General features: G+C 43.4%; 50 protein-coding genes. 25 read left to right on the top strand and 25 right to left on the bottom strand.

What is annotated here, in order from left to right:
• The coding region (locus ACHUFI_RS18055; protein WP_463596588.1) for a recombinase family protein at nucleotides 1–312 on the bottom strand (312 nt) is incomplete at its 3' end.
• A gap of 347 nt (nucleotides 313–659) precedes the next feature.
• On the bottom strand, nucleotides 660–1,856 hold the full coding sequence (locus ACHUFI_RS18050) for an acetate/propionate family kinase (RefSeq protein WP_394251636.1): 1,197 nt from the start codon (nucleotides 1,854–1,856) through the stop codon (nucleotides 660–662).
• A 327-nt stretch (nucleotides 1,857–2,183) separates the two neighbouring features.
• Between ACHUFI_RS18050 and ACHUFI_RS18045 the strand changes: the two genes are divergently transcribed.
• Entirely contained in the window at nucleotides 2,184–3,776 is a 1,593-nt protein-coding gene (locus ACHUFI_RS18045; RefSeq protein ID WP_394251634.1) for a putative bifunctional diguanylate cyclase/phosphodiesterase, read from the top strand.
• A gap of 74 nt (nucleotides 3,777–3,850) precedes the next feature.
• Here the strand turns inward: ACHUFI_RS18045 and ACHUFI_RS18040 are convergent, their stop codons facing one another.
• A complete protein-coding gene (locus tag ACHUFI_RS18040; protein WP_394251632.1) occupies nucleotides 3,851–5,782 on the bottom strand; it encodes a DEAD/DEAH box helicase in 1,932 nt (643 codons plus the stop codon).
• Between the two features lie 377 nt (nucleotides 5,783–6,159).
• Here ACHUFI_RS18040 and rnb point away from each other — a divergent pair, with 377 nt between their 5' ends.
• Nucleotides 6,160–8,148: an exoribonuclease II gene (rnb, locus tag ACHUFI_RS18035; protein WP_394251630.1), complete on the top strand. Its 1,989-nt coding sequence runs from the start codon at nucleotides 6,160–6,162 to the stop codon at nucleotides 8,146–8,148.
• Nucleotides 8,149–8,258: 110 nt separating this feature from the next.
• Nucleotides 8,259–9,071 (top strand): helix-turn-helix transcriptional regulator, encoded by an 813-nt coding sequence (locus tag ACHUFI_RS18030; RefSeq protein WP_394251628.1) that lies wholly within the window; start codon nucleotides 8,259–8,261, stop codon nucleotides 9,069–9,071.
• 4 nt (nucleotides 9,072–9,075) lie between these two features.
• Here the strand turns inward: ACHUFI_RS18030 and ACHUFI_RS18025 are convergent, their stop codons facing one another.
• Complete coding sequence (locus ACHUFI_RS18025) at nucleotides 9,076–9,429, bottom strand: DUF3024 domain-containing protein (RefSeq protein WP_394251626.1); 354 nt, start codon at nucleotides 9,427–9,429, stop codon at nucleotides 9,076–9,078.
• A gap of 207 nt (nucleotides 9,430–9,636) precedes the next feature.
• Between ACHUFI_RS18025 and ACHUFI_RS18020 the strand changes: the two genes are divergently transcribed.
• Nucleotides 9,637–10,458 carry a phosphate ABC transporter substrate-binding protein gene (locus tag ACHUFI_RS18020; protein WP_394251624.1) on the top strand — a complete coding sequence of 274 codons (822 nt, stop codon included), beginning with the start codon at nucleotides 9,637–9,639 and terminating at the stop codon, nucleotides 10,456–10,458.
• 61 nt (nucleotides 10,459–10,519) lie between these two features.
• Here ACHUFI_RS18020 and ACHUFI_RS18015 read toward each other — a convergent pair whose 3' ends face one another.
• The 3 genes from ACHUFI_RS18015 to ACHUFI_RS18005 all read right to left on the bottom strand — a co-directional run bounded on the left by ACHUFI_RS18015 (nucleotide 10,520) and on the right by ACHUFI_RS18005 (nucleotide 15,547).
• A complete protein-coding gene (locus ACHUFI_RS18015) occupies nucleotides 10,520–10,930 on the bottom strand; it encodes a MaoC family dehydratase (RefSeq protein ID WP_394251622.1) in 411 nt (136 codons plus the stop codon).
• Between the two features lie 322 nt (nucleotides 10,931–11,252).
• Nucleotides 11,253–14,405 carry an efflux RND transporter permease subunit gene (locus tag ACHUFI_RS18010; protein WP_394251620.1) on the bottom strand — a complete coding sequence of 1,051 codons (3,153 nt, stop codon included), beginning with the start codon at nucleotides 14,403–14,405 and terminating at the stop codon, nucleotides 11,253–11,255.
• Between the two features lie 11 nt (nucleotides 14,406–14,416).
• Entirely contained in the window at nucleotides 14,417–15,547 is a 1,131-nt protein-coding gene (locus ACHUFI_RS18005) for an efflux RND transporter periplasmic adaptor subunit (RefSeq protein ID WP_394251618.1), read from the bottom strand.
• Between the two features lie 257 nt (nucleotides 15,548–15,804).
• Between ACHUFI_RS18005 and ACHUFI_RS18000 the strand changes: the two genes are divergently transcribed.
• A complete protein-coding gene (locus tag ACHUFI_RS18000; RefSeq protein ID WP_394251616.1) occupies nucleotides 15,805–16,248 on the top strand; it encodes a dCMP deaminase family protein in 444 nt (147 codons plus the stop codon).
• A 55-nt stretch (nucleotides 16,249–16,303) separates the two neighbouring features.
• Here ACHUFI_RS18000 and ACHUFI_RS17995 read toward each other — a convergent pair whose 3' ends face one another.
• The 3 genes from ACHUFI_RS17995 to pepT form a co-directional block, all read right to left on the bottom strand.
• Entirely contained in the window at nucleotides 16,304–17,152 is an 849-nt protein-coding gene (locus ACHUFI_RS17995) for a mechanosensitive ion channel family protein (protein ID WP_394251614.1), read from the bottom strand.
• 42 nt (nucleotides 17,153–17,194) lie between these two features.
• A complete protein-coding gene (locus tag ACHUFI_RS17990) occupies nucleotides 17,195–17,662 on the bottom strand; it encodes a DM13 domain-containing protein (protein WP_394251612.1) in 468 nt (155 codons plus the stop codon).
• Between the two features lie 73 nt (nucleotides 17,663–17,735).
• A complete protein-coding gene (gene pepT, locus ACHUFI_RS17985) occupies nucleotides 17,736–18,968 on the bottom strand; it encodes a peptidase T (protein ID WP_394251610.1) in 1,233 nt (410 codons plus the stop codon).
• Nucleotides 18,969–19,291: 323 nt separating this feature from the next.
• Here pepT and ACHUFI_RS17980 point away from each other — a divergent pair, with 323 nt between their 5' ends.
• The 3 genes from ACHUFI_RS17980 to ACHUFI_RS17970 all read left to right on the top strand — a co-directional run bounded on the left by ACHUFI_RS17980 (nucleotide 19,292) and on the right by ACHUFI_RS17970 (nucleotide 21,574).
• Nucleotides 19,292–19,435 carry a hypothetical protein gene (locus ACHUFI_RS17980; RefSeq protein ID WP_394251608.1) on the top strand — a complete coding sequence of 48 codons (144 nt, stop codon included), beginning with the start codon at nucleotides 19,292–19,294 and terminating at the stop codon, nucleotides 19,433–19,435.
• 179 nt (nucleotides 19,436–19,614) lie between these two features.
• Nucleotides 19,615–20,667, top strand: coding sequence for an aldo/keto reductase (locus ACHUFI_RS17975; RefSeq protein WP_394251606.1), 1,053 nt, complete (start codon nucleotides 19,615–19,617; stop codon nucleotides 20,665–20,667).
• A 172-nt stretch (nucleotides 20,668–20,839) separates the two neighbouring features.
• On the top strand, nucleotides 20,840–21,574 hold the full coding sequence (locus ACHUFI_RS17970) for an RNA methyltransferase (protein ID WP_394251604.1): 735 nt from the start codon (nucleotides 20,840–20,842) through the stop codon (nucleotides 21,572–21,574).
• A 96-nt stretch (nucleotides 21,575–21,670) separates the two neighbouring features.
• Here the strand turns inward: ACHUFI_RS17970 and fdxA are convergent, their stop codons facing one another.
• Nucleotides 21,671–21,994 (bottom strand): ferredoxin FdxA, encoded by a 324-nt coding sequence (fdxA, locus tag ACHUFI_RS17965; RefSeq protein ID WP_004737806.1) that lies wholly within the window; start codon nucleotides 21,992–21,994, stop codon nucleotides 21,671–21,673.
• Nucleotides 21,995–22,251: 257 nt separating this feature from the next.
• Between fdxA and ACHUFI_RS17960 the strand changes: the two genes are divergently transcribed.
• A complete protein-coding gene (locus tag ACHUFI_RS17960) occupies nucleotides 22,252–23,883 on the top strand; it encodes an NAD(P)/FAD-dependent oxidoreductase (RefSeq protein ID WP_394251602.1) in 1,632 nt (543 codons plus the stop codon).
• Nucleotides 23,884–23,972: 89 nt separating this feature from the next.
• On the opposite strand, the gene bluB is transcribed toward ACHUFI_RS17960, so the two are convergent.
• Nucleotides 23,973–24,641: a 5,6-dimethylbenzimidazole synthase gene (bluB, locus tag ACHUFI_RS17955; protein WP_394251600.1), complete on the bottom strand. Its 669-nt coding sequence runs from the start codon at nucleotides 24,639–24,641 to the stop codon at nucleotides 23,973–23,975.
• Between the two features lie 167 nt (nucleotides 24,642–24,808).
• On the opposite strand from bluB, the gene ACHUFI_RS17950 reads away from it, so the two are divergent.
• The 7 genes from ACHUFI_RS17950 (at nucleotide 24,809) to ACHUFI_RS17920 (ending at nucleotide 28,869) form a co-directional block, all read left to right on the top strand.
• Nucleotides 24,809–26,014, top strand: a complete 1,206-nt coding sequence (locus ACHUFI_RS17950; RefSeq protein ID WP_008215597.1) for a DEAD/DEAH box helicase — start codon at nucleotides 24,809–24,811, stop codon at nucleotides 26,012–26,014.
• A gap of 108 nt (nucleotides 26,015–26,122) precedes the next feature.
• On the top strand, nucleotides 26,123–26,527 hold the full coding sequence (locus ACHUFI_RS17945; RefSeq protein WP_394251598.1) for a PPC domain-containing DNA-binding protein: 405 nt from the start codon (nucleotides 26,123–26,125) through the stop codon (nucleotides 26,525–26,527).
• A gap of 70 nt (nucleotides 26,528–26,597) precedes the next feature.
• Nucleotides 26,598–27,218, top strand: coding sequence for a 3'-5' exonuclease (locus ACHUFI_RS17940; protein ID WP_394251596.1), 621 nt, complete (start codon nucleotides 26,598–26,600; stop codon nucleotides 27,216–27,218).
• Nucleotides 27,219–27,390: 172 nt separating this feature from the next.
• Nucleotides 27,391–27,861, top strand: a complete 471-nt coding sequence (locus tag ACHUFI_RS17935; RefSeq protein ID WP_394251594.1) for a hypothetical protein — start codon at nucleotides 27,391–27,393, stop codon at nucleotides 27,859–27,861.
• 27 nt (nucleotides 27,862–27,888) lie between these two features.
• Nucleotides 27,889–28,110 (top strand): hypothetical protein, encoded by a 222-nt coding sequence (locus ACHUFI_RS17930; protein ID WP_394251592.1) that lies wholly within the window; start codon nucleotides 27,889–27,891, stop codon nucleotides 28,108–28,110.
• A 43-nt stretch (nucleotides 28,111–28,153) separates the two neighbouring features.
• On the top strand, nucleotides 28,154–28,489 hold the full coding sequence (locus ACHUFI_RS17925; RefSeq protein ID WP_394251590.1) for a DUF4842 domain-containing protein: 336 nt from the start codon (nucleotides 28,154–28,156) through the stop codon (nucleotides 28,487–28,489).
• Nucleotides 28,490–28,710: 221 nt separating this feature from the next.
• Complete coding sequence (locus ACHUFI_RS17920; protein WP_394251588.1) at nucleotides 28,711–28,869, top strand: hypothetical protein; 159 nt, start codon at nucleotides 28,711–28,713, stop codon at nucleotides 28,867–28,869.
• Between the two features lie 68 nt (nucleotides 28,870–28,937).
• Here the strand turns inward: ACHUFI_RS17920 and ACHUFI_RS17915 are convergent, their stop codons facing one another.
• Nucleotides 28,938–29,774, bottom strand: a complete 837-nt coding sequence (locus ACHUFI_RS17915; protein WP_394251586.1) for a DUF6279 family lipoprotein — start codon at nucleotides 29,772–29,774, stop codon at nucleotides 28,938–28,940.
• A 178-nt stretch (nucleotides 29,775–29,952) separates the two neighbouring features.
• Here ACHUFI_RS17915 and ACHUFI_RS17910 point away from each other — a divergent pair, with 178 nt between their 5' ends.
• Together ACHUFI_RS17910 and ACHUFI_RS17905 are read left to right on the top strand one after the other, a co-directional pair.
• Nucleotides 29,953–30,723: a transcriptional regulator gene (locus ACHUFI_RS17910; protein ID WP_394251584.1), complete on the top strand. Its 771-nt coding sequence runs from the start codon at nucleotides 29,953–29,955 to the stop codon at nucleotides 30,721–30,723.
• Nucleotides 30,724–30,773: 50 nt separating this feature from the next.
• Nucleotides 30,774–30,947 (top strand): RNA helicase, encoded by a 174-nt coding sequence (locus ACHUFI_RS17905; protein WP_394251582.1) that lies wholly within the window; start codon nucleotides 30,774–30,776, stop codon nucleotides 30,945–30,947.
• A gap of 46 nt (nucleotides 30,948–30,993) precedes the next feature.
• Here the strand turns inward: ACHUFI_RS17905 and dbpA are convergent, their stop codons facing one another.
• The 3 genes from dbpA to ACHUFI_RS17890 form a co-directional block, all read right to left on the bottom strand.
• A complete protein-coding gene (gene dbpA / locus ACHUFI_RS17900) occupies nucleotides 30,994–32,373 on the bottom strand; it encodes an ATP-dependent RNA helicase DbpA (RefSeq protein ID WP_394251580.1) in 1,380 nt (459 codons plus the stop codon).
• A gap of 62 nt (nucleotides 32,374–32,435) precedes the next feature.
• Nucleotides 32,436–32,993 (bottom strand): hypothetical protein, encoded by a 558-nt coding sequence (locus tag ACHUFI_RS17895; protein WP_394251578.1) that lies wholly within the window; start codon nucleotides 32,991–32,993, stop codon nucleotides 32,436–32,438.
• 169 nt (nucleotides 32,994–33,162) lie between these two features.
• On the bottom strand, nucleotides 33,163–33,429 hold the full coding sequence (locus ACHUFI_RS17890; RefSeq protein ID WP_394251653.1) for a hypothetical protein: 267 nt from the start codon (nucleotides 33,427–33,429) through the stop codon (nucleotides 33,163–33,165).
• Between the two features lie 14 nt (nucleotides 33,430–33,443).
• Between ACHUFI_RS17890 and ACHUFI_RS17885 the strand changes: the two genes are divergently transcribed.
• On the top strand, nucleotides 33,444–35,291 hold the full coding sequence (locus tag ACHUFI_RS17885) for a M3 family metallopeptidase (protein ID WP_394251576.1): 1,848 nt from the start codon (nucleotides 33,444–33,446) through the stop codon (nucleotides 35,289–35,291).
• Between the two features lie 131 nt (nucleotides 35,292–35,422).
• On the opposite strand, the gene ACHUFI_RS17880 is transcribed toward ACHUFI_RS17885, so the two are convergent.
• Complete coding sequence (locus ACHUFI_RS17880; RefSeq protein WP_394251574.1) at nucleotides 35,423–36,229, bottom strand: MBL fold metallo-hydrolase; 807 nt, start codon at nucleotides 36,227–36,229, stop codon at nucleotides 35,423–35,425.
• Nucleotides 36,230–36,550: 321 nt separating this feature from the next.
• Here ACHUFI_RS17880 and ACHUFI_RS17875 point away from each other — a divergent pair, with 321 nt between their 5' ends.
• The gene (locus ACHUFI_RS17875; RefSeq protein WP_394251572.1) at nucleotides 36,551–37,381 is read left to right on the top strand and encodes a DUF481 domain-containing protein; all 831 of its coding nucleotides are present in this window, start codon (nucleotides 36,551–36,553) and stop codon (nucleotides 37,379–37,381) included.
• A 37-nt stretch (nucleotides 37,382–37,418) separates the two neighbouring features.
• On the opposite strand, the gene ACHUFI_RS17870 is transcribed toward ACHUFI_RS17875, so the two are convergent.
• The 5 genes from ACHUFI_RS17870 to ACHUFI_RS17850 all read right to left on the bottom strand — a co-directional run bounded on the left by ACHUFI_RS17870 (nucleotide 37,419) and on the right by ACHUFI_RS17850 (nucleotide 41,820).
• The gene (locus ACHUFI_RS17870; RefSeq protein ID WP_394251651.1) at nucleotides 37,419–37,946 is read right to left on the bottom strand and encodes a GNAT family N-acetyltransferase; all 528 of its coding nucleotides are present in this window, start codon (nucleotides 37,944–37,946) and stop codon (nucleotides 37,419–37,421) included.
• A gap of 157 nt (nucleotides 37,947–38,103) precedes the next feature.
• On the bottom strand, nucleotides 38,104–39,108 hold the full coding sequence (locus ACHUFI_RS17865; protein ID WP_394251571.1) for a 2-hydroxyacid dehydrogenase: 1,005 nt from the start codon (nucleotides 39,106–39,108) through the stop codon (nucleotides 38,104–38,106).
• 170 nt (nucleotides 39,109–39,278) lie between these two features.
• Nucleotides 39,279–39,614: a TehB family protein gene (locus ACHUFI_RS17860; RefSeq protein ID WP_394251569.1), complete on the bottom strand. Its 336-nt coding sequence runs from the start codon at nucleotides 39,612–39,614 to the stop codon at nucleotides 39,279–39,281.
• Between the two features lie 48 nt (nucleotides 39,615–39,662).
• Nucleotides 39,663–40,433 carry a ferredoxin--NADP reductase gene (locus ACHUFI_RS17855; protein ID WP_394251566.1) on the bottom strand — a complete coding sequence of 257 codons (771 nt, stop codon included), beginning with the start codon at nucleotides 40,431–40,433 and terminating at the stop codon, nucleotides 39,663–39,665.
• 262 nt (nucleotides 40,434–40,695) lie between these two features.
• Nucleotides 40,696–41,820: a M14 family metallopeptidase gene (locus ACHUFI_RS17850; protein WP_394251564.1), complete on the bottom strand. Its 1,125-nt coding sequence runs from the start codon at nucleotides 41,818–41,820 to the stop codon at nucleotides 40,696–40,698.
• A 234-nt stretch (nucleotides 41,821–42,054) separates the two neighbouring features.
• On the opposite strand from ACHUFI_RS17850, the gene ACHUFI_RS17845 reads away from it, so the two are divergent.
• A complete protein-coding gene (locus ACHUFI_RS17845; RefSeq protein WP_394251562.1) occupies nucleotides 42,055–42,363 on the top strand; it encodes a YkgJ family cysteine cluster protein in 309 nt (102 codons plus the stop codon).
• A gap of 80 nt (nucleotides 42,364–42,443) precedes the next feature.
• On the opposite strand, the gene ACHUFI_RS17840 is transcribed toward ACHUFI_RS17845, so the two are convergent.
• A complete protein-coding gene (locus ACHUFI_RS17840) occupies nucleotides 42,444–43,208 on the bottom strand; it encodes a recombinase A (protein ID WP_394251649.1) in 765 nt (254 codons plus the stop codon).
• A gap of 393 nt (nucleotides 43,209–43,601) precedes the next feature.
• On the opposite strand from ACHUFI_RS17840, the gene ACHUFI_RS17835 reads away from it, so the two are divergent.
• The gene (locus ACHUFI_RS17835) at nucleotides 43,602–45,338 is read left to right on the top strand and encodes a GGDEF domain-containing protein (RefSeq protein ID WP_394251560.1); all 1,737 of its coding nucleotides are present in this window, start codon (nucleotides 43,602–43,604) and stop codon (nucleotides 45,336–45,338) included.
• Nucleotides 45,339–45,412: 74 nt separating this feature from the next.
• Here ACHUFI_RS17835 and ACHUFI_RS17830 read toward each other — a convergent pair whose 3' ends face one another.
• Nucleotides 45,413–45,892 carry an NUDIX domain-containing protein gene (locus ACHUFI_RS17830; RefSeq protein ID WP_394251558.1) on the bottom strand — a complete coding sequence of 160 codons (480 nt, stop codon included), beginning with the start codon at nucleotides 45,890–45,892 and terminating at the stop codon, nucleotides 45,413–45,415.
• 151 nt (nucleotides 45,893–46,043) lie between these two features.
• On the opposite strand from ACHUFI_RS17830, the gene ACHUFI_RS17825 reads away from it, so the two are divergent.
• The 3 genes from ACHUFI_RS17825 to dgcA all read left to right on the top strand — a co-directional run bounded on the left by ACHUFI_RS17825 (nucleotide 46,044) and on the right by dgcA (nucleotide 49,015).
• Complete coding sequence (locus ACHUFI_RS17825; RefSeq protein ID WP_394251556.1) at nucleotides 46,044–46,925, top strand: LysR family transcriptional regulator; 882 nt, start codon at nucleotides 46,044–46,046, stop codon at nucleotides 46,923–46,925.
• A 116-nt stretch (nucleotides 46,926–47,041) separates the two neighbouring features.
• On the top strand, nucleotides 47,042–48,040 hold the full coding sequence (gene dgcN / locus ACHUFI_RS17820) for an N-acetyltransferase DgcN (RefSeq protein WP_394251554.1): 999 nt from the start codon (nucleotides 47,042–47,044) through the stop codon (nucleotides 48,038–48,040).
• A gap of 9 nt (nucleotides 48,041–48,049) precedes the next feature.
• The gene (gene dgcA, locus ACHUFI_RS17815) at nucleotides 48,050–49,015 is read left to right on the top strand and encodes an N-acetyl-D-Glu racemase DgcA (protein WP_394251552.1); all 966 of its coding nucleotides are present in this window, start codon (nucleotides 48,050–48,052) and stop codon (nucleotides 49,013–49,015) included.
• A 60-nt stretch (nucleotides 49,016–49,075) separates the two neighbouring features.
• On the opposite strand, the gene ACHUFI_RS17810 is transcribed toward dgcA, so the two are convergent.
• The gene (locus tag ACHUFI_RS17810) at nucleotides 49,076–50,944 is read right to left on the bottom strand and encodes a methyl-accepting chemotaxis protein (RefSeq protein ID WP_394251550.1); all 1,869 of its coding nucleotides are present in this window, start codon (nucleotides 50,942–50,944) and stop codon (nucleotides 49,076–49,078) included.
• Nucleotides 50,945–51,261: the final 317 nt, after the last annotated feature.

Genomic DNA, 51,261 nt, shown 5'->3' with positions numbered 1-51,261 from the left:
ATAATCGAACGAGAAGGCACAGTGCTCTTGGGTACCTAAGCCCAATGAACTTTGAAAAGCAAAATGTCGCTTAGTTAGTGTCCAGTCTGACTGGAGCAGATCGGCAACATCTATACCATAAGTTTTGAACATACCGAATAACTTACGTGCTTCATCGGCAGGTAAACCGCTAATCCTATCAATAGCCTCAACTACTAGTAGTGAGCCTCTCGCTATATCTACATTCTTAGCTGCCTCGATAAAAGCACCTAACCCAGCATTTGCCTCCGTATTTAACCCTTTATAGGCAGAAAGTCCCCTATCGGTAATCAAATTATCTTCGACTACTTAAGTATGCCGCCCGCTACTTCGGTTACTGGCATTTTTCATTTCTACAAACTTCGTAGCAGATTCCACTTGCCTACGTAACCCATCTCCCTTCGTTTGTGTCCCTTTACTTACCCTTGAGTAAATATATGCTTTTCTTATTTCCATACTTGCTCCTGCTTATCATGCTATAAAATAGGCATTTAATATATCCAACCAACGGCATAGCACCAACCAACTCAGACGATTTTCGTGGGCGCGTTATCTTTTATAAGCAATAGTAAATATCTGTTTTTACTGATAAAAAAAGGCCAACCCTTTAAAAGGATTGGCCTTAAATCATTGAATATAAATCAATCTAGGAGTGCAACCGACTGCTTTACTATAACCAACTCTTCATTGGTTGGAATAACCATAGCGACTGCGTTCAACAACTCAGACTTAGCAATGATGCCTGAATTACCAAAGCGCGCATCTTCATTACCCTTTTCATCTTCAACGAAGCCTAAAAGTTTTAGGTTGTTTAAAATTTCACGACGAATAGGTAATGAGTTCTCACCGATACCACCTGTGAAGATAATCGCATCTAGATTGGTTAACGGGATCATGTAAGAGCCGATGTATTTCGCCACTCGGTACGTAAAGACTTCGAATGCTAGCTTCGCGCCTTCATGACCGTTTTCCATTGCTTCTAAAATGCCACGAGCATCAGACGTTAGGCCTGAAACACCTAGGAAACCTGATTTCTTGTTCAGAGTTTCAAAAACTTTCTCTTGGCTCCAGCCTTTTTTCATCAAGAACTCGATAATACCTGGGTCTAAATCACCAGAGCGAGTTCCCATCATTAGACCAGCTAGAGGCGTGAAACCCATAGAGGTATCAACTGACTGACCATTTTCGATAGCACAAACTGAAGCGCCGTTACCTAGGTGAACGGAAATGAAGTTCGCTTCTTCAACTTTCTTTTCAAGCATCTTAGCGGCTTCACGGCTTACAAAGTAGTGGCTTGTGCCATGGAAGCCGTAACGACGGATTCCGTACTCTTTGTATAACTCGTTTGAAATAGCGCCTGTAAAGGCCTTCTGAGGCATTGTTTGGTGAAATGCAGTATCGAACACCGCGAACTGTGGAAGGCTTGGGAACGCCTGCATAGCAGCTTCAATGCCTTTAGCGCCTGCTGGATTATGTAAAGGAGCAAGATCAGATAAGTTTTCAATCTCAGCCAGCACTTCGTTATCAATACGTACCGTAGAGGTGAACTTCTCACCACCATGTACGATTCGGTGGCCTACTGCCACCAGCTCATCCGTAAAGCCTAATGTATCCATTAATCTAACAATGCGGTTGATCGCATGTTGATGATGATTGTCTGGTGCATCAATGGCTTCTTCTGTTTTTTCACCGTTGTATTTCCAGCCGATAACAGCTTTAGCCATGCCAAAGCACTCACCTAAGCCGCTTACAATAGCGTCACCACTTTTAGAATCGATAACAGCGAATTTTAACGAAGAGCTACCAGAGTTGATAACCAGTACAAACGAATTAGACATTGGATAAGAGTCCTGTTTCATTACGAATTAAGAAGCGGATGCTTCATTGTTTAGTCCCCCCATTATTCAATAATTTTTTAATGTTTCAACTTTTGTTTTACCTAATTAGCAAATCTAAGCAATTTTGATTGATCTCCATCAACAATGCATTTTTTTTGAGTGTGAAATTAATCAATTACCCCTCGAATAATGTAACTACTCAGTTCATGCCTACACTTAGATAAAGATCAATAGTGATTAACGACACACTATTTGAAATTAACCATACATATACAGTACAGCAAACTATTAATATCGCACTCCCTATAGATTAAGGACTTACTGATTTTGCCTATTGTACCTTCAACGCTCGTTAGCATCGGAATCATTACACTCTGTTTGGGTCTGGTCCAAGCGCATAACATTTGTAGTCTTACGAAACATAAAGGTTGGACAATACTATCTAGCCTGATCGTAGGTTTCATTATTGGTTACGCTTACTTCTTGAGCGAATTGCTATTGATGGAGCGTTCAAACGCACTTGTGCTAGGCGTTTCTCTTATACTATTTGGAGGGAGTATCTTTGTTGTGATGGTAGTCCGCTATAGCTTAGTCTCGATATCTGATCTCAACAAACTGGCTTTAGAAGAACAATTCAATGCACTCCATGATTCACTCACCTCTCTCCCCAATAGAAAAAGTTGCAATAAAGAGATCGACAAGCGCATTCACGAAGGGCAAGGGTTTTCTGTTTTACTGTTCGACGTGATTAATTTTAAACAAGTCAACGATGCTTTGGGTCATTCTTGCGGAGATGAACTTCTCATTCAAATCGCTAAACGTGTTTCAAAAGTACTTAAATCAGATGAGATGCTTGCGCGACTAGGCGGAGACGAATTCGTCATCATCACCACTCGCCACTCCACCTTTGAAGTGACTCAATTGGTCAACTTCATTGAGCTGTCGCTAAAAGAACAGTTTTTCGTTAATAACTTTGAAGTTTCAACAGGTGTGGTATTTGGCTCGAGTCAATTTCCTGAAGATGCTATCACAACAGCAGAGCTTATCGATTATGCGGATGTCGGTATGTACCACGCCAAAAATAGTGGCCAAGTGCTCAGCCATTACCACAGTGATATGACGAAAACCGCACGTTTCAATCTATCGATCTCTGGCCGAATACCAAATGCCATCGAAAACAATGAGTTCATGCTGTATTACCAACCTATCATTTGCCCAGACAAAAATAGAGTGACTGAGTATGAAGCCCTGATTCGTTGGAAAATGGAAGACGGCAGCTACATCCCCCCAGCGAAATTTATTCCTATCGCTGAGCAGAGCAATAAAATCACAGACATTACTATCTGGGTACTGGAACAAGTTTGTCGTGATCTCTCTACCCTGACCCAAAATGATGTCTGTTATCCAATTCATATTAATCTATCGGCTAAAGACGTCATTGGAAACAAGCTATATAAAGCCCTCGCTGACATTGCAGCTTCCAACCCTACTTTTACTCAACTTATTGTGGTTGAAGTTACCGAGACAGCCACTATTACCAATATTCCTAACTGCCAAGAGCGCTTAGAACGCATTCAACGGCTAGGTTACAACATCAGCCTTGACGATTTCGGAACCGGTTATTCTTCGTTATCGCTGCTGAGGGATCTTCCTATAGACCAAATAAAAATCGATAGGAACTTCATCAATGACATTTCATTCAATACCAAGAATAAAACCATTGTTGAAACAGCAATCAGACTTGCTCATGGATTGGGCTATTCCATTGTTGCGGAAGGCGTTGAAGAAAAGGAAACATTAGACTTACTGAAAGAAATGAAGTGTGACTTTATTCAGGGTTACTATTTTTCTGAACCCTATCAACTCGAAGAGATCATTCGCTGGACTAAAGATTTCCATATGAAATCTGCCGTTTCATGAGTTTGAAAACCAAACAACAAAAAAGCCGAAGCAATATGCTTCGGCTTTTTTAGTTAACTCAGTAATCGTAATGATTAACCTTCGTTACGGTCGCTACGACGTGGGCGTCCGCCATTACCGTTACCATGGCCACGTTCGCCACGGTAGTTACCACGGTGATCGCCACCACGGTTACGGTCGAAACGACGCTCACCATCACGGCCGCCTTCACGGTTGCCATCACGGTTTCCGTCACGGTTGCCACGGTAACCACCGCGACCGCCTTCACGGTTGCCATCACGGTTTCCGCGGTAACCACCACGACCACCATCACGACCGCCACGGCCACCGTTACCACGACGTGGTTCACGGAAATCATTGAAGTCTACAACAACAGCGCCAGCTTCTTTTTGACGGATGCGTAGCTTGCTTAGTTTACCAGCAGTTTCAGAGTTCATTGCTTTTGGCAGTTGAACGTAAGTTGAACCTTGGTCAAGTTTGATAGCACCGATAGAACCTTTAGTTAGGCCAAGTTCGTTCGCTAGTGCGCCAACGATATCTTTAACCTGAACACCTTGTTCACGGCCAACTTGAAGTTGGTAAGTGTCCCAATCTTGAGTATTGAAGTCACGACCACCGTTATCACGGTTTTCACGACGCTCTTTACGACGGTTCTTATCACGCTCGATAGCTGCGATCATTGGGTCTTCGCCAATGTAGAACAATGGACGCTTACCTTGCTGACGCTTAAGAAGCATTGCAGCTAGAGTTGCAGGATCAATCTCTAGAGACTCTTGAAGTTTAGCAACAAGCTCTTCGAAGTTTTCAAGAGACTTATGCTCTTTCTCAGCTTCTAGCTCAGCGCCAAGCTTAGCTAGACGAGCTTCAGCAACTTTGTCACGTAGAGGAAGTTGGATTTCTTCCATTGATGACTTAGTTACGCGCTCGATAGTGCGAAGCATACGAATTTGGTTAGTGCGAACTAATAGGATCGCTTTACCTTTACGTCCAGCACGGCCAGTACGACCGATACGGTGGATGTAAGACTCAACATCGAATGGGATGTCGTAGTTAAATACGTGAGTGATACGTGGAACATCAAGACCACGTGCTACAACGTCAGTTGCAACTAGGATATCGATAACACCTTGTTTGATGTGATCAACAGTACGCTCACGTAGAGACTGAGGAATATCACCGTGCAGTGCAGCAGCTTTGAAGCCACGTGCAGATAGCCAATCAGCTAGACGCTCAGTGTCTTGACGAGTACGTACGAATACGATTGACGCGTCAGTTTCTTCAGTTTCTAGAAGACGAGACATTGCTTCGTCTTTTTCTACGCCTTTAACAACCCAGAAGTTCTGCGCTACTTTGTCAACTGTGTGGTTAGTACCAGCAACGTCAACTTTTGCAGGGTTACGTAGGTAACGATCAACAATAGTCTTAACCATTGGAGGCATAGTCGCAGAGAAAAGTACACGTTGTGCAGATTCTGGCGCTTGCTCTAGGATCCAAGTAACGTCATCTACGAAGCCCATTTTTAGCATTTCATCTGCTTCATCAAGAACAAATGTGTGTGCTTCATCTAGGTGTAGACGGTCACGAGTTAGTAAGTCTTTAACACGACCCGGAGTACCAACAACAATGTGAGCACCGCGGCTTAGAGCGCGCATTTGGTCAACAATTGAAGCACCACCGTAGATTTCAATAACCTTAAGGCCTTTGATATCACGACCAAGGTTTTTGATTTCCGCAGCAACTTGAATCGCTAGCTCACGAGTAGGAGCCATGATGATTGCTTGTGGTTTGTGTTGGTTTAGGTTGATTTTGTTCAGCAGAGGCAGAGAGAATGCAGCTGTTTTACCAGTACCTGTCTGTGCTTTACCTAGTGCGTCTTTACCTTCTAGAAGAAGAGGAATAGCTGCTGCTTGGATTGGTGTAGGAGAAACGAAACCCATGCTATCAAGTGCTGAAAGGATGTTTTCGTTAAGGGCTAATTCATTAAATTGAATTACAGATTCGGACATTGGGATCCCACTATCTTATAAGTAAACAAAAGGTCCCAGGTGCTCTACCAATTCCAATACTGATCCAATCAGATACTGATTCCGTTCAGTTGCGAAGCAGTAATAAAACGCATCAAGCCGTTAGGGACGTCTAAGGGAGGCGGATTATTCCCTAAATGCATAAAAAAAGCCAGAAAAAATTGAAATACATCACATATTTTTCTTAATGAACAAGAATCTGAGCATCATATCAACAATTTTTGATCATTATCCCACCACAGGTCGATTTTGCTCATTTGAAGTGCATACATTTATCTATCGTTCAGATTGCTTTAGGTAGTAATCACGCTCTGCAATGATTATAGTGTCCGCAATTGTTCTCGTAAGATAAAAGTAAGATGTTTCAAGATAACCCGTTACTCGCACAGCTAAAGCAACAAATTCAAGAAACCCTGCCTAAAAAAGAAGGCACCATCAAAGCCACCGAAAAAGGTTTTGGCTTTTTAGAAGTCGATAGTAAAACTAGCTACTTTATCCCGCCTCCTTATATGAAGAAGTGTATTCATGGCGATAAAGTAGTCGCTATTATCCGCACGGAAAAAGAAAAGGAAGTTGCTGAGCCAGAAGAACTGGTGGAACAAGGTCTTACTCGTTTCATCGCGAGAGTTAAGCTTTTCAAAGGCCGTTTGAATGTGGTTCCGGATCACCCTCAGCTCAAGAAGCTACAGCTAAAAGCGAAAGCAAAGAAAGGGCTGAATCCTGAAACACTTAAAGAAGGCGATTGGGTTGTTGCTCATATCATCCAACACCCTTTAAAAGGTGATAACGGCTTCTTGGCTCAAATTTCTGAAAAGATCACAGACGCTGACGATAAAATCGCGCCGTGGTGGGTCACTCTTGCTCAAAATGATTTACCAAATAGCGAGCCAGCAGGTATCGACAACTGGGCAATTAACGACGACGCCAATTTAGAACGTATCGACATGACTCATGTGCCTTTCGTGACTATCGATGGTGAAAGCACCAAAGACATGGACGATGCGCTATACGCGAAGAAGAAAGAGAACGGTGATTTTGAACTGACTATCGCGATTGCGGATCCGACAGCTTACATCTCTCCAGATGACGAGATGGACAAAGTTGCTCGTGAGCGTGGTTTTACTATCTACCTTCCAGGCCGTAATATTCCAATGCTTCCACGCGATCTAGCAGACAACTTATGTTCATTGATCGAAAATGAAGAACGCCCTGCCCTTTGCTGTACCGTGACGGTATCTAAAGAAGGTGTAATTGGGGATGATATTAAGTTCTTCGCCGCTAACATTAAGTCACATGCTCGCCTAGCGTATAACCACGTTTCAGACTGGCTTGAAACAAGTTCACCCGATGCGTGGCAACCATCCGACGACATTGCCTCAGTCGTTAAAGAGCTATTTGAATTCTCTCAAGCTCGCGCAGAGTGGCGTCAAAACAACGCAGTTGTCTTCCCAGACCGCCCAGATTACCGTTTTGAGCTCAGTGAAGATAATGATGTTGTAGCCATTCATGCTGATATGCGCCGTAGCGCGAACAAGCTTGTAGAAGAAGCGATGATCACTGCCAACATCTGTGCGGGTCGCGTTCTAAAATCAACGTTCAACCAAGGTGTTTTCAACTGTCACTCTGGCTTTAAGTCAGAAAAAGTGAAAGACGTGTTGGAACTAGTTAACCCAGAAAGCGAAACGGCATTTACAGAAGAACAAATCAGCTCTCTAGAAGGCTTCGCAAGCCTACGTCGTTGGTTAGGAACATTGGATACTTCTTACTACGACAATCGCATTCGTAAGTTCCAAGCCTACAGTGAGATAAGCAATGAGCCATTACCTCACTTCGCAATGGGCTTAGATATCTATGCGACATGGACTTCTCCAATTCGTAAATACGGCGACATGATTAACCACCGCATGCTTAAAGCGCATATTCTCGGTAAAGCACCTATTCAAACACCAGACGAAACCATTGGTGAAGAATTAGCGCTTCACCGTAGACATCACGGTATGGCTGAACGCAACGTGGGTGATTGGTTATATGCTCGCACTCTAGCGAATGCGCCATCAGAAGAAACTCGCTTCCAAGCCGAGATCTTTGATATCAACCGCGCAGGTATGCGTATCCGCCTTCTGGAAAATGGCGCTGCGGCATTCATCCCTGGTTCTCTCATTATTGATAATAAAGAAAGAATTGAATGTAATGGTGAAGCAGGCACTGTTTCTATCGATAAAGAAATGGTATACAGACTGGGCGACGCTTTAGAAGTAGTATTAACTGAGGTTAATCAAGAGAACCGCAACTTAGTCGCGAAGCCTACTCAGGTTTTCGCGGATATTGTCGAAACTCAAGAAGAATAGTAACTGACTTCTAACTTCTGATAAAAAGGCGCCGAGTGCGCCTTTTTTTATTGGTAACTATCCTAAAATAAACAGTCTGTCACAGCAGTAACTCACAAGAAGTAGAATAAATGCCATCAATTGAAATTACTCGCTTTTCAAATTTCATTCACAGGAAAAAGGAACGTTACCCTGCTTCTAAAAACGGGATTTTCTTCGTGTCTAAAGGAAGCCTTTCTTTTACTCAGCCAGCCGGTATCGACGGCTGCCTAAATGCTGGTGAGTTTTCTTTGTACAATTCTGGGGAAATCCAAAACGTTGAAATTGAGCTTGATGATGGCCAATTTTCAGCGCTGTCGATCGATTTTGATTTATCAATCTTTCAGGAATACCGAAATCAGTTCGACGATATTGAAATTCCAAGACCGCCGAGTCAGTACATTAAATTTGATCGAACCCATACTGACATTTGTACCCTCAAAGATTTGATCGTGACCTTAGTAGAATCTGGCTCTGAAAATAAATTTGCTTTGTCTCAGCTTGCGATGTCTTTGCTCTCACTCATTGTCGAAAAAGAACCCTCGCTTCTGGCAACCGTCGCAAAGGCTGCCCAATTAAGTGCGACCCAAAAAGTGATTTACTACATTGAAAGTAATATTGAAAATGATATTTCATTGGAATCTCTTGCCATTCACATGGGTATGTCCACCGCGACGCTGAAAAGACGCCTAGCTTCAGAAAACTTGTCCTTCTCGAGTCTTCTCAAAGTTAAGCGGATCAATCATGCGGCGACACAACTAAGAACAACCAATAAATCGATTACTCAAATTGCCTATGAATCTGGCTTTAAAAGCGCAGCACACTTTAGTACGGCATTCAAAGGGCTTCAGGGATTAACACCAAAAGAGTTTCGTAGCAGAATTGCAGAATACAGCTTTAAATGAGTAATCAGGACCAGAAATAGGACTGAGGATCTTTCTCTATCTCTCTTAAGATAGCATCGAGATCTTCAGTTCTCGGTAAGAAAGGATACGGAATCCAGTTGAAGTCATCTTGTTCACTCGACGGAATATAGACGAGCCAGCGATGGCCGTCTTCTTCGAACACCACTTTCGCCACATAGCTGACATACTCCGAATGGCTAGAATCCAGTAAGTAATGGGCTTTAGAGAACGTCACACCGTCATCACAAGATTCGCACAGCGACTTACCTAACTCTACAGGTAAGTTAGTATTTCGATTCGTGCAAAGCCGCCGAGCATTGAATACCAAGCGACTCATCTCCATTTGAATCACTGACATAGATTTCTCATTAAAGTGTTCGATATGAGTTAGCGGTTTAGAAAGTAGACGTATTCAGAATCAGCTTAGAAGTAAGTCGCAAACAAATCCAGATTAATCCGAAATTTGTCCCACTCGCTGTTCTCATTAACTCTCAACAGCTTCACAAAAGTGTCATCTACAAGTCATATCATATGCGCCAATCATAACAATCAGATGGAGTAATCTATGTTACGAGTCGCACTTGCTTCTCTCCTTTCTTTTGCTTTAACAGCGCCCGCAGCTCTCGCCCAGGAAACCAATATCTCTGGCTCTACTTCAGTTGCTCGTGTGATGGATGTACTTGCCGAGGAATACAATAAAACTCACCCAGAAAACTATGTAGCCGTTCAGGGGATTGGCTCAACTGCAGGGATTACCATGGTCAATAAAGGGGTGGCAGACATTGGTATGAGCTCTCGCTACTTAACGGAACGTGAACAAGTCGAAAACCTCAATGTTTTCCCTATCGCTTTTGACGGCCTAGCGGTAGTCGTAAACCGTTCTAATGGCGTAACTAACGTGACGCGTGAGCAGCTGTTCAATATTTACCAAGGTAAAGTAACCAACTGGAAAGAAATTGGCGGAGTCGACCAACCTATCGCAGTGGTCACACGTGAAGCTTCTTCTGGCTCTCGCTATAGTTTCGAAAGTTTACTTGGGCTAACCAAGATCATAAATGACCGTCTAGTGTCAGACATCAACCCCAATAATTTGGTCGTCAACAGCAATAGCATGGTTAAGACAATCGTAAACCATAACCCGCACGCTATTGGTTTTATCTCGGTAGGCTCTGTCGACCGTTCAATCAAAGCGGTTCAATTTGAAGGGGTTGATCCAACTTCAGACAATATTTCAAACGGAAGTTACGAGTTATCGCGCCCGTTCTTACTTCTTCACAAAAAAGATGAACTGAGTGAAGAGAGCGAAAGCTTCATTAAATTTGTGACATCTGTGAAAGGACAAGAACTCATTGATGAGTACGGATACACGAAGCTGAAAACCAAATAGTAATTTTCACAGCATAAAAAAAGAGAGCCATAAGGCTCTCTTTTTTAGATTCTTTTCTTGTTTAGAAATGAAGTTGAATGACAGAAACAACAACCGCACCTGGGCGACGAACCCCTTCGATCTCTACACGAATCTCGCGTTCAATCTCTAAACCTTTTCTAATTGGCGTGACTTTCAATAAAGTACTTTTCGCTCTGACGTTATTTCCTGATTTTACTGGATACGGAAACCGAACTTGGTTCAAGCCAATATTAACCACCATTTTTGCAGTTGGAAATTGTGAACTGTCAGGGTCTACGCTATCGGTCAGCTTAGGTAGAAGAGATAAAGTCAAAAAACCGTGCGCGATAGTCGTCTTAAACGGCGAATCTGACTCAGCCTTTTCTGGATTGGTATGAATCCATTGCATAAACTCAGAGTGATGCGAAGACAGGCTATCACCTCGGTGTTTAAATAATTCGACGACTTTCATAAGAACCTCAATGCATTAGTTTGTTTTGCCTAACTCTCTAATTTTGAAGCACTTCACAATATTCTGCAAACACTTTCGAGCATACAAGCGTTCGCCGAATCGATAAATTCAAATAAAATCATAAGGTTAATAATAAAACACTATTTTATTAGACTTATAAAAACTGAGTAATAGGTCAAGTTTTTAGAAGAATTACCAATATATGCAACCGCTTTTATTACTAAAACTCATAACAAATGCGCTACAAACAAAAAAGAGACCATGATAAGTTCATGGTCTCTTTAGGTTTTTAGCCTTTTAATGGTTACAAGTATCTAGAGCTTTAGTCATCATCCAGAGGAACAAGCTTAGTGTTTCCTCCATGTACCTTTTCTCGTTTACGTTGTACAAATGCATAGAAGCCAGGGATCAAGAATGTACCGGCGAGCAACACACACAGAAGGCCGCCAATCAGGGAAATACCCAGTGAGTTTTGGCTAACATGCCCTGCCCCTGCAGCAAAGATCAATGGGAAAATACCCAAAATAAACGACCAAGATGTCATGTTTACGGCTCGGAAACGTAGTGTACCGCCCTTAACCGCAGCCTCATCGATTGGTGCATCTTTGTCTTCACGCTCCACTTTCGCGAACTCTACAATCAAAATCGCGTTTTTCGCGGCTAGCGCTATCAAAAGTACTAAGCCAATTTGAGCGTACAAGTTAAGAGGTGTACCAGTCAGGTTGAGCGCAAGGAACGAACCTAACGTCGCTACCGGCACCACCAATATGATTGCCAATGGTATTGTCCAGCTTTCGTACTGGGCAACCATAAACAAATAAATGAAGATCAACGCGAGTGCGAATGCGAAAATCGCTTGGTTACCTGCCAACACTTCTTGGTAAGCCATACCAGTCCATTCATATTGGTAGCCTTGCGGCAGCACTTCTGCCGCTACGCGTTCCATTGCAGCAATCGCATCACCACTTGAGTACCCCGGTGCCGGTTGACCTTGAATGATGGTACTTCTGTACATGTTGTAGCGCCACGCCACATCAGGTTCAAAAATTTGCTCGTGACTTACCAACGTGCTCAATGGAATCATTTTTCCATCAGAAGAACGAACGTGGAATCGCTCTAAATCCGCAATGCTACTGCGGTGCTCACTATCAGCTTGCATGGTGACACGGTAGTTCTTACCAAACATAGTAAAATCGTTTACATATAACGAGCCCAAGTTTCCTTGTAATGTTTGGAAGATCGACGATAACGGCACGCCTAGCTGCTGCGCTTTTTCACGATCAATATCCACGTAATAATGAGGAACATTGGCGCGGAAAGTACTGAACGTATAAGCGATTTCAGGTTGTTTGTTTGCTTCCTGAATCACATCGTTCATCACCATTGCTAAATCGGTACGGCTACGGCCTAATGTGTCTTCTAGAACAAATTCAAAACCAGACGCTGCGCCCATCCCCGGAACCGCTGGTGGCCCCATTGCAAATACAATCGCTTGCGGCAGTTCAGTTGCTGCTCGGCCATTAATTCGTTGCGAGATAGCCTGCGCTGAGTGTTCACCATCCAATGCGTTACGCGTTTCCCAATCGTGTAGCTTGATGAACATCGACGCGCCATTCGAGGCCGAAGCGCCTGTCATGAATGCGTAGCCGTTTACCAGTGTCACACCATCAACGCCCGGTTCTTGCTCCACCATTTCCAATAGCTGCTCTGTCACTTCTTCGGTACGTGACAGTGAAGCCGCATCCGGAAGCTGGACGTTCACAAGCAAGATACCTTTATCTTCCTGCGGTACAAACGCGGTCGATGTGGTTTTCGCAAAGTAAGTCACTGCAGCTAACGCGACGAAGAAAAACGTGACAAGTAACACCGACTTTTTCACTAGGAATCCAGCAATCTGACCGTACTTCGACGTTACACGCTCTAGCCCACGGTTGAATGCTTGATACCAATTCGCGGTGTTGCCGCCACCTTGTTTAAGAACTAAAGAACACAAAGCTGGCGAAAGCGTTAATGCATTGATAGAAGAAATCACAACCGCAATACAAATCGTCAATGCAAACTGTCTATACATGATTCCGGTTATACCAGGAAGCATTGCTACCGGGATAAATACAGCCAGAAGTACTAACGTTGATGTGACAATTGGGCCCGTCACCTCTTTCATTGCAATTAATGTCGCCTTGCGAGGTGAGATTGTTGGATCTTTGGCCATCGTCGTATCGACGTTTTCTATCACGAGGATGGCATCATCCACCACGATACCAATCGCCAAAATCAAACCAAACAGGGTTACCGTATTAATCGTAAAACCTGTCGTTTGCATAATCGCAAATGTACCGATAAGCGAAACCGGTATCGCGACAACTGGAATCAACGTCGCTCTTGCACTACCCAAGAATAAATACGTCACCGCGATCACTAACAGAATCGCTTCGATCAGAGTCTTTACTACCCCCTTAATCGATTCTGCAACGAACAAGGTCGTGTCGTAACTGGTTTCATAGGCAAAACCTTCAGGGAAGTTCGCGCTCATTCTATCAAGTAGCGCCATTACCGCTTTGCCACTTTCTAGCGCATTCGCATCCGACTGAAGTGACAATGTCACGATTGAAGCATCTTGACCACGGTACTTGCCGTTTCCGTCGTAAAACTTCTTACCGAGTTCTACACGCGCCACATCTTTAAGGTAGACAGTAGAACCATCACTATTCGCTTTTAAAACGACATTCTCAAACTCTTCTGCCGTTTCCAAACGACCTTTAGTGACTAAATTAAACTGCACCTCTTGAGGGTTGTGATAAGGCGCAGCACCAACTCGACCAGCCGCGACTTGTACGTTTTGCTCGGCGAGTGCCCCATACACATCTGACGTAGTCAGGTTAAGGTTCGCCATTTTTTCAGGATCAAGCCAAACACGCATAGCGTATTCGCCGCCACCTAATACATTCACTTCACTGATGCCGGAGACACGGGCAAGCTGATCTTTAATGTTTAGGTTTACGTAGTTGATCAGGAACTGGTCATCGTATTTTCCGTTCGGAGAATAGAAGTTCAATACCATAAGCAAGTCAGGTGAACGCTTCTTCACCGTAACCCCAACCATTCTTACTTCCTGTGGAAGCTTCGATTCGATTTGGGAGACTCGGTTTTGTACATTAACCTGCGCCATATCAGGGTCGGTACCCACATCAAACGTTACGTTGAGGTTATACGAACCATCATTGGCACTCTTAGACGACATATACAGCATGTCTTCAACGCCATTGACCGAGGTTTCTATCGGATCGGCGATGGCCTGTTCTACTACCTCAGCACTGGCACCCGTGTAGTAAGCAGTGACGCTCACGGAAGGAGGGCTAATTTTGGGATACTCAGCTACAGGCAATATCGCTAACGAAATAGCGCCCGCAAGCGTTAATATAATAGAGATAACCAGCGCGAACTTTGGCCGCTGGATAAAGAAACGACTTAACATAATTACGCTCCTTACTCAGCAGAAGTGCTAGCAGAATCTTGCAAGCGTACAGGCATACCATTGCGAATACGCTGTAGACCTTGAGTGATGACCGTATCGTTTGAATCAAGCCCTGACTTGATGATGATGCCGCCTTCAACTTGAGCGCCCATATCAACATTTCGACGCTCGGCTACATTACCTTCTGCCATCACCATGACGTAATCCCCTTCTAAGTCGGTTTGTACCGCTCGACGAGGAATGCTCATCACTTCAATCGGTGTTTTTTCGCGTAGATTCACGCGTACGTGCTGCCCTGGTAGTAATTGCTGATGAGGGTTGCTCACGACCGCGCGCATCGCGAGTGTTCCGGTATTAAGATCAATACGATTGCCTAAAAAGTCCAGCTCGCCCAAATGTTCAAACGCACTACCATTTTCAAGTATGATCTGAACCTCTACGTTACTTGATTCACTTGAACCATTGCCTTCGATTTTGTCCATACCAAGCTCTAAACGTTCGCGTTCACTGATGCTAAACGATGTATGAATAGGATCTAGGCTAACTATGGTCGTTAGCACACCTGAAGACGGAGAGACTAAATCGCCTTGGCTCACTTTAGTGTCACTGATTCGCCCAGAAAAAGGCGCCAATATTTTAGTGTGCGATAGGTTAACTTCTGCAGAAATGAGCTGCGCTTTAGCGGCCTCTAACTGCGCTTCACCGCCTAATAAGGTTGCGGTTAAAGCATCAAATTCCGATTGAGAAATGCTGCCCTGAGGGAGCAAGCGTTCCCCACGCTTAAAGTCTAGCTCTGCTTTTTTGAGAGCAGCATTCGCTTGCGCCACTGCCGCTTTTGCGCTTGCAACTTGTGCTTCAAATGATGAAGGCTCTATTGTGTAAAGAAGCTGCCCTTCTTCAACCATTTGACCTTCTTCAAAGTGGCGGCCTTGTAAATAGCCAGACACTTGAGCCGTAATCGCAGTATCTTCTACCGCTTCAATGCGACCAATGTACGACTTACTTTGTTGATGGGAAATGACATTAACATCCTGTACTGCCACAAGTGGTAAAGGCGCTTGCTGGGATTGAGAGGCGTCCTCGCCACAACCCACAAGGATAATCGAGCTTGCAATTGCTGTCAGGATAAGCTTTTTACGCATGAATATACCGTCGCTTTTTAATATTAGAACAGCATAAAAGCTACGTAACATAAACCCTCTAAATGTCCGAGGAATATCAATTATTACACTAGGAATTGTTTCAAGCTGTAACATGAAACTTGGTGTTTATAAACTTCTTACAACCGACTAACAAATATCATGCAAAATAACGGTTTGGGGTTTTAGTCACGCTTGATATCGCCTACCATTGGGTAAGTTCACGCTACATCACTCAATCTATATTTAAGGTTACAAGCATGATTTCAAAATGGGCTAAACGTTTCTATCAGATGGCAGAACTGGTCGGCTCTTGGAGTAAAGACCCTTCAACTCAAGTTGGTGCCGTCATTACCAAACACAATCGTATTGTTTCAGTAGGGTTTAATGGCTACCCTCACGGTGTCTCTGACAGCGCCGATACAGATGATCGTGAAATGAAATACCTAAAAACACTGCATGCTGAAGAGAACGCAATCTTATTCGCGAAGCGAGATTTAGACGGCTGTGAGATTTGGGTGACTCACTTCCCATGTCCAAACTGCGCAGCAAAAATTATTCAAACCGGAATTTCATCAGTACATTGTCCAGAGCAAAGCGAAGATTTCCTGTCTCGTTGGGGCGACAAAATCAAAGTTAGCCAAAGTATGTTCGAGCAAGCTGGTGTAGCGGTTGATTGGTTACCCGTCTCCGAGTTGGATTAAACAAAAAAGCCGAGAGTTACTCCTCTCGGCTTTTTAATAAATGGATACTTTTGACTTATGCGTCTTCGCTTGGGGGGAATGCCAAAGCATAGGCTTCCATAAAGTCTTTTCTTATTTCTTGCTCTAAGTGTGACGCTTGCTCCGTTGGGCAAAAGATCATGTAATGAACAATCTGTTCACCCGTCGCGCCACTATTAATATGAATATGCGGCTCTGAGCCCGGTAAATCGACACCGGCATGTTTTTCTATTACGCTATTATAACGTCGAGCAACTTCAATAAAGTCTTCACAATGATGTTCAATTTTGGTCACAAGCTCAGGAAGTAGCGGATACAAATTGACGAAGTCTTTTACCGTAATCGAGAAGTTATGATAGACATAGCGCTTCATGAAGTTAAGGTTTTTCACTGGGTAAGTAAAAAACATGCTATTTGGCAATGTCGCGGTTTTTCCCGTGTAGTGATATTGCCCATGGTGAAGGTCAATTTCTTGAATCACCGTAGCCATCATATTGTGCTCGATCACTTCACCACATAACTTACCAACTTCAATCCAATCTCCAATCCGGAATGATCGTGAACTGGCACGCTGAATTGAGCCAGTAAAACACAAAATTATCTCTTTTGAAGCGACAACAATTGCGACTGCGATAGCGGTTACGGACAAGGCAAATTCACTGATTTCTGATTGCCACAACATAAATAATGTCAGGACAATAAGAGTGAAAGTGCCATTCTTTGTGCGCGACATCCACTTACGTTGATCTTCAGTTAGAAAAGCAACATCACCTCTGATACTTGAAATTGTAAGGCGTCGAATGACCAAAATGACGGTTACAATCAGCGCGCTAAAAAGAAATTTATGCGCGAATAAAAAATCTATTACAAGCCACAGCTTTTCCATTTCTACTCCAACGTATCGGGACTGCTAATTTGCGTTAGGGTATCACTGAATCTTGGCAGAAGTAATAAACTGACCAAAAGTTTCACACCAAATTACAACGGTATTGTACTGATTTAAATCGACATCCTGTGACAATGGCACATTGAATCGATCAAACGTTTTTACATCACCAACTTTTAGCATACTGGATTTATATTCGTTAAACGCGTCTTCCGTTTCGATGTATTGAGGCGACAAATATATTTTGTAATCTGGTCCAGGTGCGAGTTCACCTTCAAAGACAATGGCGCTTTCGCTCACTGAAACTGTACCCTCTCCCCAATGAAGAAAGTCGCTGTCTTTCCTGTCCTTAGTAAAAGTACCGGTGTATACGGCGTTCTTCATTTCAGTTTGTACAGATTGCAGTGATGGTGAATCAGGTTCAATAAGGATAGGTAGCGCGTAGACCCCTAACCCAAAACCAACGGCACCCACGCTAATGTGGGTGCAAAGTAATACGAATTTATTCATTGTTTACTCCCTTAATCGTTCTGGAAGTATTAATGAATACTTTCAGAATTACAAAGGGATAGTTAACAACTTGTTAGCTTCGGTATTGTTCGGCGGTTTTCTGAGCTAAAGTAACGATGACTTTTACCGACTGTTCCATTCCCTGCACGGTGATAAACTCGTGAATGCCATGGAAGTTATACCCGCCTGTAAACAAGTTAGGGCAAGGTAATCCCATAAAGGATAACCTCGCGCCATCGGTGCCGCCTCGAATAGGTTTTATCATTGGTTCAACATCGCACTCCACCATCGAGTTTTTTGCCAGTTCGATAATGTGCTGATGCGGTTCGACCATTTCTTTCATGTTGAAGTAACTGTCTGTCAGTACAAGTTCTACACTGCCTTTGTCTAACTTTGTATTGAGCTCATCGACTTTGGCTTTCATGTAGGCTTTTCTTGCTTCTACACCTTCTCGGTCAAAGTCACGAATGATATAACCAAGCTCAGTTCGAGCAACACCCATCTCTGCCGATTTTAAGTGATAAAACCCTTCGTAACCTTCGGTGCATTCTGGCGTTTCTTGTGCCGGCATCATCAATTGAAACTGGGCTGCAATGTTCATCGCATTGACCATTTTTCCTTTTGCCGTTCCAGGATGAACATTCACACCATGACAAATAACGTCCGCGCTCGTAGCATTAAAGTTCTCATATTCTAGCTCGCCTATTGGCCCACCATCTATTGTATACGCCCACTCTGCGCCAAACTTTTCAACGTCAAATAAGTCTGCACCTCGCCCAATTTCTTCATCGGGCGTAAAGCCAATACAAATTTCACCATGCTTAAGTTCCGGGTGCGCTTTTAAGTAGGCAATTGCAGAGACAATTTCAGCAATACCAGCTTTATTATCTGCCCCTAACAGGGTTGTGCCATCAGTTGTAATAACGTCATGTCCATGAAGCGAAGCTAGATCTTTGTATTGCTCTGGACATAACTTTTCGCCACTATCACCAAGCTGAATTACTCCGCCTTGGTAGTCGCTAATGATCTGCGGGCGGACATTTTTTCCAGATGCATCCGGTGCCGTATCCATGTGCGCAATAAAGCCAATAGGTGGCACTGGGTGATCCACATTAGATGGTAGTTTAGCCATCAAGTAGCCATTGCTGTCTAAACTCACATCCGTTAATCCTAACGCGCTAAGTTCTGATTTGAGGCTATCGGCAAACGTTAGCTGCCCCGATGAACTAGGGCATTGCTGATTACTAGGGTCTGATTGAGTATCAAAAGTGACATAACGAAGAAAACGTTCAACAAGCTTATCCATGATTCATCTCGCTTAAATAGGTGCATACGCCGGTCTACTTCTATGAACAATCGTTGTATGAGTAGTGCGGCCAGAGCGAATCATCTTACGCCGCTCATTTTCTACGTAATTGCTCTAAATCATTTTTATGCAACTTGGTAACTTTATCTATACTCGTAATCAAAGGGAGTAACGTCAGTATAATTAACACCGTGCGGATGACTGCTCATAACTTTGTCCAATTTCTACGCCCTATTTTCTCCACCTTATAAAGTGACAAAGTGGATGATGAATACACGTCAGTGTTCGAGCATGATGCATCCAAATTCACGTAAGGGTTCGTTATGACTATCAATAAATACTTCGTATTGGTTCCAAAAGATTGTGACAAACTGGAACAAAAAACAGATCACTCGCTGTCAGACAAAGAAACGCAAAGACAGCAAGCTGTCCAACAAGCTCAAAACAATGGCGGACTAACCGAGTAGCCACTGTTGATTCGGTAAGCCCGCTAGGTTCGGGCTTTTGCCTTTCTAAGATGTTCCCCACATTACCCTTCCCACTAACGCTGCTTTTGTGTTAATACTTTCTATTCATCAATCAAGCGAGTCGCCACTTTGTCCTCACTTTTCTGTATTGGCGATCTAATCTCATAGGGATCTTTTGAATGGAATTTTCTACATTAGGAAGCAGTGACGTTTCCGTTTCTCGTATCTGTCTAGGTAGCATGACTTGGGGTTTGCAAAACACACAGCAGCAAGCAGACGAACAAATTGAGTATGCATTGAGCCAAGGCATCAACTTTATTGATACCGCAGAAATGTATGCAGTTCCCCCCTCTCCTCAAACTTATGGTAAGACCGAAACGATCATCGGTGATTGGCTTTCAAGAAACCAAAACCGAAGACAAGAGATTGTTATCGCAACGAAAATTGCGGGCGCAGGACTGCCGTGGGTGCGTAATGGTGGGCCCATTACCGGAGAAGCCGTTATCGCCGCCGTAGACGCGTCTTTAAAGCGATTACAAACCGATTACATCGATTTATATCAATTGCATTGGCCTAACAGAACATCTCCGCATTTTAGTAAGCACTTCCCAAACCAATTCAAGTTTTCTGACATCAATGCTCAAGAACATGAAATGCAAATGCTGGATATTCTTCAAGGGCTTGCAGAGTGTGTAAAAACCGGAAAAATTCGCCACTGCGGCTTGTCTGACGATACCACTTGGGGGATCAACACCTACTTAAAGCTAAGCCAGAAACATGACCTACCAAGAATGGTGTCGATTCAAAATGAGTTCAGCCTACTCCACACCAAAGATTGGCCGTACTTAATTGAAAACTGCGTTCATGAAGATATTGCCTATTTGCCTTGGTCTCCTTTAGCGGCAGGAATGTTAAGCGGAAAATACATCGATGGAGCAAGGCCAGAAGGTTCGCGCTGGACATACATGCAACGAAATGGCATTTTCCGCGATACACCAACAGCGAACTCAGCAGTAAAAGAGTACGTGGACGTCGCAAAAGCACACGGATTTACCCCAAGCCAACTTGCTTTAGCATGGTGTAACCAAGTGGACGGCGTTACCTCTACGATTATTGGCGCAACGAGTATGGATCAATTGCGTGAAAACATTGCGGCGTTTTCAATGCCGCTATCTGAGCAAGCATTATCCGACACCATGCAGGTGTTTAAGCGCTATCCTGTTCCATATTAATCTCGTTCAGGCCCATTCAGTTTAAGTCATTCAGTAAAGGCGCACTATTTAGTGCGCTTTTGTTTCTTTGGTAGGTCGCTTTTGCTTTTTATATGGAGCGCATTGAGTTATCACGCTTTTGGTTATCTAACCTTTGCTCTATAATGCGCGGGCTTATATCTAGGATAAAAACATGATTTCAAAAAACCAATTAAAACTCCTTCGTGCTTTGGGCCAAAAGAAACAGCGTAAAGCCCACAGCCTGTTTCTAGTTCAAGGCGAAAAGAACGTTCTTGAGCTGTTCAATAGTGACTTAGTCGTGAAGAACGTCTTTGCTACTGCTGATTTCCTATCTGAAAATCACGCATCACTGATTGAGTTTGATTGTGTTGAAGCCTCGCTAGACGATCTGACCAAAGCGAGCACTTTGGTAAGCAACAATGCCGCAATTGCCGTGGTTGAGATCCCAAAGGTTGAATTACCAGAAGCGACAGGCTTGATGATTGCGCTGGATGGCGTTTCTGACCCGGGCAACCTAGGTACGATTATTCGCGTGGCAGACTGGTATGGCATCAAGCACATCGTTGCGAGCAGCGATTGCGCAGACCCATACAACCCTAAAACAATCAGTGCGACGATGGGTAGCTTTAGCCGAGTACACGTAAGCCAAACGGACTTACCAGCTTACCTAGAGCAAGCAAACCTGCCCGTTTACGGCGCGTTTTTAGAAGGCGAAAGCGTTCATAAGACTGACTTTACTGCGAACGGTATTTTGCTGATGGGTAGCGAGTCTCACGGTATTCGTGAACACGCAGCTAAGTTCGTGACAGACAAAATTACGATTCCAGCGTTCGGCGGTGCTGAATCTCTGAACGTCGCGATGGCGACAGGTATCATTCTTGACAACATGCGTCGTCAACATAGTTAGAGCTCATCCACTCACTGACTAACAGACAGTGTGCAGATATTAAAAAAGGCGTATTGATTAATTCAGTACGCCTTTTTATTTGAGTTCTTTTCACAATTACTTTTCTAGCATTGCCAGCTTATCAGGCACACCATTCCACTTTTCCGCATCATCCATCGCTGGTTTTACTTCTGTTTGCACAGGCCAAATCTCAGCAAGTTCTGCGTTCACTTCAATGAAGATCTTTTGATCTTCAGGTAGTTCGTCTTCTTGGAAGATCGCTTGAGCATCACATTCAGGTACACATAAACCACAATCGATACATTCGATTGGGTTAATTACCATGAAGTTTGGGCCTTCATGGAACGCATCTGCGGGACACACTGCCACACAGTCTGTGTATTTACATTGAATACAATTATCGCCTACGACAAATGCCATGATGCTCTGCTCTATAAGTTAGTCAAAATTGAAGAATGGGGATAATACTCATCCCAAAGCAAAATTCAACATCATACGACTCTAATATCGTGTCTAATTGCCGCATGCTTCCAAATTAGTATGACAGATAAATCAATTTCTCGTAAAATGCGCGCCATTGTGAGCTTATCGCTTCTCTCCAACATCAGCGTTTTCATCAAACTCTGCATCGACTAGAAGCGGTCTAGCTAAGACACCTATAAAAACGAGACATCTAAATGATACGTTTAACCGAAATTAAACTTCCACTGGACCACGAAGAGTCTGCCATTCAAGAAGCGATTGAAGCGAAGCTTGGCATCAACTCAGATCAGGTTATCTCTTTTAATATCTTTAAACGTGGCTACGATGCTCGTAAGAAATCGAAGATCCTCCTTATCTACACGCTGGACGTTCTCGTTGAAAACGAAGCTGAACTATTAGAAGCCTTCATTAGCGACCCACACGTAAAAGTGACTCCTGACATGGAGTACAAATTCGTAGCTAAAGCAGTTGAAAATCAAACTGAACGCCCTGTTGTTATCGGCTTTGGGCCTTGTGGTCTATTCGCTGGTCTAGTGCTGGCGCAAATGGGTTTCAACCCAATCATCGTTGAGCGCGGTAAAGAAGTACGTGAACGTACTAAAGATACCTTTGGTTTCTGGCGTAAGCGTACATTGAACACAGAATCAAACGTACAGTTTGGTGAAGGCGGTGCAGGTACATTCTCTGACGGTAAGCTATACAGCCAAGTTAAAGATCCAAAACACTACGGCCGTAAAGTAATCGAAGAGTTCGTTGCAGCTGGCGCACCAGAAGAAATCCTATACGTAAGTAAGCCGCACATCGGTACCTTCAAACTGGTTACCATGATCGAGAAAATGCGTGCATCTATCATTGAGCTAGGTGGCGAAATCCGCTTCAGCACTCGCGTAGATGACCTTCACATGGAAGATGGACAAATCACTGGTCTTACACTTTCTAACGGTGAAGAGATCAAGTCTCGCCACGTTGTACTGGCTGTTGGTCACAGTGCTCGTGACACATTTGAAATGCTGCATGACCGTGGCGTTTACATGGAAGCGAAACCCTTCTCTGTTGGTTTCCGTATCGAACACAAACAGTCAATGATTGATGAAGCTCGTTTTGGTAAGAACGCAGGCAACCCAATCCTAGGTGCCGCAGACTACAAACTGGTTCACCACTGTAAGAATGGCCGCACTGTATACAGCTTCTGTATGTGCCCAGGTGGCACTGTGGTTGCTGCAACCTCTGAAGAAGGCCGCGTTGTGACTAACGGTATGAGCCAATACTCACGTGCAGAACGTAACGCAAACAGTGCAATCGTTGTTGGTATCGACCCAGAACGCGATTACCCAGGTGACGCTCTTGCGGGCATCCGTTTACAACGTGAACTAGAAAGTGGCGCGTTTGTACTTGGTGGAGAGAACTACGACGCTCCAGCACAAAAAATCGGTGACTTCCTGAAAGGCCGCGACCCAAGTGCATTGGGCGATGTACAACCATCATTCACACCGGGTATCCACCTAACCGATATTTCAAAAGCGCTGCCTGAGTTTGCAATCGAAGCGATTCGTGAAGCTATTCCAGCATTCGAGAAGAAGATCAAAGGTTTCTCTACCCCAGATGGCCTACTAACAGGTGTTGAGACTCGTACCTCTTCTCCTGTATGTATCAAGCGTGGTAAAGACTTCCAAAGCATCAACCTGAAGGGCTTCTTCCCTGCAGGTGAAGGTGCGGGTTATGCAGGTGGTATCCTGTCTGCTGGTATCGACGGTATTAAAGTTGCGGAAGCACTTGCACTGTCTATGGCAGATCAGAACCAAGCAGAGAAGATTGAGATCGCTTAAGAGCTCGGTTAACGAACCAAAGCAAATATCAAAAAGGGCTCAATGAGCCCTTTTTTTAAATCTTAATATCAGTCTTTCTAGCGTAGCCGTTACTTTTCATCAGCCTCTAACTGCTTAGGGTTCCACTTCCCTTCATGAATCGCTGAATTGACGTCTCTTCTTGGTAGCCAACCCATGGTTTCAAGTTCTGGTTTATCTTTGAAGTGATCAACGTAGCCGATACACAGGTACGCCACAATATCGATGTTTTCTGGGATATCGAGGGCGTCTCGCAGTGTTGAGTCGTGGAGAATGCTCACCCAACCTAACCCAAGGTTTTCAGCTCTTGCTGCGAGCCACAAGTTTTGCACCGCACACACGGTGCTGTACAGATCCATCTCTTGTTTGATGGTTCTGCCTAAAACTACTTTTCCGGTTCGATTGCGATCGCAAGTCACGCAGATACCGATAGGTGATTCAACAATACCTTCCAACTTTAAGCGTTTATACATCGCCTGCTTTTCATCGGTAAACATTTCCGCTGATTCTGCATGGGCTTGATTGAAGCCAGCTTTAATCTTTTGCTTGGTTTCAATATCACGCACCACAATAAAGTCCCAAGGCTGCATAAAGCCGACACTCGGGGCATGATGTGCGGCCGTTAAAACACGCATCAATACATCTTCTGGGATCTCATCAGGAAGAAACTGACCACGCACATCTCGGCGAGAAAAGATCGTTTTATATACTGCGTCGCGTTCGTTTGGCGTAATTTCCATAGCTCCCTGTCTTATCGTCATCTTATTGAGGCGGTATTATCCAACTAAAGTGTGGATGTTACTAGCGGTACACAAGCAACATGGTAGAATGCCGCCATTAATCTTATCCTTGTATAAGATTGTTGAACCTTTCCATTGCTATTTAGCCAAATCATACCGAGAAACTTATGCCATTTTCCAAGCTTGGATTAAGCTCACCTATTGTTAAAGCCGTTGCAAAACAAGGCTACGAGAAGCCAACCTCTATTCAAGAAAAAGCAATTCCGATTGTGCTTTCTGGTAAGAACCTTATTGCGGCAGCACAAACAGGTACAGGTAAAACTGCGAGCTTTGTTCTCCCTATCTTAGAGATGCTAAGTAAAGGTGAAACTCAACGTAAGAAACGCATCCGTGCTGTGATCCTTACACCAACGCGTGAGTTGGCGGTACAGGTTGAACAAAACATCAAGAAGTACGCGAAGTTTTTAAACCTAACGTCTTTAGCAATGTACGGTGGTGTCTCTTACCAACATCAAAAAGACCGCCTGATTGAAGGCGTTGATATCCTAGTGGCGACACCAGGGCGATTGATCGACATGTACGGACAGCGCGCGGTTCACTTTGATGAAGTTGAAGTGTTAGTACTGGATGAAGCAGACCGTATGCTAGACATGGGCTTCATCGAAGACATCAACAAGATCATCGCTCGCTTACCGCAAGATGTGCAAAACCTGCTGTTCTCAGCAACCCTTTCGACACCAGTACGTGCACTAGCGAAAAGTGCAATCAGTGACGCTGAAGAGATTTCAATTGCCAAGACAGACGCTTCGAAAGCGAACATTGAGCAATGGCTAGTAACAGTAGATAAAGACCGTAAATCGGCACTACTGAGCCACATGATTACTGAAGGTAACTGGGATCAAGCGCTTATCTTCATCGAAACCAAGCATGGTGCAGCAAAATTGGTTGCTCAACTTGAGAAACGTGGCATTCAAGCTGAAGCGTTCCACAGTGGACGTAGCCAAGCGATTCGTGAAAAGATCTTAGCGGACTTTAAGAAAGGTCACCTTAAGTTCCTAGTGGCAACGGGCGTTGCTGCACGTGGTATTGATATCGATAACCTACCACGCGTTGTTAACTACGATATGCCTTTCCCAGCAGACGACTACGTTCACCGTATTGGTCGTACAGGCCGTGCTGATGCAACAGGTGAAGCGATCTCTTTCTTATCAAAAGACAACTTCAAGAACCTATGCATTATTGAGAAGCGCCTTGGTCACTTGATTGAACGCCGCGTGGTTGAAGGTTTTGAACCACGCAAAGAAGTCCCGATTTCGGTGCTGAACTTTGTTCCTAAGAAGAAAAGAGAACAGCAAGAAAAAGAAGGCAAGTAATTAGCCGAGCTTGAATTCAAGCCAAAACGTATTGCCAAATTATGACAAAACGAAGCCAACTAAGGCTTCGTTTTGTTCTTTACACCAGTGAGAGTTCGAGGGAAGCCAATGATCACCCCAATTGCAACACGATTAACCCGTGGCCAAGACTTAAAGCTTGAGCTACAAAAGTTAGTGACTAAACATAACGTCGCTGCGGGCTCTATTGCATCTTGTGTGGGCTGCGTTTCCCAACTCAATATTCGCTTGGCAAACGCAAACCACACAAAGTTAATTCAAGCGCCGTTCGAAATCGTGTCTGTCATGGCAACGCTAACGCCCAACCACCAGCACGTTCATATATCCGTTGCTGATGAGAATGGCGATTTGATTGGTGGTCATTTACTTGAAGGAACCATCATCGCTACCACCGCAGAATTGATTGTTCATCGCTACGATACCTTGACCTTCAGCAGAGAGCATGACGATTCGACAGGTTACACTGAGCTCACTATCAGTGATAACCCACAATAAGCTAGCCACACCGGCGGCAATACCAACGCTTATATAAAGCGATACAGATAAACAGTTATTAGGAAACACCATGGCTCCACACTCCGCAGACTCAGTTATCGTTCTCGATTTCGAAACCACTGGCTTGTCCCCGAATATGGGCGATCGAGCAATAGAAATTGGTGCCGTGAAACTCGTTAACGGCGAAGTGGTCGACACCTTTCAACAGCTCATGAACCCTGGATTTCGCGTGAGTGGGTTCATTGAGGGTTATACCGGAATCACGAATCGTATGTTAAGCACTGCTGCTAGCTGTGGAGAAGTGATGGGTGAATTTGCAAACTTCATTCAAGACAGCCAATTAGTCGCTCACAATGCTTCATTTGATAAGCGCTTTCTTGATGCAGAGTTAGATAATATTGGTCGTGATTACAATGGACAATTTGCATGCTCAATGCTGATCGCTCGCCGCCTTATCCAAGACGCACCCACTCATAAGTTAGGGGACTTGGTCCGTTACAAAAATATTGATAATGACGGCACTTTTCACCGTGCATTAGCCGATTCAGAAATGACAGCAAACCTGTGGTTGCTGATGCTTGAAGAGCTCAATACAAAGCATGGAATACAGCAACCAAGCTTTGCTCTCATGCAGAAGATAGCTAAAACCAGCAAAAGTGCTGTTTCAGCGTTACTCTCAAAACAACGCTAATCTTTCCCTCTCATAGGGGCATTAGGCATTTTGAAAGTCAAATTAGAAAATGCCCCTAATCACATGTAACAACTACAGTTTAATTAATAATTTTCAACAACTTAGAAAGTTACGAGCTATGGTCTAAGTTTTGCTTACCCTATATAACCGATAACAGTTATGGGGTGCAAACATGCAAAATTTCGTAAAACCCGCTTTCAAGTCCGCGATATTCACCCCCATTTTTCTTTGGCTCATAAGTTGTGGAGGAGAAGATTCTGGGTCCAGTAGCTCTGCGAGCCCCCCTGCAAGTACGCCAGAACCTACACAAGAAGCAATAGAACAGCTTGCGACGGAATCCATTGAGCAACTATCAGTATCTGAGTCGTTTACTTTCGAAACAACTCGTTCGGTAAAACTAAGTCTTTCATTCCCAGAGATTCAGCACTCCATTCCTATATCCGTTTATTTAGAGAAGCCTATCAATGCAGCATCAAACTCTCAGCTGATTGAAACTGGTGAAATAATCAAAGGAAATCAATTTCGGACTCGGGTCGTCATCCCTACTTCCATAGAATCCCTTTGGGTCACCGTTAACGAAAACTATAACGAGACTGTGGAACTCGAACTCAATGAATCAAATAGAGTCACCTACGCATTTTAATGTTCTAACTGTTCGCTAGGAGTACGTATGCATTTATTTCGACTGATATTTACTATAGCCATTGTCGCTTTATTTAGCCGTTTCGTTATCGCTAGTCCAACATTGGTTTCAACCCTTTCTGATACGGGTTCAAATGACTTCTCTGACTTTGGGAATAGTGTGGCGATTTACCAAGACTCGATACTAATTGGCGCACCCGGCAACTCCAGTGATACTAGCGAAGCTTGTATTTTCGCCTATTCCAACTAGCAATGGACCATAAGCACCTGTCTAGATTTCAGTTCAAACGAAAGTGCAACCATTAAACAATTTGGTTACTCCATCGCTCTATCCGATTCCATTGCACTTCCCTAACTTTAAGCCCACCAAAAAGGCATCACGTCGGCAGTTCGGTTCAATTGATGAAGATAGCGAATCCACAAATGATCGTTATTATCAATCCAAAGACAATTTACCGTGGGCAATGAAAATGCCATCGAAATGGCACCACCCTAAAGAGAGAGTCGACCTTTCCAACAGCTACCCTGATATTTTGAACTGGGCATCAAGAAAAGGTAAATCCAATAAGAACTGGTACAAAAGTAAAAGAAAATCTCAGTTTGTATTTGATGATGTTAGTGATTTGTAGGTGATGAATAGACGCTAGAACCAGTCAAATTGAAGATAGTGGACTTGGCGGCTTTCATAGTGATTATCAAATTAGGAATAGAATCACAGGGGTCGTCATTTCATCGATAATTCAATGATTTAGAAAACAAGAAAAGTGGCACAGCTTATGCTCCTTTAACTATAAGTTTCAATGTATAACTTCTGAATTTTAGAAGTACCCGAGTTAACAAGGAGCACGTTATGATTTTAGCGAGCAACCACACCATAGAACAAATTACCTATATCAATTTAGATACAGATCTAGACACTGTTGAATGTGAGCAACAAGAGACGGAACACCGCACTTCAAACGAACACGACTATGACGGGTGTGAATATTTAGGTATTGGCGAGTTCTAATCAGTGAGCACGCAGAACAGAGCCTAACGGACGATTCCGGGTACGTTCGAATCCAAAGAGTGCCACGGTCACATAAGATCTCGAGCTAAAGTCTCGAGATCTTTCAATTCACCCTGATAGTGTGCCCATTGCTTATCCGTGGCGACGTCCAATAACAAGACGATTTTTTCACTAGAAATAAGCATATTTTTTTCAATCTGCTGGCTAAGTTTCTCTGAATAAAAACTTTCCGGTTCGAGCAACAGTGCCATTAGCGTTTTTTGAAAATACCCGGTGTCTGATTTTTTCTCGAAAAGGCGTTCTAAAGTCTGCAAAATTCGCGTTTGGTAACTACGCCATTCAGGGGTCGTAATTTCCATTTCATTTGCCCAGTTGTTCACTATCTTTTGCTGCTTTGGAGTAATCGAACCAAACCATTTATCAAGGCCCACCCCTATTTTTTCTGCATACAATTCTCTTGTTTCCTGGTCGTTCAAACCAAGATACTTATCCAAATATTTGCTTTGTTCTTCATTAAAGTTTTCAAGAAACTCTTGCTCTTGTTCAGACGTGGCTTGTATCGCCAACGAATACACATCTGGTGCGGCTTGAGCAATAATCGCTTTGATTTGTTGTTTAATACTCTTTCGTTGCGCAAGAATGAAGTCGGCGGTGAGATCCGATTTAGGCATATTGCGCAGGGTTTCTATTTGCTCAACATAACTAGGGAGCTCTGTTTGGCGATGCCATTTTGCTAAAGCCTGAAGGCGATATTCTAGAATAGACTCTTGATCATTCGTTAAAGTAACGTAATCGTCCACGTACTCCAAAACCAGCCAATCGAGGTTGTTGTAAACGAATTTCGCCCCACATCCCGACAAACTTAGCAATAGAATAACAACAGAAAATGGCTTCCAACCTAGCATGAACACCTCCATGTAAACTCTATTAATAGTATAGGGCTGACTTCGCTAACCGGTTTAGTGATTCAGTGACAATTGACCGAAAAATCAGTTTTGGTTCAAGTTTTATCCATGTCACTCTTCTCGTACCCGTAATATCCGATATCTTGTGCTTCACTTTCATCAAATACGCATTGAGACCATGAATATCAGTCCAGAGAGCCTACTCGCTGCAATTAGGGAACGTATTAAACAAAAAGGAATATGCTATTCAGCACTTTCAGAGAAGTCTGGTATTCCTTTGTCTTCGATAAAAAGGCATTTGCGAAACCCTAGTTTAGGGTTAGACAAGATCATGCTCTATTCTTCATGTATCGATACGGCTTTGCCTGAATTAATTGCACTGGCAGAAAAACTCGAGCAACAAAATTGGAAGCCAATTCGCGACGACTACAGCGACGTATTTTACGAACACCCCTACTTGCTTGATTTCCTCTATATGATCACTTCACTCGCGATGGACATTGAAGAAATTCGTGAGCTACACAACCTTACCGATAAAAGTATCAATTTCTACATCTATACTTTAGAGCAGATGGGCTATATTGAAGTTATAAGCGGTACCGATATTAAATTTCAGCAAGGGCGCCGCTTTGTGATGGAAGAAGGTACTAAGCTCGATTCGATGTACAAAACTAAGTTTAAAGCCATCACAGTCGATTCTGAAGAATTGCCTAACGTGTGCATGGCTCGGATCCCTTTAACACAAGAGCAAGTGTCTAGCTTAGAGGAAGAACTGTATCAAAGGGCGATTGAATTCAGCGCGATGAACCAACACCCAAAACAAGTCGCTGAATTAAAAAATATCATGTTGAGTGTCACCCAAGGTCGACACATTCGACTTTCAGAAACCTTACCCAATATCGACGGAAGTGTTTTAAAGAAAGTATCGAGTTTAAAAGAAAAACAATAAACCTGTTCGAATTATTATTTAATTACATGCGCAAACTCTGGGGAGACTATATGGCTGCACTATCTCCGTTAGATGAAAATAGAGAATTTGAATGCTGTTACTTTGAAGATAACGAATTGAAGGTTGTCTCGGTTGTTGCAGCGACTAAGCGACAAGCTTTAGAAATGTATGTTGAGCAAGGAAAACGGCTCAATGATTTATATTCAATCAGACCTGATTATTGACAAATAGCAGTACAGCTTTCGTGCTGTACTGCTTAATCTTAGCGGCTTACTTCAGGATACGAGCACGGAATTGACGACCTTTCATTTTCCCTGCTTCTATCTTTTTAAGTGCTTTCTTTGCTACTGATTTTTCTACAGCAACATAAGCGCGCATAGCGAATAAGTTAATCTTACCCACTGACTTGCCATCAATACCGCCTTGACCAGTTAACGCACCCAAAATATCACCAGCACGTACTTTTGCTTTCTTACCACCATCAATTTGAATCGTCGCCATACGCGATTGGTAAGGTTGAGCCGTTGGTTTGCTCGGCAAATCAGATGGCTCAATTGGCATATCCATGTATTCGTCAATTTGTGCAACACGGTACATTTCTTTTTCACTAAAGAAACTACATGCCACACCTTTGCTGCCCGCTCGACCAGTACGGCCGATACGGTGAACATGCACTTCAGGATCGCGTGACAACTCAAAGTTGAACACGGCGTCTAGGTTATCAACGTCAAGGCCACGAGCAGCAACATCCGTCGCCACTAAAATCGAAACACTCTTATTCGAGAATTGAACTAAGGCCTGATCACGTTCTCTTTGTTCCATATCACCGTGTAATTCGATGACGCTAAAGCCACGGTGATGAAGTTCATCCGTTACGTTTTGAACTTCTTTCTTCGTGTTACAGAATACAACGGCAGATTCAGGTTGGTGATGAAGAAGCAGTAATTCTAACGCATCATCACGCGCTTCGGTGCCTTCTAACTTATAGAAGTGCTGCTGAATGCTAGAGTGATCATGAGTCGATTCTACTTTTACCATTTCTGGCTGCTTCATAATGCGGTCGGCAATCGATTTAATGCTCTTCGGGAATGTCGCACTAAACAATAGAGTTTGACGATCTTTTGGTGCTTCGTTAATTACCGCATCTAACGCATCTTGGAAGCCCATATCTAGCATTCGATCTGCTTCATCCAGTACTAATGTGTTCAGCTCAGATAAATCAATACGGCCTTTTTCTAAGTGATCCAAAATGCGACCAGGCGTACCCACTAGAATATGAGCGCCGTGCTCTAAAGAACCAATCTGTGGCCCCATTGGCATACCACCACATAACGTAAGTACTTTGATGTTATGGATACCACGACCAAGCGTTCGAATCTCTTTCGCCACTTGATCGGCTAGTTCACGAGTTGGACACAATACTAACGATTGCACTCTAAAACGTTTCACTCGAAGATTCTGCAAAACCCCTAAGCCAAACGCCGCAGTTTTACCAGAACCTGTTTTACCCTGACCGATCACATCCTTACCTTCAAGAATGGTAGGAAGACTCAACGCTTGGATTGGAGTCATTTGGGTATAACCTAAAGTATCCAGATTCGATAGAAGTTCTGGTTTTAGGTTAATCGAAGAAAATTTAGTAGTGCTCACAGGAAATTCCCGAAAAGTAAAAGACAGAGCGCATTATGGTTGTTTTAAAAAAAATTACCACTTCAATCTCGAACTAACCGAACTTGTATTTCTCCACCGTTACTTTCGAGATGGACAACAGGAAATCGTTGCCCATTTACTTTCCAGCGACTCTTCACATAAGTCCAGTTTGGGTAGCGATTTATAAAAGTCACCAATTCCTTATCTACCTCTACCCGCTCTTCGTTTGTAGCGTTCATTAAACGTTTTTCGACATTAAATTCATTACCATCAATGTCGAATGACGCGAGCTGAAAGCCATCTTTACGTAAATTGAGCTGAAGTTCGGAGTATACGTGATTTGAAAAGTCCGCGTTCATCACTACACGGCTAACGTCACTACCTTCTACCAAGACTTCCAAAAATACACGAGTTCGATAATAAGAAATCTCATCACTACACAAGGTATACGTTTCAACTCCACATTCGAACAGATCGGCATCATTAACGTATTGCGTTGCACTAGGCTTTTGAGGAGAAGTATTAAACAGTTCCCGTAAGAACCACGGTTCTTTGGCCGTCACAGAGGCAGAGTGAACAAAACAAAGCAGTGACGTGATTAGGCGAATAACTAAAGACATGAAAAACGCATAGGAAAGTGGGTATGGTTCATTGTAACGCTTGAACGATGATTTCTATAGAAGCGAATTTACAAAAAAAAACGGGCATACATGCCCGCTAGAAATCTAAAGCCTGAATAACATAATCCGTTACGTTAAGAACCATTACGTGGCGTACTTTAACATCATGTCACCCACCAATCAATACGTCGTACCATTTATATCCACCTTCTATAATTGGTTCGGCTAAGGAAAGTCTGACTTTATTTCTATGAATGGCTTCTTCAGGCAAGCTAATGAATCCAAATTGGTTGAATACGTCTTGGTGTACCGCCAAAATAACACCATTGTAATCACACGGTAAATATTCGTTTACATATTGAACGTCGCCTTGTTGGAGCGTAGTGATTCTTATTACTGTGATGTGTGAGATACTCTCTTTGTTATCGGTAACCATTTAAAAGGAACAAGATGTCTGCTACCGCTTTTCTCAATGAATTAAATCAACGCTACCTTTCTATCCACCGCAACAAAGAAGACTTCTTCTGGGAAACGTACATGGGTATCAGCGATGACCACGCAGGTTCTACTGAAGCACAAACAAAATGGAACGATTTTCTAAGTGCATCCTCTCAAATCACTGACATCAGACAGCAGCTAGAGGCGGCTGAGTTGATCTCAGACCCTCAAGAAAAGTCTAAAACCATTACCGGGCTAGAAGGTTGGTTGGCGACGTTTCAAGCTCATGCGATTGAATCAGAGGAATCTCAGCTTCTAAAAACAGAACTCATTAAGTTCGAAGCAGAGCTATTCGAAAAGAAACAAAATCACATCATGACTTACTCCAATGAGGAAGGTCAGCAAGTCGAAGGTTCATTGCCTGTATTAGCTGCAGCAGTGCGCACAAATGAAAGTGAAGAAGTGCGTCAGTCTGCACACCAAGCTTTCTTAGACTTAGAACAATGGCTGCTACAAAACGGTTTCTTAGAGCTAGTCAAGCGTCGTAACGAGTTTGCAAGGTCTCTAGGCTTTAATACTTTCTTTGACTATTCGATTGTTAAGACTGAACAAATGACAACAGAGCAGCTGTTTTCTATTCTTGACGACTTCGAAGCTCAGACCAAAAACAGCCATCAAAAGAGTTTAGATCAGTTAGCGAAGCAAAAAGGGGCTAACGCATTATCCGCGCACAACTTTATCTTCTCGTTTTCTGGTGATGTCATGCGAGATTTAGATGCGTATGTACCTTTTTCTAAATCTCTGCGTCGCTGGGTTGAGTCTTTCGGACGTCTAAACATTGAATATTCAGGCGCAGAACTCACGCTGGATCTGTTGGACCGAAAAGGCAAATACCCGAACGGTTTTTGTCATGGCCCTATTCCATCTTTTTACGATCAAGATAAATGGATTCCGGCTAAAGTAAACTTCACCAGCAACGCCAAACCAGACCAAGTCGGTAGTGGGTATTCCGGTATCAATACCTTGTTCCATGAAGGTGGTCATGCCGCTCATTTTGCCAACGTTAAAATGAACGCGCCTTGCTTCTCTCAGGAATTCGCACCGACCTCAATGGCTTATGCAGAGACTCAATCAATGTTCTGTGACAGCCTACTCACCGATGCTGATTGGCTAAAGCAATATGCATTGAATGCTGAAGGACAACCTGTTCCTGATGAAATCATCAAAGCGATGATTGAAAGCAAACAACCATTCAAAGCTTACGGTGAGCGTAGCATCCTTGTGGTTCCTTATTTCGAACGTGCACTTTACGCGTTGAGTGATGACGAGCTAACACCAGAGCGCGTTACAAAACTCGCCCGTGACACAGAAAAACAAATTCTGGGACTAGAATGTAGCCCGCGTCCACTGATGGCGATTCCACACTTACTGTCAGATGAAGCTGCATGCGCTTACCAAGGCTACTTACTGGCTCATATGGCGGTTTATCAAACACGTGCTTATTTCACAGAGAAGTTTGGCTACCTAACAGACAACCCGGAGATTGGCCCTTTACTTGCTGAGCATTACTGGAACAAAGGTAATAGTGTTAACCATAACGGTACTATTGAAGCATTAACTGGCGAAGGCTTTAACGCTAAATACCTTGCTGATTCATGTAACTTATCTGTTGAAGAAGCATGGGCTGGTGAGCAAAAGAAAATTGAAGGCTTAAAGACCCGAACACAAGCTAAAGTTTCATCGCTCAATGCCACAATTGTGGTTGTCGACGGCAGTAATGAATTAGCGTCGAACAAAGAGTCTAATGAAGTAATGTGCGATCAATTCGAACAGTACATCGAGAAAACTTACGGTCGTTAATTCTATCGACACACGGTTTAACTCATATTCAGTTAACTTGCGTTAGTTGAGTACTTAATAAAGCCCGCGAAATGCGGGCTTTAATTCTCTATATCTTCATATCTCTCTAGTTTTTTGCACAAGCAGCCTACTCAAGCGGAATCATTTGAATGAGAAAGTGAGGCCGTTAAATTATAAGTCAGGGCCGGGTTGATCAACTTTGGATTCGCCAGTTGTTCGTCGCGTTCTTCACGATGCTTAACGAACTCTTTTTCAGAAGTCCCTTCTCTGATGAAGTCATTTTCATGCTTTTCCTCACCAATCGTTGTCATATGAATCAATTCGTCCGCAGTTTTAGGATAGTTATGACAAAGGTAAACTTTGGTATCGTCGTCCATATCATAGAGCTTAGAGAGCGAATGAAACATCTGTTTTGCGCTCCCTCCGGGGAAGTCCGCTCTACCAGTTCCATGGTGAAACAATGAATCACCAACAAATATCGCATCACCGACTTTATAAGTTAAATCAGCGGGTGTATGGCCCGGAGTATTAATTACTTCCAAATCTGATTCCCCAAAGCCTAAATGTTCGTGTTCCAACAGATAGTTTTCAAACTCGAACATCTCCTTTAACGCTAAGTCGTCTTTCCAAGTTGAGTACACATCTTTCACTGCGTCCGACACATGGATGGGAGCCCCGAGCTTTTCACTTAGAAAAAAAGCGCCAGTTAAATGATCGGCATGAATATGCGTTTCTAAAATTGCGGTAACTGAAAACTCATTTTTCTCTACATAGTCGAGGATCATTTGGGATGATTGAAACGTCACCTCTCCCGTTACTTCATTGTAATCGGCTACTGGGTCAATGATGATCGTTTCCTTAGACGCAATGTCTGAAACAACATAGCTGATCGTTCCAGACACCGGATGGTAGAAATGCTGTACTTTTTGTTTTGCCATAGCTCCCCCTTTCACGAATAGGCTTAACCGCCCTTCGATCATTTGCTATCAATACAACTATAAGTAGTTTAGTTGCCATCACCACCCCCGCAAATCTGAACGCTAAAATAAGTGAAATCTTTTTAAGAACCAGAGTTCACGAAAAGCTATATCCGTTGATTGAAGAAAGCCTTCAAACATAAAGAGCCAATCACACTAGATGGCGATCCTATTTCGTGACTAATCACGAGAATAACTAACTAGTATCATTATGTTATTGATAGTGAGGAAATAAATTCATACGATAATAAATAAGAACTCAAGGATGAGAGCTGGTTAAACATGTCTAAAAATAAATGGATTTCCCTAGCAATAATTCCAATCTCATCAGGTGCTATTGCCGGTACATGGGAAGTAGAAGTCGGTGCGTTCTTTTCAAAGACAGACACCAAAATTAACGCTCAAGACCCATATTTAAATACCAAACGTACGATCGACTTTGAATCAGACTTGGAATTGAAAGATAACGCTCTACTCCCATATTTGGAAATAGAGTATTACTTTAACAAGAAACATAATGTGTTCTTCGATTGGCGTAGCTTACATCGCGAAGCCACGCGTTCACGTGTTACTAAGCCCTTCGAGGTTGACCTCGACGGTGAAACATACGTTATCCAAGCTGGTGCTCAACTTACGACTAAACTCAATGTGGACATTGCACGTGTTGGCTATGGCTATCAGTTTTATAAAAACGATGACTTATCGGTGGATGCCTTGGCGGGATTCCACATCATGTGGTTAACATTAGGTTTTGCTGGCGATATTGGAATTAGAATTAACGATAACCAACTTCCAGCCGCTTCTGCAGAAGACAGTGTCGTTAGTGATGTTACTGCCCCGCTTCCCGATTTTGGACTTCGAGCAGAATACAAGCTCAACGATGATTGGATGCTAAAAGCACACACTCAAGCTTTCTACTTAGGGATGGATGATTTTGAGGGCTGGCTGTATGAGATTGATTTTGGCGCTAAATATAAAATCACTGAAAACTTGATGATTGCTGGCTCATTTAATTACTATGAGCTAGGAGTGGATTATGATGACGGCCGAACGGACGTTGATGTGACCTACAAATTCTATGGCCCGATGGTGACCCTTGGCTATCAGTTTTAGCCTGACCGATAGCCTGCAACAAATGAGTAATAGAGAGTTAGCCTAAACTGTCGCAAGAAACCCAGTATCTTGCGATTGGCCCTTGGAATACTTTCCCCTCAATTACTTTTTCTAGGACTCCACCATTAGCTTCAATCACTTTTCTTGACGCAATATTATCTTCGTCAGCCGTGATCAGCACTTTATCTAAACCAAGTTTCTTAGCTTCGTTAAGGGCAAGCCGGAGCATTAATGTCCCATATCCATTCCCTCGATAAGCAGGAGCAATGTCATACCCAATATGGCCCGCTTCCAATGATAAAAATTCGTTATCAATTCGGTGTCGAATACGAATGATCCCTGCAACTTCCGCTTGTTCTGTGATCAACCAAAAGTGGTGACAAGGCACGTAAAATTTGGGCAGATTAATTCCTTTTGACTGGTCATTCAGTGTGGATACGTAGTGGCTAAAGCACACCCCAGCTTCCGAATAAAACTCGGCATTTTCTGGATCATTTTTTTGAAAATCATCCAGTAGTGTCATAAACGATTGTTTAAATTGTTCTGTAGGAGAAGCTAAATACATATGACGACGTCCGATTAAGTGCTTAGTCATACCATAACATCAGTTCAGGCGTCCGTTATCCTAATTTATTAACTCAACGCCAAAATATTGATTTAAAACCAAAATTCCCTCAAGAGTTCTTGAGGGACTTTAAAGTACTATTCAACTCAGAGCGCAATCAATCATTAAAACTTACGAGTTCATTTCCACCCTGCTCATTATTACTGAAGGCCTCGATATTATTTAACGTTGTCGATGCGATGTTATTTAACGCGTCTTTGGTCAAAAAAGCTTGGTGACCAGTAAATAGCACATTGTGACACGCAGAGAGTCGTCGGAAGACATCATCCACAATCACATCGTTTGATTTGTCTTGAAAGAAGAGTTCTTTTTCATTGTCATATACATCGAGCCCTAGCGCTCCAATTTTCCCTTTCTTCAAAAACTCGATGGCCGCTGTCGAATCCAATAACTCTCCACGGCTCGTATTCACAATCATCACACCATCTTTCATTTTGTTAAAAGCGGTTTCATCAAGTAAGTGATGGTTCTCTTTGCTCATTGGGCAGTGTAATGAGATGACGTCAGAACGGCGGTACAATTCATCTAAATCGCAATATTCTGCACCCAACTCGATAGCAAGTGGGTTTGGGTAAGGGTCATAACACAAAATGTGCATACCGAGACCTTTTAGGATGCGCATCGTAGCAATACCGATTTTTCCAGATCCAATCACACCGACGGTTTTGCCATGGAAGTTGAACCCAACTAACCCTTCTAATGAAAAGTTGGCATCTCGTGTTCGTTGATAAGCTTTATGAAGTTTACGGTTTAGGCACATCATCATACCGACCGTATGTTCAGCCACAGATTCAGGTGAATAAGCAGGAACACGAACCACTTGAATACCTAGCTGTTTAGCCGCTTCAAGGTCGACCTTATCGAAACCTGCACATCGCATCGCGATAAGACGAGTTCCACCACGAGCCAGTTTTTCCAGTACAGGTTGTGATAGGTCATCATTCACAAACGCGCAGACAACTTCACATTGATAAGCCATTTTGGCCGTTTTTCGAGTCAATCTAAAATCGTGAAAATGGAACTCTGCCTTTAGGTTTCCTTTGGCATTCGTGAACGACTTTTCGTCGTAAGATTTTGAGCTAAAAAAAGCAATATTGAGCATAATGTCCTCTCTTTATATGGAGGTTTAATACGGATAAAAGCTATCCATTTCTTTAAGTTTCAGTGTGCAAGAGTCCCTAAATAAAGTCCATTTGATTAGACGTCGAATTGGTTAACAAACATACACTCAGTCCATTATTTTCCATGATATGAGTGAATGCCCTTATTAGCTTAACGGGCATTAAACATTTTCTTTGATTGTGTATCTTTGTGTGACCAAAAATTGATATTGAACTGAGCATCTTCACTAAGTTCTACACGGTGCCAATATTGAGGAGGGCTCGTCGCAAACTCCCCAGCATTAATGACAAGGACCGACTCAGGCTCTGTTGCATCTGCATTTGTAAAGCCGTAGAAAGTGACTTGCCCCTCCATCACACATATTTGTCCAAATACTCCCTCTGCGGTGTTGTGATGATTTAGTAACGCAGCAGGAATATTATCTTTGGTAAAAAATGGCGTAGATCGCTGAATTCTCCAATCCGCAGGTATTCTTAAATGATTCATATTTCCCTCTCTTAATTTTAAAAATGTCTTTAAAACATGTCGTTAAATTTACCAGTAGTTCTCACTACTAAATTGACCAGGCTTTTTTCTTAAGTGTTTACTGAGCCCAAGCGCTTTAAGTGATTCGCTTGTGTCACGCACCATTCCCGGATTTCCGCACAAGAACACGAAAGAGCGCTCTTGATTGAAATCGAGTTTCGCTGCTCGTTGTAATTCACCGTTGAGTAGCAAGTCCGGGATTCTTCCACGTACAGTTCCGGCGACAAGTTCTCTAGAAACAATTGGCACATACTTGAGCTTCCCTTTGAAGTGATTAATCTGCTGTTGAATGCGTTCAGCGTAAGTCAGGTCTTTTTCCTGTCTGACTGCATGAACGAGCACAAGGTTATTGAAGCGCTGACTGCAAGTGAGTTCCTCTAATATTGCTAAGAATGGCCCAACCGCAGTCCCCGTAGAGAGCATCCATAAGTCATCGACATGATCGGGTACCTCGAGCAATGTCATGTAACCACTCGGCGTGTTTCCTACATAGATGTCATCACCAATGTTCAGCGCATGAAGCTTCGGCGATAACAGCCCTTGCTCGTCTTTAATCACAAGAAACTCAAGATCAGCCTCCGCACCATTGTTCTGAGGCGCATTTACCATTGAATATGCACGTCGAACGAATTCCTCACCGTCAAACAATGCTAGCTTGGTAAACTGACCGGCGACATATGGCGGAACTGACGCCCGAACATATAAAGTAAAAAGCTGTTCATTCCACTCCACTCTGTCAATGACCTTGCCCAAAGCCAAACCATGGGGGATATCTTTCATGTCGTTACCCTCTAATGATTACTGAATCATATCTTAATCTTAGCACTTACCATGCCAGTAATGGGAATCATTATCAAATAAGAGTTAACATCAAATTTCACAATCAGATATGTCAAATAGACTACCAACAATTCATGTCCATTTAACTCTATAGTGATATTTCAACTGTTTTCTCTGTATGGGAAGGGGAGCTGAGGTTTATTAAGAAAGGAAACAAAAACGGCTCGCATATGCGAGCCGAAAATAACAAACTATCGAGGAGTTATAGTTTATCGACGGTAGCGTAAACAGCAGCTAATGTATCGTGTCCGAAGTTAACACTTCTTTCCGGAGACCAACCGTAACGCTCATCTGCGCACGAAATATGATCTTTGAAAGGCATTTCAACCGTATAAGATAGGCATTTGAACTGCTCGCCGACCCAGTTCGAACCAACCGTTAAGTTTGCTTTACCCGGTTCGTCTTTGTCATAACCCACTTCATCTTGGAATTCTGGGGTGATCGTTAATAAAGCTTGTTTAAAGGTATTCTCGAGATCAGCTAAACGCTCATCATAAGATGGGATTCCCTCACTTCCTGCTACAAAGTTATATGGAATAGCTTCATCGCCATGGATGTCCAAGAACATGTCGACACCTGTCTCAAACATTTTTTCGCGAACGAGGAATACCTCGGGGCTTCGATCCATAGAAGGTGATTGCCATTCGCGGTTTAAGTTCGCACCAATCGCGTTATGTCGTAAATGGCCACGTATGCTGCCATCTGGGTTCATGTTTGGCACAACGTAAAAGGTCGCCTTATCTAGAATAGAACGACCAACCGTGTCTGTATCATCTAAAAGCCTTTGTAAAAAGCCTTCGATAAACCATTCAGCCATTGTTTCACCTGGGTGTTGACGGCCGATTACCCATATTTTCTTTTTAGTCGCGCACTGTTCTCCAATGGTCAATAAACTCATGTCATTGCCATCAAGGGTGACCCCTAGCGTATCAAGCCGACACTGACTATGGGTTTGTGCGGTATGCAATAAATCTTGGTGACGGTCATATGAGTAGGGTGCGAAGTAGGCAAAGTACATCGAGCGATATTCTGGTTCAGCGGTAAAAGTCAGGTTATCGCCGTCGAAGTTAGCCGGAATACGGAACCACTCTTCACGATCGTAAGAGGCCACAACATCATAATCAGTCCAGCCCTCTGGATACGCTGAATTTGCTAAACCTGATATCGTAAATTCATGTTGGAGAGAAGGTTCTGATTCCAAACGAAAATGGAACCATTGAGCAGTTTCAGTTTGATTATCTGCTGGGATTGTTAGTTGGATGTTCTTAGGGTCATCTGCTGAGACTACGTGAATGCTAGCGCTTTCAAAGTTACTGAAAATTTTCATTGTTATTTTTGCTTTGTTTACTGTAAACCCAAAGACTAGCATGTCCTAAGACAAATCCTACCCTCCAACTTTCAATATTATGTTAATTATTATGTTCTTCGAATAACACCAACACCGCCTAGATAAATCGAAGCGGTTTCATTTAGCAAAGTTATTAATATTATCGTCAATCGTCGATGGTTTATACGGCAGTTATCAAGTAGTATGCCTCGACTTTCCACACTGTAGATTCCTATGACCATCAATATCGTCAACCTCCCAGCCAAACCCGAAATCACATGCTCGAACTGCCAAGCATGTTGCTGCCGTCTTGAGGTGATGCTAATTACCGATACAGGTGTTCCTGAAAAGTTCATACTACGCGACCACGACGGTGGCGAAGTAATGAATCGATTGGATGATGGTTGGTGCGCCGCTCTCGACAGAGACACTCTCATGTGTTCGATCTATGAAAATAGACCTTGGATATGCCGTGAGTTTGAAATGGGTTCATATTCCTGCGAAGAAGAGCGCATAGAAAACGGCCTAGATCGACCAGCCTAGTTAAAGCTCTTATCTAAACCGGAATTTGCTGTTCCCAGCTCATTCAACAAGTGGGACTCTACCTGGTAAAGTCCCCATGACTATTCACCTTCAATTTCACTCATTGCGAACTTCACTTCCTCAGATGAGAATCCCTTTCGAGTGAGCATTGCGTAAGCTTTGTTTCTCTCTTTATAGTCAGAAAGATCATAGGATTTCTTTTTCAGCTGCTCCAAACAACTTGAATAAAAGTCTAACGTTCCCTCTCGTGATAATCGCTCGACTAAATGCTCCAGTTCACTGCAATCAATCTTTCGCTGTCTAAGCTCTTGTCGAATCATGGTAAGTCCCTTGCCTTTTCGAGCGTATTTAAGCAGCTCTTTCTCGATGTCGGCTTTTTCAGCTTTGATTTCTAGATTTGATTTCAATTCATGGACTTTTGGGTGCTGAGCAATTGCCTCTTTTACTTGTTGGTAGGTAAAGCCTCTCTTCTGCAAGGCTGCGACAAGTTTCTCTTTGCTGATTGAGAAAGAGGGATAATAGTGATTAATCCGGTCAATCACGATCATCTGCTCATCGATTCTTTTTTTTTGTTTTACCTGAGAGATCGCATCATAAATCGTCGATTCGGAAATGCCTTTTTTCTTGAGCTTATCCAAAATATACGCCGAGCCAAATTCCCCGAAAAAAGCACGCTCCACGAAATGAATAGCAAAGTCTTTATCTGACTTAAGATATCCATAGCTACGCAGGTTCGCGAGAGTTTCCGAAATCCAGTCTTGATTGTCCGTTTTCACTTTCAGTTTTGCGATTAACTCACTTTCCGTCATGTCTCGCTGACTTAAGTGCCACATCGCTGAGTTCATCACGCTTTCGATTCGTGTCGCTTTTCTAATCTTTCTTTGTTCTTGTTCCATCGGTTACTCAGCCTGTCTTTCGAGGTACCTGTATTTTATCCCAACCAGCATAAAATCACTCACTATTTGCAGTATTCGCTTTTGACTCAGTTCCTCAAAGCAAACTAACAACTTCAGTTACGCTACTGACTAAAAATTGTCAGGCGATTGAAACTCGGCACTTATTGAACCAAGTGCACATAAATCAACATTACATATTATTTCGCCGTTCACTTTTCTCTAGTGTTACTAGACTAATAGTGGGTATCAACATCTAACACATTAAAATTCCAAGCGTTTCTTTCTGTTGCTATCTCTCTATTAATCAAAGCCCTATGTCTATTAGTTGTTTATGGAGAAACAATGAAGAAGTCATTCAGCCAGTTCCAATATTTTCCAATTATTGCTCTCGCCATTTCTATGGTAGTTGGTGGCTATTTTTATAACCGCACGCTCGATGACTGGCTGACTAAAATTGTGAGTAGCTATATGTATGGTCTCATTGATGATGTGTCCTATCAGATGCAAGTACTCCAGCTCGACCTATACGACATGGAAATCGAAGAGATCGACAACTTTCTAAGCCACATGCCTCAAGCCAATTTTGGACGCCGTTTCACAATCATCCACAGTTCCGGGAAAGTACTTGGAGATTCGCAACTGACAGAAAGAGAAATATCAGCGTTAGACGATCACAGTGCGCGACCAGAGATCATTGCTGCCCTTGCTGATAACGACGGTATTTCCAAACGTCATAGCCCAACACTCAACCAGGACTTACTTTACGTCGCCAAGAAATTGGAACTCCACGAAGATGGCCACGGACACGATTCCACATACGTACTCCGCCTTGCAATGCCGATGACAACCCTTTATGCAATGGCTCGAGATTTACAAATCATCGTCGTTGCATTGATGGGCTGCTCCTTGATTGTGCTTGTATTCTCGTCTTGGTACAGCAATAGAAAAATCTTTCACGTCGTCAACCAAGAAAGAGATAAGCAAGAAGAAAGAATTCGTAAAAGTACTCAAGAGATTGAATTACTCCATAGACTGGCCAATATGCTTGCAGCCTGTAACAGCATCAACGAAGCACAAAAGGTGGTCGCTGATATCGTTCCGAGAGTGTTGGGTGACATTAATGGGTGCGTCTCCATTATGCGAGAATCGCGAAACCAGCTTGAAGTAAAACTCGATTGGGGCGGAAACTGGCCTGCTAACCGAATGTATGCACCTCATGACTGTTGGGCATTACGTAAAGGTAAACACCACCTATCAAGAGACGAACACCACAATTTGCCATGTAGCCACATGAGTCAATGTGAAGAACATGGCCTAACCTTGTGTGTGCCGTTAACCGCACACGGAAATACCGTCGGAATGTTCCATTTATATTTTGGGGAGCAGGCGGTGAGTGTCGACGAAGAGACAAAACAACTGGCGTTTACTATAGCCGAGCACCTTGGTTTGGCTCTAGCCAACTTAAGCTTGCAAGAAAAACTTCGTTCTCAAGCCTTGAGCGACCCACTAACAGGGCTGTATAACCGTCGCTTCTTTGAGGAAGCGATTGAAAATGAATGGTCTAAATCAGGCCAGACTCAAGAACCTTTGTCGCTGCTCATGCTCGATTTGGATCACTTCAAGCGATTCAATGATAACTTCGGCCATGACGCGGGTGACTATGTTTTAAAAGAAGTGTCTAACCTAATCAAGCGCGTGATCGATGAAGATCATGTCGCGTGTCGGTTAGGTGGTGAAGAGCTGGCTGTATTGAGCCCAAATTGTAATGCTAAAGACGCTTTAGAATTAGCGAACGTCATTGTACAAGCAGTACGAGAGCTCCACTTAGATATGAAAGGCTTATCGCTAGGGCAACTCGGCGTTTCAATCGGCGTAACGACCTACCCAGAACTCAATGCATCCACGCAAGAAATGGTCAAAGCCGCAGACACTGCCCTATACCAAGCGAAAGACAATGGTCGAAGTCAGGCTATTCATACCAATATTTCACTGGATTCAGAAAAGGATCAGGACTCAAAAGACACTTCGGATATTTTCAAAGCGAAGAACGTCAAACCCATCAACGTTGGCAAACAATAACAACGTCAGTCAAAGGCAGGCTTATTAAGAATAAATGGCTACGAAATCGTAGCCATTTCTTTATTCAGCAAAAACTATAAGTGGTTCACCGAATCATTATTACCCTGAATATAGCTACCCAAGTGTGTTGCGAATTTGCCTTGCTCAACAAGCTCGATCACCGAACTTAAATCTGCAGGATAGGTACGTAAATCAGGTAACGCTTCTAAGCTGACCCACTCTACTGACTGAATCAATTCTTCGTCGTTCAGCCCTTGTAAGTTGTCGATGTGCGGCGTTCCCGAGAAAGAAGTAATATGATAAAAGAATTCAGCGTTGTAACGCCCAGCCGTTGTCTCCAAAAACTCGCGAACACATATCAGCTCACCGACTTCTACCTCTAGCCCTGCTTCTTCCACAAATTCGCGACGTAAACAGCCTTTGGTGCTGACATCTTCAATTTCAAATCCACCACCCGGTGGGATCCAATACTCACCACTAAAGTCTCTGACTTTAACTAATAATATCGATTGATCTTGAATCAAAATGCCTGCAGATCTAATTCGGTGTTCCACTGCCTTCATCCTTTTTGGTTGTAACCCGACAAAACTTCGAACTAAGAATCACATAAATCACTATAAGATCATAGAGTAAAGCTAAGCCCTATTGTATTCAGCGAGACAGCTGATTAAATAAAGCAGGTTTTCAATTCGTTAAAGTATTCGTATGAACTTAAGACAGCTTGAAATTTTCTACGCCATCATAAAGGCTGGCACCATATCGGGCGCAGCCAAAAACTTACATGTCTCGCAGCCCAATGTCACTCGTGTACTGTCACACACTGAACAGCAACTTGGCTTTCAATTATTTGAGCGTGTAAAAGGCAAACTGATCCCAACTCAAGAAGCGAAAGAAATGCTACCTGAAGTAGAGGGAATTTATCAGCAGCTGGGGCAATTTCGTTCACTCACAAACAAACTTAAAAAAGGCAGTTTGCACTTAAGGCTAGGTGCGCCGCCGATCCTCGCAAGTAGTTTACTGACGCCCATCATTGCGGAATTATGTGAAGATAAAAATCTGTCTATTGAAATTTCTACCGCGAACCGAAATGAACTATGCGATGCCCTCATGCGGAACGAACTCGATGTCGCGGTGTGCTTTGGAGACGACGCCCCTTCTGCTATAACCCAAGAAACGTTGATGACCGAACGCCTTTTGGTACTCGCACCTAGCAATACAATTACGCTAAACCAAGCCAATAGCGTTTCCCTGCAAGAGCTAATCGCCCATCCACTGCCAATCATAGGCTTAGATCAAAGAGACCCATTAGGCACGCTCCATCAACAAGCGATTCAACTTTTGTCACCCGATTACCACCATCAAATTACGGTACGTAGCTCAACGACTGCAGCAGAGCTCGTTAGCTATAACGCAGGGATTGCCATTGTTGAACCTTGGACAGCACGCCAATACAAACATAATCAACAAATTGACCAAATTCCGCTCACACAACCAATAGAATTCAAAGTCTCCATCCTACACGCAGAGCACCACCCTCTATCGGTTACGTCGCATCAGTTTATTGAACATTTAAAAAAGGCTATTTAACTCGTTACCCACCGCCTATAACATCATGTTATAGGCGCAAAACGAATAGGTATTCGGCTTCCCCTCCCCGTTTTTTTAAAGTGGTTCTCACACAATGAACATATCAAAGGGACCATATGTCTATTTCTCAGCCTTATTTACTTTTTCTCGGCGACGTTACCGATCCTCTGTCAGCAAAAACAGCGAGAGGAATTCTTAAATGGCGCCCCAATGCTTGTGTCGGCCAACTTCGATTGACTAATGAGACCGTCTCACTAGGAGTCCATGATTTAACGCTAACTGAAGCGTTCCACAATGGCGCTAAAACTCTGGTAATCGGAACGGCGAATGCAGGAGGAGTCATTCCCGACTCATGGAAAGACACGATCATTAAGGCGGCTGAAATGGGATTCGCGATAGCGTCGGGAATGCACCAACGACTTACCGATATTCCGCAACTCAAAGCGCTGCAGTTAGCCGGAACAACAAAACTGCACGATGTACGAAATTACGATGAGTCATTACAAGTCGGCACCGGAGTTAAAAGAACCGGAAAAAGACTGCTCACTGTCGGTACCGACTGCTCAGTAGGCAAAATGTTTGCAGCACTTGCCATCGAAAAAGCAATGCAGAACAAAGGCATCGACGCACAGTTCAAAGCAACAGGCCAAACAGGCATACTCATTGAAGGTACAGGGATTTCTGTCGACGCCGTGGTGTCCGATTTTATTTCTGGGGCTGTTGAAGCCATAAGCCCTGATTTTTCTGACCACGAATGGGACATCATAGAAGGCCAAGGATCACTCTTTAACCCTTCGTTTGCAGGCGTCAGCTTAGGGTTACTTCACGGCGCGCAACCTGATGCGTTAGTGCTATGCCATGAGATTGGCCGCCAGCACGTGCGCCACCTTCCTCATGCATCTTTGCCAAGTATTGAAGAGACACTCTCTGCCAATTTATCAGCAGCCAAGCTGACCAATCCAAATGCCACTTTTGTTGGCATATGTCTCAACACATCGTGCTTAGATGAAGAACAAGCTCGTCAGTTATGCGCCGATTGGACAGAGCAATATGGCTTACCTGTGACGGATCCAGTTAGGTTCAGCGTTGATGCCATTGTCGAATGTTTAGGTTAGGAGTCAAAAATGGATATTGAGGCTAAACATCATTCAATCAAACTCGCCGTGCCATTTAGCATATCGAGAGGCACACGAACGCATGTCGATGTCGTTCACGTGAGCGTCTCTCATCAAGGACATATAGGCAAAGGAGAATGTACACCTTATCCAAGGTATGGGGAGTCGGTGGATTCGGTGTTGAGCCAAATAGAAACCTTTCGCCATTTGATCTACGGCTCAACCGAAAGCTCACGTTTACGATTGTTAGATCAAATGCCTGCCGGGGCAGCGCGCAATGCGCTCGACTGTGCACTTTGGCAGCTAGAAGCAATACAAAACAATAGTGACTTTCCTAGCCCCCAATTCACCGTTGCACCTTCAATAGAAACCGCCATGACCGTTTCTATTGCGTCTCCTAACCAAATGGCAGCGCAAGCAAAAGGCTATATCGATAACGGAGCTACGCTTCTAAAAATAAAACTCGACGATCAGTTAATTGTTGAACGTATTAGATCGATTAGAGCCGTGGCCCCTGAAGCAAAATTGATTCTTGACGCCAATGAAGCGTGGAGCCAGTTGAACCTAGAAGCACTCTTTGCCCGACTTTTGCCATTCAATATCGCGATGATTGAACAGCCCCTTCCTAAAGGGCAAGATCAAGTGCTTAAAGATGTCAGCCGTCCAATACCGGTGTGTGCCGATGAAAGCTGCCATACAACCCAAGATTTGGAAAAGCTGCTCGGCTATTACGACATGGTGAACATCAAGTTGGATAAGTCTGGCGGGTTAACAGAAGCACTTCGACTTGAACAAGAAGCTCGGTCGCACGGATTGAAAATCATGGTCGGGTGTATGCTGGGAACGTCGTTGGCGATGAAAGCTGCACTGCCAATAGCTAACCAAGCTGAAATCGTCGATTTAGATGGCCCAGTTCTGCTTGGAATCGAAGAGATTGATGGTATCAGCTACGCCAATGGCCGTATGACTCTATAAGTATTCTTCGCCCTAAAAACAAAAAAGGCTAGCACTTGGCTAGCCTTTTTCTAACGAAAATTAGAGAGTGAATTGTCCAACTTGTTGACTCAAATCATTCGCTTTCACTTTCAACTCTTTCGCATTAGCCAAACCTTGTTCAGCCGCACATGTTATCTCGTCAGAAACACTCTTAATCTCATTAGTATTCTTCGTAATTTCATCTGTCACGTGCGCTTGCTCTTCAGCTGCCGTCGCAATTTGGCTTGCCATATCAGAGATCATCGTCACTGCAGAGGTTATTTCTTCAATGGAAAGCACTGCAGAATCTGCATCAACCACACTGTTTTTTGCTAACTGTTGGCTACTTTCCATCAACTTCACCGCACCAACGGTGGTTTGCTGCAGCGTTTCAATCGTCGACTGAATCTCTAATGTAGACTGTTGGGTACGCTGTGAAAGTACACGCACTTCATCGGCTACCACCGCGAAACCGCGGCCTTGTGCTCCAGCTCTCGCCGCCTCAATCGCCGCATTTAACGCAAGTAAGTTAGTTTGCTCCGCGATCCCTTGAATAGCTGTCAGTATTCCAGAGATTTCCTGAACATGCTGGCTAAGGTCTTCAATCACATTGGTTGCTTGACCAACTTCATCTGCGAGCTCATTAATGGAATCACGAGTCTTGCCCACCATCGCTTTGCCTTCGATGCTACTTTGCGCTGACTGCTGAGCAGCCGTTGCCGTGCTTTCTGCATTATTCGCTATTTCTTGAGTCGCACACGCCATCTCCGTCACCGCGGTCGCAACCATGGTCACTTCTTGTTGCTGATTTTGTAACTCACTTGCAGCATGTTCGTTAATCGCTAAGCTTTTCTCTGCATCCGAGTCCAGTTCAATAGATAAAGTTTTGATATGAGAAATGAGCTGATGTTGGCTATCGACAAAATTATTAAAGTTACCCGCTAACGCACCCACTTCATCATGATGTTCAACCTTGATACGTTGCGTTAGGTCACCGTTACCAGTCGCGATCTGGGCAAGCGCATCTGATACTTTACGTAATGGCGCAAGCATCACACCAATCAGCCAAGACAGTAGACTCAAACTGACAACCAGAACCACACCAGCAATCAATAATTGGCTTTGCAGCAGCTCCGTCACTTCTGCTTCCAACGTTGACTTATCAATCAACAATGTCAAATACCAGTTAGAGTTAGGAACAGGACGAGACCATGCATACTTTTCATTATTTTCTGACTCGAATTCAAACGCCTGAAGTGTCTGCATACGTTCAATCGAAGCCAAATAAGAAGGTGTCAAATCGTTATCAATCAAGGTAGAAGATTTGGTCAGTACATATTCGTCTTTATACGCGATAACCGTGCCGTCTTGGCTAGTCAAAATAGCGTAACCATTCGCCGGGAGTGACATAGCAGAAACTTTATCGACAATCGCGTTGATCGATAGATCGCCACCTACTACACCATTTTTTGCAGGAGCAGCCACGGTGACCGACATCTTGCCTGAAGCGACATCAAGGTAAGGTTCCGTTTTGATCACACCATTGTTTTGCGCCAAGCTGTACCAAGGGCGTGAGCGTGGGTCGTAAGCAGACAAGTCAATATCTGGATTGGAGCTGATCGTTGTGCCTGTATTTTTTCCATAATAGGTTAAATCAAAGCCACCAGACGTTTGCGCTTGCTTCAATGTTTCTAGAGGAGCAACTTCAACACTTTGTGCAACAGCGGTAATCGCATCTTGCTTAGTTAGAAGCCAATTACTGATCACTTCCGTTTGTAATTTCCCTACTCGGTGAACTTGGTTAGTGGTCTCCGCCAATAACATTTGTTTTTGTTCTGAATAGTTGCGCCACGTTAACAAGGTAATCACGGCGACGAGCGCTGCAGATATAGTAATCAGCGCTTTTGATTTTAACGACAAGTGTTTCATTGCAAATTTCTCTACTAGGAACAGGGCTTACTTTCGCCACGCTACGAAGCAAAAAGTCGAGCAATCCTATAGAAATATATTTAATATGCAACATACCATGCGGATATGAAGTGATAAATAAATCTAAAAAATACAAATAACAATATTAAATCCTTTATCTACAATCACTTAAGTGAAAATAACACTAAAGTGGTAATTTCAATCATTCCAATAAACTCTCCATTTAAGAGCGGAATCAAACGGGTAAAAGCCAAATTTTCGAGTTAACCTTAATCAATAAGAACAAAAAAGCACCGATAAATTCGGTGCTTCTTAGA

It is taken from the genome of Vibrio profundi (assembly GCF_043642225.1).
In the GTDB taxonomy this organism is placed as follows: Bacteria; Pseudomonadota; Gammaproteobacteria; order Enterobacterales; family Vibrionaceae; genus Vibrio; species Vibrio profundi_A.
The sequence above is the reverse complement of the archived record's forward strand: the minus strand, read 5'-3'. Positions and strand labels throughout refer to the sequence as shown.

Excerpts from the sequence above, each read along its gene's own strand:
- dgcA (WP_394251552.1), top strand. The coding sequence starts at position 48,050 with ATGGATATTGAGGCTAAACATCATTCAATCAAACTCGCCGTGCCATTT.
- ACHUFI_RS17970 (WP_394251604.1), top strand. The coding sequence starts at position 20,840 with ATGATTTCAAAAAACCAATTAAAACTCCTTCGTGCTTTGGGCCAAAAG.
- ACHUFI_RS17910 (WP_394251584.1), top strand. The coding sequence starts at position 29,953 with ATGAATATCAGTCCAGAGAGCCTACTCGCTGCAATTAGGGAACGTATT.
- ACHUFI_RS17880 (WP_394251574.1), bottom strand. The coding sequence starts at position 36,229 with ATGGCAAAACAAAAAGTACAGCATTTCTACCATCCGGTGTCTGGAACG.
- ACHUFI_RS18000 (WP_394251616.1), top strand. The coding sequence starts at position 15,805 with ATGATTTCAAAATGGGCTAAACGTTTCTATCAGATGGCAGAACTGGTC.
- ACHUFI_RS18005 (WP_394251618.1), bottom strand. The coding sequence starts at position 15,547 with ATGCGTAAAAAGCTTATCCTGACAGCAATTGCAAGCTCGATTATCCTT.
- ACHUFI_RS18050 (WP_394251636.1), bottom strand. The coding sequence starts at position 1,856 with ATGTCTAATTCGTTTGTACTGGTTATCAACTCTGGTAGCTCTTCGTTA.
- ACHUFI_RS18040 (WP_394251632.1), bottom strand. The coding sequence starts at position 5,782 with ATGTCCGAATCTGTAATTCAATTTAATGAATTAGCCCTTAACGAAAAC.
- ACHUFI_RS17850 (WP_394251564.1), bottom strand. The coding sequence starts at position 41,820 with ATGAAAATTTTCAGTAACTTTGAAAGCGCTAGCATTCACGTAGTCTCA.
- bluB (WP_394251600.1), bottom strand. The coding sequence starts at position 24,641 with ATGGAAATTACGCCAAACGAACGCGACGCAGTATATAAAACGATCTTT.
- ACHUFI_RS17935 (WP_394251594.1), top strand. The coding sequence starts at position 27,391 with ATGCAAAATTTCGTAAAACCCGCTTTCAAGTCCGCGATATTCACCCCC.
- ACHUFI_RS17975 (WP_394251606.1), top strand. The coding sequence starts at position 19,615 with ATGGAATTTTCTACATTAGGAAGCAGTGACGTTTCCGTTTCTCGTATC.
- ACHUFI_RS17810 (WP_394251550.1), bottom strand. The coding sequence starts at position 50,944 with ATGAAACACTTGTCGTTAAAATCAAAAGCGCTGATTACTATATCTGCA.
- ACHUFI_RS17905 (WP_394251582.1), top strand. The coding sequence starts at position 30,774 with ATGGCTGCACTATCTCCGTTAGATGAAAATAGAGAATTTGAATGCTGT.
- ACHUFI_RS17980 (WP_394251608.1), top strand. The coding sequence starts at position 19,292 with ATGACTATCAATAAATACTTCGTATTGGTTCCAAAAGATTGTGACAAA.
- ACHUFI_RS17895 (WP_394251578.1), bottom strand. The coding sequence starts at position 32,993 with ATGTCTTTAGTTATTCGCCTAATCACGTCACTGCTTTGTTTTGTTCAC.
- ACHUFI_RS17885 (WP_394251576.1), top strand. The coding sequence starts at position 33,444 with ATGTCTGCTACCGCTTTTCTCAATGAATTAAATCAACGCTACCTTTCT.
- ACHUFI_RS17920 (WP_394251588.1), top strand. The coding sequence starts at position 28,711 with ATGATTTTAGCGAGCAACCACACCATAGAACAAATTACCTATATCAAT.
- ACHUFI_RS17960 (WP_394251602.1), top strand. The coding sequence starts at position 22,252 with ATGATACGTTTAACCGAAATTAAACTTCCACTGGACCACGAAGAGTCT.
- ACHUFI_RS17990 (WP_394251612.1), bottom strand. The coding sequence starts at position 17,662 with ATGAATAAATTCGTATTACTTTGCACCCACATTAGCGTGGGTGCCGTT.
- ACHUFI_RS17860 (WP_394251569.1), bottom strand. The coding sequence starts at position 39,614 with ATGAATCATTTAAGAATACCTGCGGATTGGAGAATTCAGCGATCTACG.
- pepT (WP_394251610.1), bottom strand. The coding sequence starts at position 18,968 with ATGGATAAGCTTGTTGAACGTTTTCTTCGTTATGTCACTTTTGATACT.
- ACHUFI_RS17940 (WP_394251596.1), top strand. The coding sequence starts at position 26,598 with ATGGCTCCACACTCCGCAGACTCAGTTATCGTTCTCGATTTCGAAACC.
- fdxA (WP_004737806.1), bottom strand. The coding sequence starts at position 21,994 with ATGGCATTTGTCGTAGGCGATAATTGTATTCAATGTAAATACACAGAC.
- ACHUFI_RS18015 (WP_394251622.1), bottom strand. The coding sequence starts at position 10,930 with ATGAAAGTCGTCGAATTATTTAAACACCGAGGTGATAGCCTGTCTTCG.
- ACHUFI_RS18010 (WP_394251620.1), bottom strand. The coding sequence starts at position 14,405 with ATGTTAAGTCGTTTCTTTATCCAGCGGCCAAAGTTCGCGCTGGTTATC.
- ACHUFI_RS18020 (WP_394251624.1), top strand. The coding sequence starts at position 9,637 with ATGTTACGAGTCGCACTTGCTTCTCTCCTTTCTTTTGCTTTAACAGCG.
- ACHUFI_RS17995 (WP_394251614.1), bottom strand. The coding sequence starts at position 17,152 with ATGGAAAAGCTGTGGCTTGTAATAGATTTTTTATTCGCGCATAAATTT.
- ACHUFI_RS17870 (WP_394251651.1), bottom strand. The coding sequence starts at position 37,946 with ATGTATTTAGCTTCTCCTACAGAACAATTTAAACAATCGTTTATGACA.
- ACHUFI_RS17930 (WP_394251592.1), top strand. The coding sequence starts at position 27,889 with ATGCATTTATTTCGACTGATATTTACTATAGCCATTGTCGCTTTATTT.
- ACHUFI_RS17950 (WP_008215597.1), top strand. The coding sequence starts at position 24,809 with ATGCCATTTTCCAAGCTTGGATTAAGCTCACCTATTGTTAAAGCCGTT.
- ACHUFI_RS18025 (WP_394251626.1), bottom strand. The coding sequence starts at position 9,429 with ATGTCAGTGATTCAAATGGAGATGAGTCGCTTGGTATTCAATGCTCGG.
- ACHUFI_RS18030 (WP_394251628.1), top strand. The coding sequence starts at position 8,259 with ATGCCATCAATTGAAATTACTCGCTTTTCAAATTTCATTCACAGGAAA.
- ACHUFI_RS17855 (WP_394251566.1), bottom strand. The coding sequence starts at position 40,433 with ATGAAAGATATCCCCCATGGTTTGGCTTTGGGCAAGGTCATTGACAGA.
- ACHUFI_RS17825 (WP_394251556.1), top strand. The coding sequence starts at position 46,044 with ATGAACTTAAGACAGCTTGAAATTTTCTACGCCATCATAAAGGCTGGC.
- rnb (WP_394251630.1), top strand. The coding sequence starts at position 6,160 with ATGTTTCAAGATAACCCGTTACTCGCACAGCTAAAGCAACAAATTCAA.
- ACHUFI_RS17945 (WP_394251598.1), top strand. The coding sequence starts at position 26,123 with ATGATCACCCCAATTGCAACACGATTAACCCGTGGCCAAGACTTAAAG.
- ACHUFI_RS17865 (WP_394251571.1), bottom strand. The coding sequence starts at position 39,108 with ATGCTCAATATTGCTTTTTTTAGCTCAAAATCTTACGACGAAAAGTCG.
- ACHUFI_RS17890 (WP_394251653.1), bottom strand. The coding sequence starts at position 33,429 with ATGGTTACCGATAACAAAGAGAGTATCTCACACATCACAGTAATAAGA.
- ACHUFI_RS17845 (WP_394251562.1), top strand. The coding sequence starts at position 42,055 with ATGACCATCAATATCGTCAACCTCCCAGCCAAACCCGAAATCACATGC.
- ACHUFI_RS17840 (WP_394251649.1), bottom strand. The coding sequence starts at position 43,208 with ATGAACTCAGCGATGTGGCACTTAAGTCAGCGAGACATGACGGAAAGT.
- ACHUFI_RS17835 (WP_394251560.1), top strand. The coding sequence starts at position 43,602 with ATGAAGAAGTCATTCAGCCAGTTCCAATATTTTCCAATTATTGCTCTC.
- ACHUFI_RS17915 (WP_394251586.1), bottom strand. The coding sequence starts at position 29,774 with ATGCTAGGTTGGAAGCCATTTTCTGTTGTTATTCTATTGCTAAGTTTG.
- ACHUFI_RS17875 (WP_394251572.1), top strand. The coding sequence starts at position 36,551 with ATGTCTAAAAATAAATGGATTTCCCTAGCAATAATTCCAATCTCATCA.
- dgcN (WP_394251554.1), top strand. The coding sequence starts at position 47,042 with ATGTCTATTTCTCAGCCTTATTTACTTTTTCTCGGCGACGTTACCGAT.